The 57,671-nt window shown below is 72.6% G+C and carries 39 protein-coding genes, 3 tRNA genes, 2 rRNA genes, 2 pseudogenes and 2 riboswitches (2 of these 48 only partly in view); of the genes and pseudogenes, 16 read left to right on the top strand and 30 right to left on the bottom strand.

What is annotated here, in order from left to right:
- From ACQP0T_RS06350 to ACQP0T_RS06330, 5 genes and pseudogenes are all read right to left on the bottom strand, one after another.
- Positions 1-2,470 (bottom strand): annotated as a pseudogene (locus ACQP0T_RS06350) (NAD-glutamate dehydrogenase); it reaches 2,482 nt to the left of the window's first position.
- A gap of 201 nt (positions 2,471-2,671) precedes the next feature.
- Positions 2,672-6,685 carry a hypothetical protein gene (locus tag ACQP0T_RS06345; RefSeq protein ID WP_433871730.1) on the bottom strand — a complete coding sequence of 1,338 codons (4,014 nt, stop codon included), beginning with the start codon at positions 6,683-6,685 and terminating at the stop codon, positions 2,672-2,674.
- Positions 6,686-6,705: 20 nt separating this feature from the next.
- Complete coding sequence (gene ettA, locus ACQP0T_RS06340) at positions 6,706-8,382, bottom strand: energy-dependent translational throttle protein EttA (RefSeq protein WP_433871729.1); 1,677 nt, start codon at positions 8,380-8,382, stop codon at positions 6,706-6,708.
- A gap of 144 nt (positions 8,383-8,526) precedes the next feature.
- Positions 8,527-8,940, bottom strand: coding sequence for a single-stranded DNA-binding protein (ssb, locus tag ACQP0T_RS06335; RefSeq protein WP_433871728.1), 414 nt, complete (start codon positions 8,938-8,940; stop codon positions 8,527-8,529).
- 118 nt (positions 8,941-9,058) lie between these two features.
- A pseudogene (locus tag ACQP0T_RS06330) lies at positions 9,059-11,073 on the bottom strand (cytochrome c oxidase assembly protein).
- An 84-nt stretch (positions 11,074-11,157) separates the two neighbouring features.
- Here ACQP0T_RS06330 and ACQP0T_RS06325 point away from each other — a divergent pair.
- The 4 genes from ACQP0T_RS06325 to ACQP0T_RS06310 all read left to right on the top strand — a co-directional run bounded on the left by ACQP0T_RS06325 (position 11,158) and on the right by ACQP0T_RS06310 (position 14,409).
- Positions 11,158-11,712: a DUF3558 family protein gene (locus ACQP0T_RS06325; RefSeq protein WP_433871727.1), complete on the top strand. Its 555-nt coding sequence runs from the start codon at positions 11,158-11,160 to the stop codon at positions 11,710-11,712.
- A 113-nt stretch (positions 11,713-11,825) separates the two neighbouring features.
- Positions 11,826-11,902, top strand: a tRNA-Arg gene (locus tag ACQP0T_RS06320).
- Between the two features lie 1,616 nt (positions 11,903-13,518).
- Entirely contained in the window at positions 13,519-14,055 is a 537-nt protein-coding gene (locus ACQP0T_RS06315) for an N-acetyltransferase family protein (protein ID WP_433871726.1), read from the top strand.
- Between the two features lie 42 nt (positions 14,056-14,097).
- The gene (locus ACQP0T_RS06310; RefSeq protein ID WP_433871725.1) at positions 14,098-14,409 is read left to right on the top strand and encodes a hypothetical protein; all 312 of its coding nucleotides are present in this window, start codon (positions 14,098-14,100) and stop codon (positions 14,407-14,409) included.
- Here ACQP0T_RS06310 and ACQP0T_RS06305 read toward each other — a convergent pair.
- The 4 genes from ACQP0T_RS06305 to ACQP0T_RS06290 all read right to left on the bottom strand — a co-directional run bounded on the left by ACQP0T_RS06305 (position 14,399) and on the right by ACQP0T_RS06290 (position 18,457).
- Positions 14,399-14,992, bottom strand: a complete 594-nt coding sequence (locus tag ACQP0T_RS06305) for a GNAT family N-acetyltransferase (protein WP_433871724.1) — start codon at positions 14,990-14,992, stop codon at positions 14,399-14,401. The genes ACQP0T_RS06310 and ACQP0T_RS06305 overlap by 11 nt on opposite strands.
- A 13-nt stretch (positions 14,993-15,005) precedes the next feature.
- The gene (locus tag ACQP0T_RS06300; RefSeq protein WP_345364459.1) at positions 15,006-15,194 is read right to left on the bottom strand and encodes a hypothetical protein; all 189 of its coding nucleotides are present in this window, start codon (positions 15,192-15,194) and stop codon (positions 15,006-15,008) included.
- 84 nt (positions 15,195-15,278) lie between these two features.
- Positions 15,279-15,887: an Rv1733c family protein gene (locus ACQP0T_RS06295; RefSeq protein ID WP_433871723.1), complete on the bottom strand. Its 609-nt coding sequence runs from the start codon at positions 15,885-15,887 to the stop codon at positions 15,279-15,281.
- A gap of 188 nt (positions 15,888-16,075) precedes the next feature.
- A complete protein-coding gene (locus tag ACQP0T_RS06290) occupies positions 16,076-18,457 on the bottom strand; it encodes a GTPase-associated protein 1-related protein (RefSeq protein WP_433871722.1) in 2,382 nt (793 codons plus the stop codon).
- 147 nt (positions 18,458-18,604) lie between these two features.
- On the opposite strand from ACQP0T_RS06290, the gene ACQP0T_RS06285 reads away from it, so the two are divergent.
- On the top strand, positions 18,605-19,330 hold the full coding sequence (locus tag ACQP0T_RS06285; RefSeq protein ID WP_433871721.1) for a PIG-L deacetylase family protein: 726 nt from the start codon (positions 18,605-18,607) through the stop codon (positions 19,328-19,330).
- Positions 19,331-19,341: 11 nt separating this feature from the next.
- Here ACQP0T_RS06285 and ACQP0T_RS06280 read toward each other — a convergent pair whose 3' ends face one another.
- From ACQP0T_RS06280 to ACQP0T_RS06240, 9 genes are all read right to left on the bottom strand, one after another.
- Entirely contained in the window at positions 19,342-20,277 is a 936-nt protein-coding gene (locus tag ACQP0T_RS06280; protein ID WP_433871720.1) for a heme o synthase, read from the bottom strand.
- Entirely contained in the window at positions 20,274-20,657 is a 384-nt protein-coding gene (locus ACQP0T_RS06275) for a DUF3817 domain-containing protein (protein WP_433871719.1), read from the bottom strand. Before ACQP0T_RS06275 ends, ACQP0T_RS06280 begins: the two co-directional genes overlap by 4 nt.
- A 126-nt stretch (positions 20,658-20,783) precedes the next feature.
- Positions 20,784-22,106 (bottom strand): lysine N(6)-hydroxylase/L-ornithine N(5)-oxygenase family protein, encoded by a 1,323-nt coding sequence (locus tag ACQP0T_RS06270; protein WP_433871718.1) that lies wholly within the window; start codon positions 22,104-22,106, stop codon positions 20,784-20,786.
- 114 nt (positions 22,107-22,220) lie between these two features.
- Positions 22,221-23,048 carry a siderophore-interacting protein gene (locus tag ACQP0T_RS06265; protein ID WP_433871717.1) on the bottom strand — a complete coding sequence of 276 codons (828 nt, stop codon included), beginning with the start codon at positions 23,046-23,048 and terminating at the stop codon, positions 22,221-22,223.
- A gap of 90 nt (positions 23,049-23,138) precedes the next feature.
- Positions 23,139-24,605: an MDR family MFS transporter gene (locus ACQP0T_RS06260; RefSeq protein WP_433871716.1), complete on the bottom strand. Its 1,467-nt coding sequence runs from the start codon at positions 24,603-24,605 to the stop codon at positions 23,139-23,141.
- Positions 24,602-24,805, bottom strand: a complete 204-nt coding sequence (locus ACQP0T_RS06255) for an MbtH family protein (RefSeq protein WP_345364441.1) — start codon at positions 24,803-24,805, stop codon at positions 24,602-24,604. Before ACQP0T_RS06255 ends, ACQP0T_RS06260 begins: the two co-directional genes overlap by 4 nt.
- Before the next feature lie 50 nt (positions 24,806-24,855).
- A complete protein-coding gene (locus ACQP0T_RS06250; RefSeq protein WP_433873608.1) occupies positions 24,856-31,377 on the bottom strand; it encodes an amino acid adenylation domain-containing protein in 6,522 nt (2,173 codons plus the stop codon).
- Entirely contained in the window at positions 31,287-31,913 is a 627-nt protein-coding gene (locus ACQP0T_RS06245; protein ID WP_433871715.1) for a condensation domain-containing protein, read from the bottom strand. The genes ACQP0T_RS06250 and ACQP0T_RS06245 overlap by 91 nt, the downstream gene beginning before the upstream one ends.
- 81 nt (positions 31,914-31,994) lie before the next feature.
- On the bottom strand, positions 31,995-33,320 hold the full coding sequence (locus ACQP0T_RS06240; RefSeq protein ID WP_433871714.1) for a GNAT family N-acetyltransferase: 1,326 nt from the start codon (positions 33,318-33,320) through the stop codon (positions 31,995-31,997).
- 296 nt (positions 33,321-33,616) lie between these two features.
- On the opposite strand from ACQP0T_RS06240, the gene ACQP0T_RS06235 reads away from it, so the two are divergent.
- Complete coding sequence (locus tag ACQP0T_RS06235) at positions 33,617-34,528, top strand: hypothetical protein (protein ID WP_433871713.1); 912 nt, start codon at positions 33,617-33,619, stop codon at positions 34,526-34,528.
- Between the two features lie 19 nt (positions 34,529-34,547).
- On the top strand, positions 34,548-35,039 hold the full coding sequence (locus ACQP0T_RS06230; RefSeq protein WP_433871712.1) for a hypothetical protein: 492 nt from the start codon (positions 34,548-34,550) through the stop codon (positions 35,037-35,039).
- A gap of 242 nt (positions 35,040-35,281) precedes the next feature.
- Here ACQP0T_RS06230 and ACQP0T_RS06225 read toward each other — a convergent pair whose 3' ends face one another.
- Positions 35,282-35,581 (bottom strand): DUF2218 domain-containing protein, encoded by a 300-nt coding sequence (locus ACQP0T_RS06225; RefSeq protein WP_345364430.1) that lies wholly within the window; start codon positions 35,579-35,581, stop codon positions 35,282-35,284.
- 160 nt (positions 35,582-35,741) lie between these two features.
- Between ACQP0T_RS06225 and ACQP0T_RS06220 the strand changes: the two genes are divergently transcribed.
- Positions 35,742-36,872 carry a polysaccharide pyruvyl transferase family protein gene (locus ACQP0T_RS06220; protein ID WP_433871711.1) on the top strand — a complete coding sequence of 377 codons (1,131 nt, stop codon included), beginning with the start codon at positions 35,742-35,744 and terminating at the stop codon, positions 36,870-36,872.
- Between the two features lie 292 nt (positions 36,873-37,164).
- On the opposite strand, the gene ACQP0T_RS06215 is transcribed toward ACQP0T_RS06220, so the two are convergent.
- The 5 genes from ACQP0T_RS06215 to thiD form a co-directional block, all read right to left on the bottom strand.
- A complete protein-coding gene (locus tag ACQP0T_RS06215; protein ID WP_433871710.1) occupies positions 37,165-39,267 on the bottom strand; it encodes an iron ABC transporter permease in 2,103 nt (700 codons plus the stop codon).
- Positions 39,239-40,213 (bottom strand): ABC transporter substrate-binding protein, encoded by a 975-nt coding sequence (locus ACQP0T_RS06210; protein ID WP_433871709.1) that lies wholly within the window; start codon positions 40,211-40,213, stop codon positions 39,239-39,241. Before ACQP0T_RS06210 ends, ACQP0T_RS06215 begins: the two co-directional genes overlap by 29 nt.
- A gap of 11 nt (positions 40,214-40,224) precedes the next feature.
- Positions 40,225-41,073 carry an ABC transporter ATP-binding protein gene (locus ACQP0T_RS06205; RefSeq protein WP_433871708.1) on the bottom strand — a complete coding sequence of 283 codons (849 nt, stop codon included), beginning with the start codon at positions 41,071-41,073 and terminating at the stop codon, positions 40,225-40,227.
- 387 nt (positions 41,074-41,460) lie between these two features.
- A complete protein-coding gene (tenA, locus tag ACQP0T_RS06200) occupies positions 41,461-42,171 on the bottom strand; it encodes a thiaminase II (RefSeq protein ID WP_433871707.1) in 711 nt (236 codons plus the stop codon).
- A 40-nt stretch (positions 42,172-42,211) separates the two neighbouring features.
- Positions 42,212-43,009, bottom strand: a complete 798-nt coding sequence (gene thiD, locus ACQP0T_RS06195) for a bifunctional hydroxymethylpyrimidine kinase/phosphomethylpyrimidine kinase (protein WP_433871706.1) — start codon at positions 43,007-43,009, stop codon at positions 42,212-42,214.
- A riboswitch (TPP riboswitch) is annotated at positions 42,997-43,088 on the bottom strand. It overlaps the preceding gene by 13 nt.
- A 147-nt stretch (positions 43,089-43,235) precedes the next feature.
- On the opposite strand from thiD, the gene ACQP0T_RS06190 reads away from it, so the two are divergent.
- The 5 genes from ACQP0T_RS06190 (at position 43,236) to ACQP0T_RS06170 (ending at position 46,906) form a co-directional block, all read left to right on the top strand.
- The gene (locus tag ACQP0T_RS06190; protein ID WP_345364416.1) at positions 43,236-43,976 is read left to right on the top strand and encodes a hypothetical protein; all 741 of its coding nucleotides are present in this window, start codon (positions 43,236-43,238) and stop codon (positions 43,974-43,976) included.
- 111 nt (positions 43,977-44,087) lie between these two features.
- Positions 44,088-44,294 carry a hypothetical protein gene (locus ACQP0T_RS06185; protein WP_345364414.1) on the top strand — a complete coding sequence of 69 codons (207 nt, stop codon included), beginning with the start codon at positions 44,088-44,090 and terminating at the stop codon, positions 44,292-44,294.
- Positions 44,295-44,370: 76 nt separating this feature from the next.
- Positions 44,371-46,002: an AMP-binding protein gene (locus tag ACQP0T_RS06180; protein WP_433871705.1), complete on the top strand. Its 1,632-nt coding sequence runs from the start codon at positions 44,371-44,373 to the stop codon at positions 46,000-46,002.
- Between the two features lie 46 nt (positions 46,003-46,048).
- The gene (gene orn / locus ACQP0T_RS06175) at positions 46,049-46,702 is read left to right on the top strand and encodes an oligoribonuclease (protein ID WP_345364410.1); all 654 of its coding nucleotides are present in this window, start codon (positions 46,049-46,051) and stop codon (positions 46,700-46,702) included.
- Between the two features lie 128 nt (positions 46,703-46,830).
- Positions 46,831-46,906: transfer RNA gene (locus tag ACQP0T_RS06170), tRNA-His, on the top strand.
- A gap of 96 nt (positions 46,907-47,002) precedes the next feature.
- Here the strand turns inward: ACQP0T_RS06170 and ACQP0T_RS06165 are convergent.
- Both ACQP0T_RS06165 and ACQP0T_RS06160 read right to left on the bottom strand, forming a co-directional pair.
- Positions 47,003-47,464, bottom strand: a complete 462-nt coding sequence (locus ACQP0T_RS06165; protein ID WP_433871704.1) for a L,D-transpeptidase — start codon at positions 47,462-47,464, stop codon at positions 47,003-47,005.
- A complete protein-coding gene (locus ACQP0T_RS06160; RefSeq protein ID WP_433871703.1) occupies positions 47,422-48,156 on the bottom strand; it encodes an Ig-like domain-containing protein in 735 nt (244 codons plus the stop codon). Before ACQP0T_RS06160 ends, ACQP0T_RS06165 begins: the two co-directional genes overlap by 43 nt.
- A gap of 338 nt (positions 48,157-48,494) precedes the next feature.
- Between ACQP0T_RS06160 and ACQP0T_RS06155 the strand changes: the two genes are divergently transcribed.
- Positions 48,495-48,567: transfer RNA gene (locus ACQP0T_RS06155), tRNA-Lys, on the top strand.
- Between the two features lie 143 nt (positions 48,568-48,710).
- Here the strand turns inward: ACQP0T_RS06155 and cynS are convergent.
- Together cynS and ACQP0T_RS06145 are read right to left on the bottom strand one after the other, a co-directional pair.
- Positions 48,711-49,154, bottom strand: coding sequence for a cyanase (gene cynS / locus ACQP0T_RS06150; protein WP_433873607.1), 444 nt, complete (start codon positions 49,152-49,154; stop codon positions 48,711-48,713).
- Positions 49,155-49,183: 29 nt separating this feature from the next.
- Positions 49,184-51,565 carry a glycoside hydrolase family 3 protein gene (locus ACQP0T_RS06145; RefSeq protein WP_433871702.1) on the bottom strand — a complete coding sequence of 794 codons (2,382 nt, stop codon included), beginning with the start codon at positions 51,563-51,565 and terminating at the stop codon, positions 49,184-49,186.
- 121 nt (positions 51,566-51,686) lie between these two features.
- A riboswitch (cobalamin riboswitch) is annotated at positions 51,687-51,877 on the top strand.
- A 105-nt stretch (positions 51,878-51,982) separates the two neighbouring features.
- Between ACQP0T_RS06145 and ACQP0T_RS06140 the strand changes: the two genes are divergently transcribed.
- Together ACQP0T_RS06140 and ACQP0T_RS06135 are read left to right on the top strand one after the other, a co-directional pair.
- Complete coding sequence (locus ACQP0T_RS06140; RefSeq protein WP_433871701.1) at positions 51,983-54,388, top strand: ribonucleoside-diphosphate reductase subunit alpha; 2,406 nt, start codon at positions 51,983-51,985, stop codon at positions 54,386-54,388.
- 26 nt (positions 54,389-54,414) lie between these two features.
- Positions 54,415-55,488 carry a ribonucleotide-diphosphate reductase subunit beta gene (locus ACQP0T_RS06135; protein ID WP_369774841.1) on the top strand — a complete coding sequence of 358 codons (1,074 nt, stop codon included), beginning with the start codon at positions 54,415-54,417 and terminating at the stop codon, positions 55,486-55,488.
- A gap of 301 nt (positions 55,489-55,789) precedes the next feature.
- Here ACQP0T_RS06135 and rrf read toward each other — a convergent pair.
- A 5S ribosomal RNA gene (gene rrf / locus ACQP0T_RS06130) occupies positions 55,790-55,906 on the bottom strand.
- Positions 55,907-56,069: 163 nt separating this feature from the next.
- Positions 56,070-57,671, bottom strand: a 23S ribosomal RNA gene (locus ACQP0T_RS06125) (it continues 1,485 nt past the right edge of the window).

Here is a 57,671-nt window from a genome sequence, read left to right as displayed (position 1 = left end):
AGTACACGAAGATCTCGTACTGCGGGCGCGGTTCCGGCAGCCCCGGGATCTCCTTGGGCTCCAGCTTCAGCGCCAGGTACGGCCGCGACCCGGCGAAGTGGTTGGTGCGCAGCGTCGCCCGGATCAGGCTCAGGTAGGACCGCAGGATGCGGTCGGCGTCCAGGCTGGTGACCTCGTCGATCAGCTTGGTCGCCTCGGCGGTCGCGTCGGCCTCGCGGCCCGCCCGGTCCTCCGCGGCCAGGTTCGGGTCGAACCGCACCTCGAACAGCCTGGTCAGCGCCACCGACGTGGTGCGGTGCGCGATCAGGGTGTCCTCGATGTACTCCTGGCTGTAGGCCACGCCGACCTGGCGCAGGTACTTGGCGTAGGCCCGCAGCACCGACGCCTGCCGCCAGGTCAACCCGGCCCGCAGCACCAGCGCGTTGAACCGGTCCACCTCGGCGTCGCCGAGCCAGGCCGCGCGGAACGCGTCCTCGAAGCGCTGACGCAGCGTGTCCAGCCGCTCCACGCCCTCGCTGTCCAGCAGCCCCGGTTCCAGGCGCAGCCCGAAGTCGTAGAGCCAGCAGCGCTCGCCCTCGGCGGGTTCGATCTCGTAGGGCCGCTCGTCCACGACCTCCACGCCCATGCTCTGCAGCACCGGCAGCACGCGCGAGAGGGTGACCCGGCCACCGGCGACGTAGATCTTGAACCGCCGCTCCCCCGGGTCGGGGTCGCGCGGCGTGTAGAAGGACATCCGCACGTCGCGCGGACCGGTCAGGGACTGCAACCGGCGCAGGTCGATCAGGCCCTCGGCGGCGGTGAAGTCCTCCTTGTAGGCCTCCGGGAAGCTCGCGGCGTAGCGCTGCCCGATCTGGCTGATCGCCTCCGAACCGGTGCGCGCCCGCCGACCGCGGCGGGCGGCCCCCGTGCGCTCCGCCTCGATCCGCTCGACCATCTGGTCGTCCCAGGTGTGGATCGCCTCGGTCAGCCGCTGCTGGATGCGCGCCAGGTCCGGCTCGACCTCGTTCTCCGGGTCGGTGTGCACCACGAAGTGCACCCGGGCCAGCGTCGACTCGCCGACGCGGGTGCTGTACTCCAGCCCGGTGCCGCCGAGCTCCTGGAGCAGCACCTCCTGCATCGCCAGCCGGGAGCTCGTCGTGTAGCGGTCCCGGGGCAGGTACACCAGGCACGAGTAGTAGCGGCCGAACGGATCGCGGCGCAGGAACGGTTTGAGCTTGCGCCGCTCGGCCAGCGCCAGCACCCCGGTGATGGTGCTCTGCAGCGATTCCGAATCGGTGGCGAGCAGCTCGGTGCGCGGGTAGTTCTGGATCTCCTCCAGCATCCGCTGGCCCGAGTAGGATTCCATCGGGAACCCCGCGCGGTGGATGACCTCCCGCACCCGGCGCTCGACCACCGGGATGTCCAGCACGTTCTCGTGCAGCGCCGTGGTGGTGAGCAGGCCGAGGAACCGGTGCTCGCCGGTCACCCGGCCCGCCTCGTCGAAGGTCCGCACGCCGACGTAGAACGGGTGCACAGGCCGGTGCACCGTGGACGGTGCGCTGGCCTGGGTGAGCACCAGCAGGTCGTCCGAGGTGGCGGTGGTGCGGGCGTCCAGCTCGGAGGTCAGGGTCCGCTCGGCGACGACGTCGTTGCGCAGCACGCCGAGCCCCGAGGCCAGCACCGGGCGCAGCGACAGGTCTCCGGACTCGGCCACGAGCTCGTAGTGCCGGTATCCGAGGAAGGTGAAATGTCCCTCGGTCAACCAGCGCAGCAGCTCCGCGCCGTCGCGGACCTCGGTGGCCGGGACCGGCGGGGATCCGGCGTGCAGCTCGTCGGCGAGCGTCCGCGCCGCGGTGAGCATCCGCTCGGTGTCCTCGACGACCTCCCGGACGTCGCTGAGCACGCCCAGCAGGTCGTGCTGGAGGCGGGTGATCCGCTCGGCGTCGACGACCTGGTCCACCTCGACGAACATCCAGGATTCGGTCAGCGCGTCGGCGGGCGGCGCGGCCGGATCGGCCCCCGGCAGCACCTCCAGCAGGTCGCCGGCGAGGTCGCGGCGGACCGAGACGATCGGGTGGATGACCCGCTGCACCTCGGCGACGTCGCGCCCCAGCTCGGCGATCACCGAGTCGACCAGGTACGGCATGTCGTCGGTCACGACCTGCACCACGGTCGCCGGGCTCTGCCAGCCGTCCGTCTCGCGCTCGGGGTTGAAGATCTGCACCACCGGGCGCCCGACGGCGCGGTTCGCCGCGAGCCTGCGGTGCGACCGCAGCGCGCCGACGAGGTCGGCGGGCTCGTCGTCGACGAGTTCCTCGGCAGGGACGTGCCGGTAGTACACCTGCAGCAGCTCGCCCAGCTCCGGCGCGATCTCGGCGGCGCTCGCGAGCAGGCGCTCCTTCACCAGCTCGGGGCTCTCCACGTCACCGGCCGCCGCGGTCACGCCGGGCGACCGGAGTCCGGTCTTCACCTGTCCGGGGTTCGAAGTCATCTTCAGGCAGCTCCACGCTTGACGGCACCTCGTTGTGCCCACACGGCTCCCAGCTTAAGAGGTCCGTCCGGGCCGGATTCGCGGGGCGGGGCGGGTGCGCGGACCGCGCTCGGCGCCTGCGCGCACCCCCGCGCACGGTGACCCCGCGGCGGCGTCCCACGCGGCCGCCCGGGCCGGGGACGGCGGTCGGCGGTCGGCCACCTACGTCGGCGGATTCGGCGCGGTGGAGCCGAAACCGGGCCACCGGTGCCGCGCGTCCGCACCACGGGAATCCGAAGTGGACGAACGCGTCGAGCCGGGTCGGCCGTGCCTGCCGGGCGCTCGGCCATGCTCGGTGCCCTCCCCCCGGCGTCCCGTCTCGTAGGCCATCAGGGCCTCGGTCAGCAGCTCGGCGAGACCGACCTCGGCCCCGGGCTCCCCGGTCGGCAGGTCCACCACGTCCCCCTGCTCGGCAGCCTGCCAGTCGGGGCGCTGTTCGGCCACCAGTTCGGGAGCTTCACCCGTCCGAGCCGGTTCGCCGTCCTCGGGCGGCTCATCCGTTCCCGATCGGGAATGCCGCTGCCCGGACCGCTCCTGCTCGCGCAGCGCCAGGCTAGCGCGGATCTCGGAGAGCGAGCGGCCGCGCGAGCGGCGTCCGCCCTCGGGTTCCTCGGCGCGGAACTGCTGCTCACCCGGCGGATCGGACGGCGCGACGTCCGGCTCCGGCGGCACCGCGATGACCGGCATGATCGTCGTCACGTCGGCGGTATCGCGCCCCGGGCCCCGGTCATCGGCCTCGGCCGACCGGTCCTCGCCGGGCCACGCGCCGGTGGGCTCCGGCTCCGGCGCGGGGCCGGTGACCTCGGGCACCGCGTCCGGCTCGTGCGCGGCCTCGGTCCGCCGAGCACCGCCGACCGCGTCGCGGAAGATCTCCGGACGTCCGGTCAGGGTCTCCATCAGACGGCGCGCGGCGTCCCGGACGCTGAGATCGCTCCGGGAGAGGCCGAAGTCGTCGACCTCGCCGGTCCCGTCGTCCGCCGGGGCGCCGTGCCGACCGGCCGAACCGGGGTCGGCGGCCGTCCCGTGCCGCCCGCGGGCGGGCTCCTCGGCTTCCGGCCACGCGGACTCCGCCGGGTCCTGCCGCACCTCGGACGGCCAAGCGCCGCCCAGGTCCCACCCCGGCTCGGCGGACCCGGCCCCGTCCGCGTCGTGCCTCCCGGACGGGGCGAGATCCTCAGCGGCCGAAGACCGGGCGTGCGCCCACGGCTCGGTGTCAGCCGCACTTCCGCCAGCCGCGCTGGGCGAACCGCCGCCCTCCACGGCACCCGGCGTCCAGGACGCGGCTTCGGCGCGTCTCCGGCGCGCACGGCCCTGCCCGACAGCAGCATCGGCAATGCCGGGCTCCCACGCCGCGGCAGTCCCCGCTCCCCCGGCGTCGTCGCCGTACCGCCCCGGCGAGGGCTCCGCGACGTCCTCGTCCGGTGGCCAGGCGGCGTCCCGGTCCCACCTCCCGGCCGTGCCCGCGTCTCCGGTTCCCCGGCGCGAACCGGGGGAAGGCCTTCCGGTCGCCGAACGGTCGCCCGGCACCGACGCCTCGCCGGGGGCCTGCCCGTACCCGGGAACGCCCTCGGCGCGCGACGCCGCGTCGCCGAACGCCGCCGACCGGGCTGCGGGACCGTGCCGACCGGCTGCCTGCCCGGGGTCCGCGTGTTCCCCGCCGTGCCGACCGCCCGATGCCTCGACGTCCGCCGTGCTCCCGGTGCCGTACCGGTAGGTGCTCTCGCTCGTGGACCTGGCGCGCCGACCACCAGGCTGGTCTTCCGGCGGGGCGACGGCGGGTTCGTACCCGGATCCGCGCCGGCCGGACGTCCACGTGCTCGTCACCGGATCACCCGGCTGCTCGGCAGGGGTTCGGCGGCGCGCCGGTGCCTCCGCCGGGAGCTCCTCCGGCCACGCCTGCTCGTCGACGGGCTCCCGCGATCGGCCTTCGGCCGTCGGCCACGCGTGCTCGGCCAGGTCGTCGACGCGGCCCGGTAAGCGCTCCCCGCCTTCCGCCGCGCCGTCGCGCTCGCCCGCGGGCGCACGGCGCGCCGCCCGCCCGGTGTCCTCCCCCGCACGGCCGGGGCCGCGGGTGTCGGTCCCCGGGTCCGGCACGGCCGCGCGGCGGCGGCCTCGCGCCGCGGACTCGGTCACCTCGGACCGCGCCTGCGGGACCTCCGACCGGTCCGCACGACGACGACCACCCGCCCCCGGGTCCACGGCTCCGAACTCCGGGTGCGCCTCCTCCGGCCGGGCCGCGCGGCTGCGGTCGCTCACCGCGGACTCGACCGCCTCCGGCCACGCCTGCGGAAACTCCGGCGACCGATCCGCGCGACGACGACCGCCCGCAGCGGGTCCCGCGGCTTCGGACTCCGCGCGCGGGTCGTCCGGTTCGGCGCGGCGGCGCCCACCGCCGCGCGCGGGCTCCGGCGTCCACGCCCCGCGGACCTCGTACTCCACGGTGCCGCGACCGCCGGGGGCCGGGAGATCGTGCTTGCTCCCGACCGCGCCGTCCGAGCCACCGCGGGGGCCGGGCACCTCCGGGCGGGGGCGTGCTGGCTCCCGCTCACCGCGGGTGCCCGCGTGCGCGGCGCGCGCCGCCCTGGTGCCGGACTGCACCGCGGCGGCGGCCTCGGCCCGCGCGACCGACGCCGCGTCATGCGCGCCGCCTCGGGAGACCCCGGTGCGCGCGTCGTCCGCGACGGCACCGGCCGGGACGGATGCGGCCGCTTCCGGCGCAGTTCCGGGGCTCTCGTCGGCCGAGGCGTCCACTTCCCGCTGATCGTCGGTCGCGAGCGCGGCGGTCGGCTCAGCCCCGGGTGTGGCGTTCGGCTCGGCTCCGGACACAGCAGTCGGCCCGGCCCCGGACGCGGCGGACGGCTCAGCTCCGGACGCAGCGCTCCGCCCGACCCCGGACGCGGCAGTCGACTCGCCCCCGGACGCAGCGCTCGGCTCGCCCCCGGACGTAGCGGATGGCTTGACCCTGGGCGCAGCGCTCAGCTCGGCCCCGGGCGTAGCGGCTTGTTCGACCCCGGGCGTAGCGGTCGGCTCGGCCCCGGGCTCGGCGGTCGGCACCGCCGCCGGCTGTTCGGCCGCCCGAGCGGTGCCGCCGACCACGGCGGCGAGGGCCGTGACGGCCGCGTCGTCGGCCAACGCCGGGAACGCTTCGAGCAGCCGGACCCGCGCGCTGTGCACGGCGGCCCGCCAGCGCCGGTCGGCGGCGTAGGCGGAGCGCAACGCCGTGAGCGCCGCCGGGAAGTCCTCGCAGCGCTCGTGGGCCTGCGACAAGGCGTTGAACGCCTCGGTCAGCACCGCGTCCTGCTTGTGCCGGTCGGCGATCGCGGCCGTGTCGTTGAGCACCCGCACCGCCGCGTCGTGGTCGTCCTCCGGCAGGTGGACGCGGGTGCTGATGGCGAGCCCCAGCCAACCGACCGGGCCGGCCGCCGCCGCGCGCACCGGTCGGGACAGCACGGCGTCGGCCACCCGCACCGCCTCCGCGCGCCGGCCCAGTTCGAACAGGGCGTGGACGCGCTCCAGCACCAGTCGCGCGCGGTGCTCACCGCTGTCGGCGTCCGGGTCGCCGAGCCGGTCGAGCTGGTCGAGGCCCTGATCGACCACCTCGACGGCCTTGTCGAACTCACCCTGCCTGCGGTGGTGACCGGCGCGGGCCGCGCGCACCCGGGCCCGGACCAGCCGGAGCTCGTCGCGGGTCAGGTCGATCGACTCGTACAGCCGCTCGGCCTCGTCGAGCGCGTCGAGGCGCTCGACGTGCTGCCGCGACGCGGGCAGCGAGGAGGCCATCGCGAGCAGCGCGTGCGCGCGCACGGCGGGCTCGATGCGTTCCCGGCGCAGCACCGGGCGCAGCACCCGCGCCGCGACCTCGTGGCTGTCGGCGGCGCGGGCGCACCACGCGAGCTCGACGCGCAGCCGCCCGCCGATCTCCTCGTCCCCCGCCGCCTCGGCATCCCGGACCGCGGTCAGGGCGCGGTGGGTCACCGCCACGCCCCGACCCAGCCGGTTCGAGCAGAAGATCGCCAGCGCCTCGGCCTGCAGCCGGGCGCCGCGGTCACCTGTCCGCCTCGCGAGCGCGACCGCGCGATCACCGAACACCAGCGCGAGCTCCGGAACCCGCCAGCACATCTGCTCAGCGGGTTCCAGGAGTTCGTGCGCCGAGCCGGTGCGAGGTGAAACCTGCACGCTCGCCAAGGCGCCTCCGTTCAGCCCCGGGTCAACTTCCGATGCGTCACCCGGTGCGGACGGGCCGCGTCCGCACCGAGGCGCTCGATCTTGTTGGCCTCGTAGCCCTCGAAGTTACCTTCGAACCAGAACCACTTGGCGGGGTTCTCGTCATCTCCCTCCCACGCGAGGATGTGGGTGGCGACCCGGTCCAGGAACCAGCGGTCGTGGGAGATCACCACGGCGCAGCCGGGGAACTGCTCCAGGGCGTTCTCCAGCGAGCTGAGGGTCTCCACGTCGAGGTCGTTGGTCGGCTCGTCCAGCAGGATCAGGTTGCCGCCCTTCTTGAGCGTCAACGCCAGGTTCAGGCGGTTGCGCTCACCGCCGGAGAGCACCCCGGCCGGCTTCTGCTGGTCCGGGCCCTTGAACCCGAACGCGCTGACGTAGGCGCGGGACGGCATCTCGACCTGCCCGACGTGGATGTAGTCCAGCTCGTCGGAGACGACCTGCCAGACCGTCTTGTCCGGGTCGATGTTGGCCCGGTTCTGATCCACGTAGGACAGCTTGACGGTGTCGCCGACCTTGACGTCGCCCTCGTCCGGCTCTTCCAGCCCCACGATGGTCTTGAACAGCGTCGTCTTGCCGACGCCGTTCGGTCCGATGACGCCGACGATGCCGTTGCGCGGGAGCGTGAACGACAGGTCGTCGATCAGCAGGTTGTCGTCGAAGCCCTTCTTGAGGTGCTCGACCTCGACCACGACGTTGCCCAGCCGCGGGCCCGGCGGGATCTGGATCTCCTCGAAGTCGAGCTTGCGGGTCTTCTCCGCCTCGGCCGCCATCTCCTCGTACCGGGCCAGTCGGGACCGGGACTTGGTCTGGCGGGCCTTGGTGTTGGAGCGGACCCAGTCGAGCTCGTCCTTGAGGCGCTTCTGCAGCTTGGCGTCGCGCTTGCCCTGCACCGCGAGGCGCTCGGCCTTCTTCTCCAGGTACGCCGAGTAGTTGCCCTCGTAGGCGAAGGTGCGCCCGCGGTCCAGCTCCAGGATCCAGCCGGCGACGTTGTCCAGGAAGTAGCGGTCGTGGGTGACGGCGAGGACGGCGCCCGCGTAGTTCGCGAGGAACTGCTCCAGCCACAGCACGCTCTCCGCGTCCAGGTGGTTGGTGGGCTCGTCGAGCAGGAGCAGATCGGGCTTGCTCAGGAGCAGCTTGCACAGGGCGACCCGGCGGCGCTCGCCTCCGGAGAGGTGCTTGACCTCTGCTTCCGGCGGCGGGCAGCGCAGGGCGTCCATCGCCTGCTCCAGCTGGGAGTCCAGCTCCCACGCGTCGGCGTGGTCGAGGTCCTCCTGCAGCCGACCCATCTCCTCCATGAGCTCGTCGGAGTAGTCGGTGGCCATCAGCTCGGCGATCTCGTTGAAGCGGTTGAGCTTCACCTTGATCTCGCCAACGCCTTCCTCGACGTTGCCGAGGACGGTCTTCTCCTCGTTCAGCGGCGGCTCCTGCTGCATGATGCCGACCGTGTAGCCCGGCGTCAGGAACGCTTCACCGTTGTTCGGCTGGTCGAGTCCCGCCATGATGCTCAGCACGGTTGACTTGCCAGCCCCGTTCGGCCCGACGACACCGATCTTGGCGCCCGGGTAGAACTGGATGGTCGCATTCTCGAGGATGACCTTGTCACCGTGCGTCTTGCGCACATTCTTCATGGTGTAGATGAACTCGGCCATGCCCTGAATCGTAGTTGCGCCGCGGGTGCGTCCGCGCACGCGGTCAGCCCACCGACCGGGCGGCATCTCCTCCGCATCCGGCGGGGTGGGGCATCACCTCCTCGTCGTTCACGTCATCGCTGGTGAGCACGGCGCCACGCCCGGTCAGCCGACCTCGGCGATCCGGCTGGTGGGCTCGGTCCGAGCCGGGAACGGCGGATCGGCTCCCACCGGGGCCGGGCCGCGCAGCCGCGCCAGGTCGAGCCCCAGGGCGGAGGCGTCCAGCTCGACGGCAGTGCGCCACTGCCCGCCGGATTCGTACTCGCGGGTGCGCAGCCGCCCGGAGACCACGACCGGGTCGCCCCGGCCGACCGCCGAGGGCACCTGCTCGGCCAGGTGGCGCCAGCAGCTCACGGTGGTGATGAACCGGTCGCCGTCGGTCCACTCGGACGTGGTCTTGTCGAACCGGCGCGAGGTGGCACCGAGCCGGAAGCTCACCACCCGGTTGCCGTTCGCCGTCTCCCGGGTCACCGGATCGGTGAGCACGATGCCCACCACGGTCGCGGTCGTCTCGAACATGGGACCTCCTCGCGTCGCGGAGCCGACCACCGGCCCCACGACGAGAGTGCCCGAGCGCGATCACCGGGCGCCACCACGTCGTCACAATCTGTGGACAACTCGGCGGCCTGTGGACAACTCACCCGCCGGTGCGGTCCTGTTCAGCCATTCGTTTGAGCATCGCGTTGTAGGCGGCCAAGTCCGCTTCCCCGTCCGCATCGGCCTTCCGGTCGATCCTCCGGGCCATCCGGTCATCGGCGCGCGACCACTGGATCAGCAGCGCCAGCATCACCACGACCAGCGGGACTTCGCCCGACGCCCACGCCAGCCCGCCGCCGAGCCGCTGGTCGGACAGCAGGTCGGTCATCCACGGCAGGTCGAGCCCCCGGTAGAAGGTCTCCGCGATGACCGTCTGCGACATCATCAGCGCGATGCCGAAGAAGGCGTGGAAGGGCATCGAGGCGAAGACGAGCCCGAGCTTGCCCAGGTGCGGCAGCGGGCGCGGCGCCGGGTCGATCCCGATCACCGGCCAGTAGAAGACGTAGCCGACCAGCAGGAAGTGCGCGTTCATCGCCAGATGCGCCCAGTGCTCGCTGAGCGCCACGTCGAACAGCCCGGTGAAGTACAGCGCGTAGAACGAGCCGACGAACAGCACCAGCGCCACGATCGGCTGGGTCAGGACCCGGGTGATCGGCGAGTGGACGAACGCCAGCAGCCACTCCCGCGCCCCCGGCGGCTCGCCCTTGCCCGCGGGCTTGAACACCCGCAGCGCCAGCGAGGTCGGACCGGCCATCACCAGGAAGACCGGCGCCAGCATGGACAGCAGCATGTGCTGGCCCATGTGCACGCTGAACACCGCGGGGGCGTACTTGCCGATGCCCGAGGACGTCGCGACCAGGATCGTCGCGCACCCGCACAGCCAGGCGACCGTGCGGCCGACCGGCCACCGGTCGCCGCGCTGCCGCAGCCGCAGCACCCCCACAGGTAGAGCCCGGCGAGCACCAACGCCGCGGTGCCGTAGACCAGGTCGAACCGCCAGTCGAAGAACAGCCGCAGGGTGGACGGCGCTTCCGGCAGCGGATAGCCGATGAGCAGTTCGGCGGTGCCCGGGATCGGGCCCAGCTCGGCGGGCGGCGGGGTGCGGCCCAGCGCGACCGCCACGCCGATGGTGACGAACATGATCAGCACTTCGACCGCGCCCAGCCGCAGCAGGCCGCCGGTGCCGTTCTCGATCCGCCGGACGCTGGCGCTGCGCTGGTAGTAGCCGACCACGCCGAGCACCACCAGGCAGACCACCTTCACCACCACGAGCAGTCCGTAGGACGTGGTGAGCAGCTGGTCCAGCGGCACCCGGACCAGCGAGTTGACCACGCCGGAGACCGCCATGGCGAGCCAGCAGACCAGCGCGATCCGGGAGAACCGGCGGGCGACCAGGCCGACGTGCGCGCCGCCGCGCGCGGCGTGCGCGAGCAGCGCGATCAGACCGCCGACCCACAGCACCGCGCCGAACAGGTGGAACAGCAGGCTGTTGGTGGCGATGTCGTGAGCGCCACCGCTGGCCGAGTGGCCGGTGGCCACCACCGGCAGCATGCCCGCCAGCGACAGGCCGAAGGCCGCGGTCGTCCAGCCCCAGGACAGCACCACCCGGCAGGTCACCGCGACGAGGAAGGCGATCAGCGCGGTCAGCCCCCAGGACTTCGCCTCCTCCAGCGCGTCGACCAGGCCGAACAGCACCTCGGCGCTGAGCACCTCCGACACCGCGCGGCCGGTGGCGTCGGCGGCGATGAAGGGCACCAGCAGCGCCGCGCCGACGCACCAGACCGCGGCGGCCCACCCCGCGGTGCGCACCGCGGCGTAGCCGTCGGCGGCCAGCGCGCCGGACCGCTTCGCCGGGATCCCGAACGCCGCGAGCAGCAGCGAGCCGATGGTCACCACGGCACCGCTCTCGGCGATCACGCGGACCACCGGCAGGCCGTAGCTGGTGATCGGCCCCGGATCGGGCAACCCGTACTGGGCGTAGGAGTCGGCCGCGAACAGGGCGGTCAGCGCGGCGGCGACCACCGCGGCCAGCAGGCCTCCGGTCACGGCGAGAACGGCCACCGCGTTCGACGGCTGCCGGTCCCGAGCGGGCTCGCGAACGGTCTCGGTTGACACGCACCGAGCGTAACCGCCGCCCAGGTCGGCCGATGATGCGCAACCCCGTGCTTTGCCGCACGCCACACCGATACTGTTCACCCCGTGACTGCTGCCCGCCGATGGCTCCCCGCGCTGTCCGCGTCCCTGCTGGTCGCACTGGCCGGCTGCGGTGCGTCGATCACCGGTGAGCCGGTGCCCGCCGTGGGCTTCCGCGACGACTCCGCCTCGATCGCCGCCATCCCCACACCGCGCGCGGTGACCGGCGTCGACCCGTGCACCCTGCTCGCTCCCGCCGATCTCGACCAGGCCGGCGGGACCACCGGAGGTCCGTACCCGGGCAACCCGACACCGCGCACCTGCACCTACGCGCTGGGCGGCGCGCAGCCCGGCAACACCGCGGCGGTGGGCTTCAACGACGAGTTCGAGGCCGCCAAGGCCAAGCAGCCCCGCGGCGTCGACGTCGACGTCGAAGGGCACTCGGCGTGGCTGTACTGCGACGTGATCGACGGCTTCCAGACCTGCACGGCGACCGCGGCGATCAACGCCGAGCACACGCTCGTGACCATGCTTTCGCTGCGCGGGGCCACCGCCGCCGACACCACCGACGTGCTCCAGGACCTCACGACGGCGGCGCTCCGGAACCTCCCCACGGGGTGAACGACGGCGAGGCTCCCGTTCGATACCGGGTCTGCAACGGTGCAGCGTCGACCCGACAACCGGACATCTCTACCGCTACCCTTGCTTGCTGCGGCTCACGGAGCAGCGCAAGGGCCCCCATAGCTCAGCCGGATAGAGCAAAGGACTTCTAATCCTTAGGTCGCAGGTTCGAGTCCTGCTGGGGGCGCCACCTGGGAGACGTAGGGATTGCCGGACCAGGCCGTGCCACCGGGCCTCGAACTCTCTTCGGGTTCGAAGCCCGGTGGTTTCCACGCGAAACTTCAGACGGTGTACGTCACCGTGGAGGAAGCGCCGTGGGGCCGGTCTTCAGGGGTAGGTGTGCGACCTGCCAGCCACAACGCTGAAAGGAAACCCCGGTTCGTCCAAGTTCCGGCGTACAGGACGAAGCACCCTGGCGTGGGTTTGTTCCGTTCACACCAAGCCATAGCTTCCTGCACGTCGCAGCCGGTTAGCACAGAAGCTTGCATTTCGTGGTGCTGAGGTTCGCCTGTTCGGTCGAGGTTCCACGACCACAGTTCGGCCATGAAAGTCGGCTCGGTCAGGATCTCGCAGACGTCTCGGTCATCGAAGTCATGTACTTCCATGACCCTACGATGGTCCACACGGAATCTCCCCCTCGTCTGTGGTGAACTCGATGGGCAGCGGCTCCTGCCCCTGCACGGGCACCACGGCGCCATTGAATTCGCCGTACCACCAGGTCGGGTTTCTATTGGCACAAGGCGGTGAGGTGGTGCGATCGTTGCCAAGGGTAGGCATGTTGAAGTTCTGCGACTGAGAGATTCGGGCTCCCGGACCGTGGCCACCAATCTCCCCAGTAGTAGAACATTTCACCCGTCAACGAGAGCGACGCGACGGGCGTGTCGCAGTTGATCCGAGCCTTCACACCTGCGCCGTCGGTGGATCTCCTCCTGTGCACATGACCTTCCGGCACGATGCGGCACTCCGCCTGCACCGCTCGCTGCTCCGGACCGGCGCCAGGGATCGTATACGTGACGACGCTGGGAGCAGAGGACGGCGGCGGAGGTGGAGGCTGCGTGGCGGAGCCTTCGACCTCGCCTGGTTGAAAGCTGTACTCAGGCGCTGCGACTGCCGGAAAAGCCAGTCCGACGATCATGACAGCAGCCGCGGCGAATACGGTACTGGTCGTTGATGTTCGCATCAGGCCTACGGGGCTTGATACCGGCCGTACTTCGAAAAGGGGTAAGTCACTCTGGTGGCCCAACACCCGGCTTGTACGCATTCTTCGTCGCCGACCTGGTGCTCCCCTTCGGGGTGGTGGCACCGGCGCTCCACCGCTACCCAGCGGCCGACTACGGCAGCCGCGAAGCGGCCCCGACCGCTGAGCGGGCGGAGGAATCACGTCCCGCTCCGGGACGGCGCGTGATCGGCCGGTCCTGGATGATCTCGCCCGACCAGACGCGGGTGCACCTGAGCGCGGCGGACGGGTGGGTGGTGTGCGGTCACCCGCTGCGCGGCGACTGGGTGCGTTCACCCGGGTTGGAGGCGATCAGGCCGGGTGAGCACGTGCCATGCGATTCGTGCCTCGGGTCAGGTGCGCCGTGGTCGCGGATCGCGCAAGCGGTGCGGGCATCGGGTCCACCCACGTCCGCCGAGGCGGCGCGGCGGGTGCCGCCGCCCTCGACGTGGCCGACCGAGCAGGTCCCGGCCCTGATCACCGCGTACGTCGAAGCCGCGAAGCGAGCGGATCCCGCTCAGCGCGGCCGTCTCCGGCGGGCGGCGGGACCCGGCTCGGTGGGGCCGGGAGCGCGCGGTGATACTGCGCGCATGTTGCGTTCCCTGGTGCTCAACCAGTGCACGACCGGTGCCCACGTCGACGACCTGCTCCGCCGCGCCCTGGTGTCCTGCTGGCTCGACGTGTCCAACGCGGGTGGCGCCGTGGGGTTCCCGGTCCCGCCCGTGCCGGAGGACGAGGTCGTCCGGGCGGTGGACGCGCTGATCTCGGAGCTGCACCCGGATCGCTGCCGCCTGCTCACCGCCTCGGACGGGCGCGGGCTCGCCGGATGGCTCGTGCTGCACCGCGATCCGGCGCCGCTGGTCGCCCACCGGGCCTCGGTGCACCGGGTGCAGAGCCGTCCCGAGCGCCGGGGCGAAGGCGTGGGGACCCGGCTGATGACCTTCGCCCGGGAGGTGGCCCGCGACGAGCTCGGCGTCGAGCAGCTCCAGCTGACCGCGCGCTCCGGGATGGGGCTGGAGGAGTTCTACGCCAAGCTCGGCTGGCGCGAGGTCGGCCGCTGGCCGGGTGCGCTGCGCATCGCCCCCGGCGACGATCGCGACGAGATCCTGCTGCACCTGCCGCTCTAGTCCGAGCGGTCGAAAGCCCCCGGCCGACCTACACTGCTCGACGTGGGCCGTGCACGTGGGGTGTTGTCGCGCCTCGTCGGGGCCGCGGTGGTGGTCGGCCTCGTCGGGGCCGTGCTGCTCGGCGAATGGCAGTACGCCTTGACGGTGGCGTTGGTGATGGCGTTGCTCGCCGCGGTGCTCGGGACGCCGGGACCGCCCGACGTCCTGTCCGCGGTCGGGTTCACCTGCCTCATCGCCGGCTCGCTCGGCTGGGTGTGGCTGGGCGACATGCGGTGGGCGGTGCTCGGCGCGCTGGTCCTGGTGGCGACCTCGGCGGTGGGCGCGGTGCTCGAACGGCGCGGGGTCAGCGGGTGACCGGGGGCCGGGACATGGCCCAGGTGGTCGGGCCGCCGCCCGGCAGCTCGACCTCCGCGACGACCTCGAAGCCCAATCCCCGGTAGAAGGCGACGTTGCCGGGCAGCGAGGTCTCCAGGTACGCCGGGGCGCCCTGCTCGTCGGCGGCGCGCAATCCTGGTTCGACGACGGCCCGGCCCAGTCCGCGACCCTGGCGGTCGGGCAGCACCCCGACGGTCCCGAGGAACCACGCCGGTTCGCGCGGGCGGTGCGGGTTCAGCGCGTCCTCGGCGGCCTCGGACAGCGCGGCGCGATCCCCGGCGAGCTCCCGCATCCGCGGTTCGAGCTCGGCGAACGCCTCGTCCAGCCCGGTCGAGTCCGGGGTGGTCCAGGCCGCCACCGCGGCGACGTCCTCGCTGACCCACACCCGGCCGTGCCGCAGGCCGACGCGGGTCAGGAACAGCCGCTGCGACTCGGCCAACCGGTCCGAGTAGCCCTCGGCCGCCAGCGTGTGCCGGGTGAACGGGTAGTCGGCGAAGGCCGCGCGCAGCGTGACCACGGCGGCGTCGACGTCGGCGGTCTCCGCGGGACGGATGATCGGCACGCCGCCATCGTACTCAGCGCAGCGAGGACGGACTCCGCTGCCGCCAGCGCACCGGCACGCCCCGCCCGTTGGACCGCAGCAGCTCGCCGAGCGCGACGGCGAGCTCCGGCCACCGCTCGGACAGCAGCGCCAGGCGTTCCTCGTCGGCGGCCTCGACGGCCTGGATCACCTTCGCGGTGCTGATCGGGGCGTAGGGCGTCACACCGGCTCCTCGGGAACGGCGGGTCCAGCTTCGCCCCCGAGTGTGCCGCCCGATCGGGCGGCGCAGCCCCTTGATGTTCACCCGTCAGTGCTGCGACCAGCTCCCGCCGCGCTGCACGTGGGCCCACTCCCGCTCCCACCCGCGCAGCGCGATCCGCCGCGCCGCCGCCTGCACCCCGAGCATCGCGCCGAAGCAGAGCACCTCGGCCACCACGAGCACGAGGACCCCGGTGAACGCGGCCGCGGTGGTGATCGACGCCTCGCTCGGCGGGGCGGGCACCCGCGTTCCCGCGCCGTCCACCCAGACCTCGACCCGTTCGCCCGCCCTGCTGCCCGCCGGGACCGGCACGGACTCCACCCGGTCGCCCAGCGGCGTCGGCCAGCTCACCAGCGCCGTGGTGCCCGCGTCGCCGTAGCCGTAGACCTCCGAGACCGGCACCTCCATCCGGGCGTCGGTGGTCAGCACCGCGCTGATCGGCCTGCTACCCGCGGCCTGCCGCTCGGCCTGCCGGGTCAGGTTCTCCCGCACCACCGATCCGGAGGTCAGCGCCACCGGCACCGCCAGCACGGTGCCGCACAGCAGCAGCAGCGACAGCAGCGCGGCCACCCGGTCGATGGGTCTGCGCAGCGGGTTCGGGGATGTGCTCAGCGCGTGGAACAGCCATCCCGTGTGCGCCTTCAGCGCCGCCATCATGCGAGCCTCCGTGGGACCGGTCCGGTGCCGGAGCGCGCTCCGCGGTCCGGTCGCGGCGCGCACCCGCCCAGCATTCGCCGACGCCAATCTCATCGTTATGGCCGCGTGATTGTCCATACACCATCGGTGTAGTAAATGGCGACTCGATCGCTGCACCGGGTGATCTCCGCCGGGCACCCGCGTTCGCCTCAGCCCTTCCGCTGGGACCAGCGCGTGCGCCAACGCTCGGCCAGCCGCGCCGCCGTCGACTTGGGCTTGGCGTCGAAGAGCTCCTTGAGCCAGTCGTGCCAGGCGCGAGCGCTGTCCGCGTCCACCCCGCGCAGCAGCTTGCTGACCTTCCGGTACTCGGCGGAGGTGCGCCGCTTGGCCCACGCCTCCAGCGCCTTGTCGAACGCCACCCGCGCGCCCTCGGTGGCCTTGTCCGACCAGGCGGTGAGGAACGCCAGCGCCACCGCCCCGGTCCGGTCCGCGGCAGGTCGCTGCTCGTCCGCCCACACCGCGGGGAGTTCCCGGACCAGCAGCTCCTGCACCCGCGCGCCCCCGGCCACGGCGGCCGAGGCCGCGGTCGGCGGCGGGATGGACAGCAGCGCCGCCACGATCTCCGGCCCGCGCGCGGTGAGCACCTCGTCGGCGATCTCCTTCAGCTCCCCGACCCCGGCGCCGGGCGCGCGCGCCGCCCGCTGGAAGTTCGCCAGCCACGCCCGCAACGCGCTGTCGTCCTCCCACATCGACCGCAGCCCCTCGTGCTCGGACCCGAGGTGGTGCACCAGCATCCGCAGCACGTCGAGCTGGTCGGCCGAGGCCGGTGCGCTCTCCAACACCGGGAAGATCCGCTCGGCCAGCGCCTCGGAGACCATCGTGGCCGACATCGCGCCGAGCACCGAGCGCACCTCGGCGACCGTCGGCGGGGTGTGCGCGAACAGCGCCTCCCACACCGCGTCGGCGTGACCGCGCCGATCGGCGGCCCGCGTCCGGTCCCGCAGGGCGTCGATGACCTGCTGCCTCGGCTCGCCCCCGGCCGCGACGGCGGACTGGGCGACGAGCCGGTCCAGCGGCAGGAACGGATCGGCGACGGTCGGCGCGAGCAGCCGCCACCAGTGCTCGCGGATGGCGTCGGCGAGCGCGCCGGAGTCCTCCGCCAACCGGCTGCCGAGCTCCTCGCGCAGCAGCGCGATCAGCTCCGCGCGGCACGGCCACGCCCGGGGGTCCACCGGGGCCTGCGGGTGCTGCGCCCACCAGGCGATGAAGTCCTTCGCGGCCTGCGCGAACCGGGTGGGCCGGGGTTCCAGGCCGAACCGGCCCGCGGTCCGCAGCACCCCGTCGAGGTGCTCCGGGGCGGTGTCCGCGGCGGTCTCCTCGGCGAGCCCGGTGGCGTCGGAGAGCTCCTCGGCCGACCACCGGTGCGCCGCGAGGTGGCTGGTCGCGGCCGGCTCCCCGGCGGCGGCCTCGGCGAGTTCTGCGCGCAGCAGCGCCACCCGGACCCGCGCGTCGTGGGCGGTCTCGGCGAGCCGGGCCAGCACCGTCCGCTCCGGCGGCAGCGCGAGCACCGCCTCCCGGACCCGGTCGACCGCCTGCTCCGGAGCCCGGGTGCCGGCCAGCCAGCCCGCCAGCTCCATCGCGGCCTGCTGGTCGGGCACCGGCTCGCCGGAGGCGAGCACGCCCGCGGCGAGGCGGTCCCCCGCGTCGGCCCGCTCGGCCCCGCGCTGCCGGGCGAACCGGTGCGCGAGTTCGAGCTCCTCGACCACCGCGGCGGGATCGCCGTCCAGGAAGCGCCCGACCCAGTGCCGCGCGGCGGCGCTCGGTTCGATCGCACCGCGGCGCCGGTCGCCGAGGTGGAACACCACGAAGTCGTCGTCGTCGAGCTCACCCGCCCAGTCCGGGTGCAGCGCGAGGACGTGCTGCCTGCTCAACCGCGGATCGGTGGCGTAGACCCGGAAACCGATCCGGAGCGCGCGCTCCTGCGGCAGCAGCAGGGTCCCCGCCGCGATCCAGCGCAGCACCTCGTCGGGATGCCGCCCCACGAACACCACCCGCCGGGCATCGGGCTCGCGGACCTGGTCCAGCGCGGTGTGCACCGCGGTGAGCCAGTCGTGGCCGTCGTCGCGGGCCAGCACCCAGTCCCGCAGCTCGGCGGCGGTGTGCGGACCGGGCTCGGGTTCGGCGGGCACCGGTGAGCACTCGGTGCCCTCGACCGGTCGTTCCGCCCACCACGGCGCCTGCCAGAGCTGGGCGGGGCGCAGCCCGCCGTAGGAGGCGGGGTCGTCGGTGACCAGGGCGTGCGTGAAGTGGTTGCCGACCCGGTCCTGCTCGGTGTCGGCGTACACCCCGCGCGCGGTGACGTAGCGGCCGTCGTGCAGGTGCACCAGCGACGGCGGGAACTCCGCGACCGGGCGCCGCTCGCGCAGCCAGTCCGGCGGCACCTCGTAGAGCGCGGCGCGCTGCACCAGGGCCGCGTCCTCCTGGCCGGTGCCCGCCGACATCGCCTGGATCTGGAACCCCTCGGTCCCCCGCGTTCCCTGCCCGGGACCGCAGTCGGTGTAGAACAGCGAATGGAAATCCCGCGCGCTCATCCCGTGCTCCGTTCCACGACTGGCCGGTGATCACCGCGAGGGTAGCGGCGACGAGGCGGACCCAGGGCCGGAGTCGGGCATTTTCGACGTTCCCACCGCGTTCGCCCGGCGTACGGTAGGGCCGGAGACGACCGACGGGAGCCGCCGATGCCCGACGAACTGGCCCCGATGCCGACCGACTGGCAGCGCGCCCTGGCGATCGTGGCGCACCCGGACGACCTGGAGTACGGGGTCTCCGGTGCCATCGCCGCGTGGACCGCCGAAGGCCGCGAGGTGTCGTACCTGCTGGCCACCCGGGGCGAGGCGGGCATCGACGGGCTGCCGCCGGAGGAGGCCGCACCGCTGCGCCAGTCCGAGCAGCTCGCCAGCGCCGCCGAGGTGGGCGTGACGTCGGTGGAGTTCCTCGACTACCGCGACGGCGTCGTCGAGCACGGGCCCGCGCTGCGCCAAGACCTCGCCCGGGCGATCCGGGAACGGCGGCCCGAGCTGGTCATCACCCTCAACCACCGCGAGAGCTGGGGTCCCGGGAGCTGGAACAGCGCCGACCACCGGGCGGTGGGCACCGCGGCGCTGGACGCCGTCGCCGACGCGGGCAACCGGTGGATCTTCCCCGAGCTGATCGCCCAGGGCGCGCAGCCGTGGCAGGCGAGGTGGATCGCGGTGGCGGGCACCCAGCACCCGACGCACGCCGTGGACATCGGCGCGACGCTGGAACGGGCCGTCGCGTCGCTGGCCGCGCACCGCACCTACCTGGAGGCGCTCAGCGACGAGCCGCACGACCGGCACGCCCGCCGGGTCGTGGAGCAGGCCGCGCACCTGGCCGCCGCCCGGTTCGGCGGACGGCCCTGCGTCGGGTTCGAGCTGATCGGCTGACCGGCGGGCGACTACACCACGGCGGGCAGGCCGACGGCCGCGTCCACCGCGATGGCCACGAAGATCAGGGCCAGGTACGAGTTGGACAGGTGGAACAGGGTCATCGGGTTGTAGCCCGCCCCGTTGCGCACCGCGCCGTGCAACCGCTGCGCCACCACCAGGAACGCCGCCCCGGCCAGCACCGCGAAACCGATGTAGATCCAGCTCGTCGCGGGCACCAGCAGCAGGGTGCAGCCCACGGTGGCCCAGCTGTAGGCCAGGATGCGCGCCGAGACCTGCCGCGCGGTGGCCACGACCGGCAGCATCGGCACCCCGGCGCGGGCGTAGTCGTCCCGGTACTTCATGGCCAGCGACCAGAAGTGCGGCGGCGTCCACAGGAACACCACGCCGAACATCACCAGCGCGGGCCACTCGACCGTGCCGGTCACCGCGGCCCAGCCGACGACCACCGGCATGCACCCGGCGGCCCCGCCCCAGACGATGTTCTGCGCGGTCCGGCGCTTGAGCACCAGCGTGTAGATCAGGACGTAGAACAGGATCGCCGAGGTCGCCAGCACCGCCGCGAGCAGGTTCGCGCCGAGCCACAGGACGAGGAACGACAGCGCGCCGAGCACGAGGCCGAAGGTCAGCGCGTGCCGCTTGGGCACCTCGTAGTTGACCAGCGGGCGCTTCTTGGTCCGGTGCATCACCGCATCGATGTCGGAGTCCGCGACGCAGTTCAGGGCGTTGGCGCTGCCCGCCGACATGGCACCGCCGACCAGCGTCACCAGCACCAGCCAGGGCGACGGGATGCCGCGCTCGGCGAGGAACATCGCCGGGATGGTGGTGACCAGCAGCAGCTCGATCACCCGGGGTTTGGTCAGCGCGAAGTAGGCGGCGAGCACACCCCGGCGGCGCACGGGCGCGGCCGCCGCGGCGGGGGTCGCCGATTCGGGGGACGCTGTCATGAGGCCCGCGATTCCTCCGCCACCTGGTCGGTCTGCACGATCGGCTTGCCCTCCTGGCGCAGCTGCGCCCACCGGGTCACCTTGCGCTCGGCGAAGAACGCGCCGAGCGGGACGGTACCGGCGAGCAGCACCAGCAGCATCCGGCCGATCGGCACCCGCAGTTCCTTGGTGAGGATCACCGCGACGAGCAGGTACACCATGTAGAGCCAGCCGTGCCCGAAGCCGATCAGCCCGACCCAGTCGTCCCCGGCGAGCTGCGCGGCCGACCCCTCCGGCCAGCCGTACTTGAACACCATCGCCGCGCACAGCGCGAGCAGCAGGACGGCGGTCACGTACGCCATGATCCGGTACAAGGTCAGCACGCCAGGCTTCACGACCATCCCTCACATCCGCAACGCGCGCAGAACACGGTGTTCATAGGACCGTACGCCACGCGGCGCGGCGGGCCGCGGTGGACCTCACGCAAGAGTGGCGCCGCCCACCCGCGGTGGTCGAGGACCTCCCGATCAGCCCCGGCTCAGCGCGTAGTCGGGCGCCGAGCGGGCGGCCCGGCGGTGCCGGAGCACCGAGTCGCGGATCTCGCCCGCGCGGACCGCGCCGTTGGACAGCAGCGAGGAGGTGAGCCCGTGGGTGTGCTCGGTGCCGCCCTGGAGGTAGATGCCGCCCAGCTCGTCGCGGGTGCGCACCCGGTAGTCGCGCTCCACCGCGATCCGGCCCCGCTCGTCCCGCTCGCAGTGCCGGGCGGTCTCACCGAGCAGCGGGAACGGGTCCCGCGGACGGCAGCCGGTGGCGTAGACGAGCACGTCGGAGTCGAGCACCTCGCGTTCGCCGGTCGGCAGGAACTCCACGGTGACGGCGACCCCGTCGGGGCCCTCGGCCACGTCGGTGACCCGCGAGGCGTTGAGCATCCGCAACCGCTGCTCGCCGCGGACCTTCTCCTGGTAGGCGCGGGCGTAGAGCTCCTCGATGAGGTCGAGGTCCACCACCGAGTAGTTCGTGTTGCGGTGGTAGGACATCAGCTGCTCCTTGACCTCCTCCGGCGCGCCGTAGAAGTGGTCGACGGCCAGCGGGTCGAAGATCCGGTTGGCGAACGGGCTGTCGTCGGCCGGGGTGTGGCCGTAGCGGCTGAACACCGAGCACACCTCGGCCTCCGGGAAGGTCCGGTGCAGGTAGTCGGTGGCCTCGGCGGCGCTCTGCCCGGCGCCGACCACGGTGAGCCGGCGCGGGCGGGTGCCGTCGAGCTCGCCGACCCGGTGCATCAGGTCGAGGTTGTGCCAGACGCGGTCGCCGAGCCGGGCGCCGTCGGGAACGCTGGCCTCCAGCCCGAGGGCGAACACCACGTTGCGGGCGCGGGCCGTGGTCAGGCGGCCGTCACCGTGGCGCACCACGACCTCGAAGCCCTCCGGCACCGGCGTGAGGTGCAGCACCTCGGAGTCGAAGCGCGCCAGGTGGCCGACGCGCGCCGCGGCCCACTCCAGGTAGTCGTGGTACTCGACCCGGGTGGGGAACATGGTCTTGTGGTTGATGAAATCGGCCAGCCGGTCCTGGTCCTTGAGGTAGGACAGGAAGGAGAAGCCGCTGGCCGGGTTGCGCATCGTCACCAGGTCCTTGAGGAAGGACACCTGCATGGTGGTGCCTTCGATCAGCATCCCCCGGTGCCAGCCGAAGCGCGGCTGCTTGTCGAAGAAGGCGCAGCTCAGCCGGTCGGACTCGGCAGCGTCGCGGTTGTGCTCCTCGATCGCGATGGCCAGCGCCAGGTTCGACGGGCCGAAGCCGATCCCCAGGATGTCGTGGACGGGACGTCGCTCTTCCGTCGATGCCGCAGACACGGTGGTCCCCTCATCTCATGCCGGGTCGGGTTTCCCGGGCGTGCGGGTTCGCCGGCGGTGCGGGACGCACCGCCGCGGGGTTTTCGCGGACGCGCGCTGCCGGCGAGTCGGCGGTCAGTCGCGGTCGTGGTTGTACTTGTCGTGGTATTCGGTCTCGGCCAGCCCCTGCTTCCAGTAGCCGATCGCGAGCACCGAGGAGGCGTCCAGCCCCCGGTCGGTGCGCAGGTGCTTGCGGATGCCGCGCACCACGCCGGATTCCCCGGCGACCCAGGCGGACACGTCCGCGCCGTCGGGGAGGTCCACCGACCGCACCGCGTCGAAGAGCTGCTCCGACCGGCCGGCGGGGGCGCCTCCCCGGTGCAGCCAGGTCCAGCGCAGGTCGGGCGGGCACTCGACGTGCTGCTGGTCGGCGGAGTCGCCGAGCTCGACGAAGACCTGCCCGCACGCGGTGGGCGGGAGCTGCTCGACGATCGCCGAGATCGCGGGCAGCGCGGTCTCGTCGCCGAGCAGCAGGTACCACTCGGCCGTCCGGCAGCTCTTGCCGCCGGGCCCCATCACGCCGAGGTGGTCGCCCGGCTGCGCGCGGCGCGCCCAGTTCGAGGCGACGCCGTGCTCGCCGTGCATGACGAAGTCGACGTCGAGCTCGCCGTTGGCCTCGTCGTAGCGGCGGACCGTGTAGGTGCGCATGGTCGGCCGCTGGTCCGCCTCCGGCCAGCGGTACCGGCCGGTCTCGACGTCCAGGGTGGGCAGGACCGGGCGTTGCTGGCCCTGCTGGGGGACGAAGACCTTGATGTTGGGTCCGGTGTGCTCGTCGAGGAAGCCGCTGAGCTCGTCCCCGCCGAGGGTGATCCGCCGCATCGACGGGCTCAGCTCCGCGGTGCGCAGCACCTGCAGGTCGCGTGCCGGTGGGCGGCTGCGCCGGGGTCGATCCGCGATAGTCATGCGCCTGGCGTTCCTTCCTCGCATTCCCGGGACGATCAAGTTAAGGCTAGCCTAACCATACGAAGCTCGCCGTGTCTTCCCCCCGGTGGCTCACATCTCGGAGCGCTCCGAGGCCACGGGCTCCCGCTCGATGGTGGGCTTCGGGGTGGGCGGCAGCACCTCGGAATCCTTGATGCGCAGCGCCAGCAGCACGCCCACCAGTGCGAATCCCGCCGACACGAGCATCGCCGCGTGGTAGGGCGCCAGATCGGCCGTGCCGCCGGTACCGGTGGCCGCACCGGCCCCGACCGCCGCGAGCACGCAGGCCGTGATCGCCACGCCGAGCGCGGAACCCACCTGCCGCTGCACGTTGAACAGCGTCGACGCGCCGCCGGTGGAAGCGCTGCCGATCGTCGCGAACGCGACCACCTGCAACTCGGTGGAGGCCATCCCGACGAAGAAGCCCGAGGCGAACTGCACCAGCGCCGCCACCCACGCCCCGCTGCCCGCCTGCACCAGGTTCATCGCGGCGAACGACAGCGCGGCGCCGAACATCGCACCGGCGATCATCCGCCGCGGCCCGAACCTGCGGTGCGCCCAGCCGACGAGCTGGGAGGCCGCCATCAGGCCGACCGCCTTGGGCAGCGTGACCAGCCCGGTCTCCCAGGCCGAGGCGCCCAGCGCGCCCTGGTACATCAGCGTGAAGCCGTAGAGCGTGCCGAGGAACCCGGCGACGCAGCAGAACAGGATCAGGCTCGCCCGCCGGAATGCCGGATCGGTGAACAACCGCAGGTCCAGCATCGGCGACCGGCTGCGCAGCTGCCCCACCACCAGCACGCCCAGCAGCACCAGGCCCAGCAGCCCGAAGCCCCAGAAGTGCGGTGATCCCGGGCCGCGCTGGGCGACCGCGTCCAGCGCGTACATCACCAGGCCCAGACCCGGTGCGGCCAGCGCGAAGCCCAGCAGGTCGAAGCGCTTGCCCCGGGCCTCCACGTGCTCCGGGAGCAGCAGCAGGCCGAACAGCAGCGCGGCCACCCCGACCGGCAGGTTGACGTAAAAGCCCCACCGCCAGTCCAGGTGCTCGACGAAGAAGCCGCCGAGCACCGGACCCAGCGCGGGCGCCACCGCGGTCGGCAGCACCAGCACCCGGGTCAGCCGGATGCGCTCGGCGGGCGGGTAGGCCCGGAACAGCATGGTCAGCGCCACCGGGCTCATCACCCCGCCGCCCGCGCCTTGCAGCACGCGCGCGGCGGTGAGCTGGCCGAGGTCGGTGGCGGCCCCGCACAGCGCCGAGGCCAGCACGAACACGCCGAACGCGGCGAGGAAGACCCGCTTGGTGCCGAACCGGTCGCCGAGCCAGCCGGAGACCGGGATGCACACCGCCAGCGCCACCAGGTAGCCGATGTTGATCGCCGAGGTGGCGCTGGGCGCGACGGCGAACTCCGCGCCGATCGCGGGCAGCGCCACGTTGACGATGGTGGCGTCCATGCCGTTCATGAACATCGCGGCGACGTAGACGACGCACACCGCGACCCTCGGGTCGAACTTCCCGAGCCGGGTGCGGGGCGCGGCGGTCACGGGGCGCGGTGGTCGCGGGCCGGACGCATGTCCGTCCAGTTCGCCTCGATGTGCTCCACGCACTCCTGCCTGCCCGCGGGGCCGTGCGCCACCGCCCACCCGGCGGGCACCTCGATCGAGGCGGGCCACAGCGAGTACTGGTCCTCGCCGTTGACCAGCGCGCAGTACCGCGCATCGAGGTCCTCGAACGGATTGGTCATTCCTGCACTCCTTTGCGGGATCCCTTCAGGAAGCGGCGGAGCGGCCGGGGTCACGAGGAGACCTCGCCCAGCCGCCGGTCCACGATCGCGCCGATCTCGGCGATCGGTCCCCGCTGCGTCATGTCCTTGTGCTCGCAGGCGATGTCGTGGTTCTCCACCGCCCCGTCGACGTAGGGCTGCCACATCGCGGCGGTCAGCGATTCCTTCGCCGGGTTCACGGTGGCGCTGAAGAACAGCACGTCGCCGCGGAACTTGTCGTGGTCGGCCTCGTTCTCCAGCACCGCGCAGTTGGCGAAGTTGTCGATGACGGCCGTGATGGTGTGCGGCTCCAGGTTCGCCAGCGCGCTGCCCTCGGCCGAGAGGATCTCCAGCACGTCCGCGCGGCGCAGCGGCCCCGCCCCGAGCGACTCCACGTCGTAGCCCGCCATGTAGAGCAGCGCCTTGAGCGCTTCCTCCTCGGTGGGCAGCTCGTCCCAGACGTCGGTCGGGTACGAGTCGAGCATGCACAGGAAGCGCACCTCCTCGCCCGCGGCCTGGAGGTGGGTGGCCATCTCGTGCGCGACCACGCCGCCGAAGGACCAGCCGAGGAAGTGGTACGGCCCGTGCGGCTGCACCTCGCGGATGTGCTCCAGGTACTCGGCGGCCATCTCCGCCAGCGTCGGCGCCACCGGCTTCGGCTCGGCCAGCCCGCGGGACTGCACGCCGTAGACCGGACGCCGCTCGTCGACGTGCTTGAGCAGCGCGGAGAACGGCCACGCCAGGCCCGCGGCGGGGTGCACGCAGAACAGCGGCTCGCGGTCCCCGCCGGTGCGCAGCGGCAGCAGGATGTCCAGCGCGTCGCCGGTTCCGCCGCTGCGCAGCCGCTCGGCCAGCCCGGCCACCGTCGGCGCGGCGAACAGGCTGCCGACGTTGATCCGCACGCCCAGCGCGTCGTGGATCCGTCCGATCAGCTTGGCCGCCAGCAGCGAATGCCCGCCCAGGTCGAAGAACCCGTCCTCGATGCCGACCCGGGGCAGCCCGAGCACCTCGGCGAACAGCTCGCAGAGGATCTCCTCGGTGGGATTGCGGGGCATCGTGGTGCCCACCGAGGCGCCGAGGTCCGGGGCGGGCAGCGCCGTCCGGTCCAGCTTGCCGTTGGGCATCAGCGGCAGCGCGTCGACGAAGGTGACCGCGGCCGGGACCATGTAGTCCGGCAGCGACTCGGCGACGTGCGCCCGCAGCGCGGCGGCGTCCACCTCGGCGCGGGCCACCACGTAGGCGACCAGCCGCTTGTCCCCGGTGTCCTCGCGGACCACCGCGGCGACCTGGGCGACGGCCTCGTGCTCGGCGAGCACCGCCTCGACCTCGCCCAGCTCGATCCGGAAACCGCGGATCTTGACCTGGTCATCGGCGCGGCCGGCGAAGTCGAGCACGCCGTCGGCGCGCCAGCGCACCAGGTCGCCGGTGCGGTACATCCGGGATCCGGGCGGCCCGAAGGGATCGGCGACGAACCGCTCGGCGGTCAGCCCCGGCCGGTTCAGGTAGCCGCGCGCCAGCCCGGCCCCGGCGACGTAGAGCTCGCCGACCACGCCGGGCGGGACGGGTTGCAGGTTCGGGTCGAGCACGTGCAGCCGGGCGCCCGGGTCGGGCACGCCGATCGGCACCGCGGTGCCCACCGCGTCCGGCTCGCAGTCCCACAGCGTCGTGTTGACGGTGGCCTCGGTCGGGCCGTAGCAGTTGAGCATCCGCATCCGACCCGCCCAGCGCAGCACCAGGTCGGAGGGCACCTTCTCGGCCCCGCACAGCAGCGTGGCACCGGCCGGGAACTCGGTGTCCGGCGGGAACATCCCCATCATCGAGGGACCGATCGCCAGGTGCGTCACGCGGTGCTCGCGCAGGTACTCGGCCAGCGGCTCGCCCGGCACCCGGAGCTCGGCGGGCACCACGACGAGCGTGCCGCCGCCGAGCAGTCCCATGCACAGCTCCCAGAACGCGACGTCGAAGCTCGGCGAGGCGAACTGCAGCACCCGGCTCTCGGCGGTGATGCCGACCCGGCGGGACTGGGTGGCCACCAGCTTGGCGATGCCGCGGTGCGGCACCACCACGCCCTTGGGCGTTCCGGTGGACCCGGAGGTGTGGATGACGTAGGCGGCGTCGTCCAGCCCGGGGCGGGTCGGCTCGGCGTGCCCGGCGGGTTCCTCGCGGCAGTCCACGAACTCCACCGGCAGGTCGGAGCGGGTGCCGTCGGCGATCACGAAGGCCGGCCGGGCGTCGGTGACCATGTGCCGCAGCCGGTCGGCCGGGTAGTCCGGGTCCAGCGCGAGATAGGCGGCCCCGGCGTGCATCGCCGCGAGCAGGCCGACGATGAGCTCCGGCGAACGCGGCAGCAGCACGCCCACCACGTCGCCCGGGCCGACCCCGCGCTCGACCAGGACGGTGGCCAGGCGGCGCACCCGCTCGTCGAGTTCGGCGTAGCTGAGCTCGACGTCGGCGAACACCAGCGCGGGGGCGTCCGGGTGCGCCTCGACCTGCGCCGCGAACAGCTCCGGGAACGTCGCCGGGCGCACCGAGTCCGCCTCCGCGGTGGCGTCGCCCCAGGCCAGCACCCGCTGCCGGTCCCGCTCGCCGAGGACGTCGAGCCGGGTGACGGCGCGCCGCGGATCGTCGGCCGCCCCGGCCAGCAGCCGGGTGAAGCGCTCCGCGATCGCCTCGACGGTGCCGCGCTCGAACAGGTCGGTGCTGTACTGGACCAGCCCGTCGGCACCGCCGTCGGCGCGCTCGGTGACGCTGACGGCGAGGTCGAACTTCGCCGCGCCCGCCTCGACCGCGTCCACCTCGGTGCGCAGACCGGGCAGCTCGGCGCCGACCCCGCCGGATTCGGTCCAGTGCGCGAGCATCACCTGGAACAGCGGGTGCCGGGACAGCGAGCGGACCGGGTTGAGCACCTCGGCCAGCCGCTCGAAGGGCAGCTCGGCGTGGTCGTAGGCGGCCAGGTCGGTCTGGCGCACCCGGTCCAGCAGCGCGGCGAACGACGGGTCGCCGCTGGTGTCGGTGCGCAGCACCAGGCTGTTGACGAAGAACCCGACGAGGTCGTCCAGCGCGTCGTCGTCGCGCCCGGCCACCGGGGTGCCGATCGGGATGTCGGTGCCCGCGCCGAGCCTGCTCAGCAAGGCCGCGAGCCCGGCCTGCAGCACCATGAACGTGCTGGCCCCGTGCTCGGCGGCCAGCCGCCGCAGCCGGGCGTGCAGCTCGGGGTCGATCTCGAACCGCACCGCGTCGCCCCGGTGGCTGGGCACCGCCGGGCGCGGGTGGTCGGTGGGCAGCTCCAGCTGGTCGGGCAGACCCGCGAGGGTGCGCTGCCAGAAGTCGAGCCGGCGCGCCGACAGGCTCTCCGGATCGGACTCGTCACCGAGCAGTTCCCGCTGCCACAGCGCGTAGTCCGCGTACTGCACGGGCAACGGCTCCTGGTCCGGTGCCGCCCCCTCGCGGCGCGCGGCGTAGGCGGTGGCCAGGTCGCGCAGCAGCGGGCGCAGCGACCACTCGTCACCGGCGATGTGGTGCAGCAGCACCAGCAACCGGTGCTCGCGGGGCCAGGGCGCCGACGCCGGCCGGTACAGCGTCGCGCGGATCGGCGGTTCGGCGTCGAGCGCGAAGCCGCGGCGGGCCTCCTCGGCGATCGCCGCGTCGGGGTCGTCGGTGGCGACCTCGACCAGCTCGGGACCGGAGTCCAGGACGTGCTGCCGGGGCTCGCCGAGCTCGTCGGGGAACACCGTGCGCAGGCTCTCGTGCCGGTTGACCACGTCGGCCAGCGCGGCGCGCAGCGCGGGCACGTCCAGCTCCCCGGACATCCGCAGCACCAGCGGCAGGTTGTAGGTCGGGCTCGGCCCTTCCAGCCGGTGCAGGAACCACAACCGCCGCTGCGCCGAGGACAGCGGGAGCGGGTCGGGGCGCTCGGCCGGGCGCAGCGCGGGGCGGCGCGGCCCGCGGGCCCCGACGTCGAGCCGGGGCGCCAGCCCGGCGACGGTGGGGTGGTCGAACAGCTCGCGGATGGTCGGTTCGGCGCCGAGCTCGGCGCGCACCCGGGCCAGCAACCGGGTGGCCAGCAGCGAATGCCCGCCGAGGTCGAAGAACCCGTCGTCGATGCCGACCCGCTCCACGCCGAGCACCTCGCCGAACAGCGCGCACAGCACCCGTTCCACCTCGTCGCGCGGACCGCGTCCGCCCGCGTCGGCGGCGGGGTCCGGGGCGGGCAGCGCGGCGGCGTCGAGCTTGCCGTTGGCGGTCAGCGGAATCCGCTCCACCGCGACGAAGGCGGCGGGCACCATGTAGTCCGGCAGCCGCGCGGCCAGGTGCGCCCGGAGCTCGGCCGGGTCGGTCTCGCCGACCGCGTAGCCGACCAGCCGCCGGTCGCCGGGCCGGTCCTCGCGGACCACCACTGCGGCCTGCCGCACCGCCGGGTGGGCGGCGAGCTGGGCCTCGATCTCGCCGAGCTCGATGCGGAAACCGCGCACCTTGACCTGGTGGTCGGCGCGACCGAGGTAGTCCAGGGTGCCGTCCGGGCGCCAGCGGGCCAGGTCGCCGGTCCGGTACATCCGGCTGCCCGCCGGGCCGTGCGGGTCGGCGACGAAGCGCTGCGCGGTCAGGCCCCGGCGGCCGAGGTAGCCGCGGGCCAGCCCGGCACCGCCGACGTAGAGCTCACCGCGCACGCCGGGCGGCACCGGCTGCAACCGTTCGTCGAGCACGTAGACCCGCAGGTCGCCGATGCCGCGCCCGATGGTGCTGCCGTCGCGCCGGGCCACCAGCTCGGGGCTCAGCTCCTGGTAGCTGACGTGCACGGTGGTCTCGGTGATCCCGTACATGTTGACCAGCACCGGCGAGTCCGGGTGCCGCTCGTACCAGTCGGCCAGCCGGGACAGCTCCAGCGCCTCCCCGCCGAAGACCACGGTGCGCAGCGCCAGATCGGTCCCCGGGTGCTCCCGGTCGGCCTGGATGAGCTGGTAGAACGCCGAGGGCGTCTGGTTGAGCACGGTGACCCGCTCGCGGCCGAGCAGGGCGAGGAACTCCTCCGGCGACCGGCTCACCTCGTGCGGCACCACGACCAGCCGGCCGCCGTGCAGCAGCGCGCCCCACAGCTCCCAGACCGAGAAGTCGAAGGCGTAGCTGTGGAACAGCGTCCACACGTCGTCGGGGCCGAAGCCGAACCAGGGCTCGGTGGCGTCGAACAGGCGCACCACGTTGCGGTGCGGGATGGACACGCCCTTGGGCCGGCCGGTGGAGCCGGAGGTGTAGATGACGTAGGCGGCGTGGTCGGCGGTGAGCGGTCCGCGCGCCCCCGGTTTCGGATCGCACGGCGAGTGGCGCTCGACGGCCGCGACCGACTCCGGTTCGTCGAGCAGGATGCGGGTGGCGCCCGCCGGCAGCCCGGCGCTGTGCGCGGTGTCGCTGATCAGCACGGTCGGCTCGGCGTCGGCCACCACGTAGCGCAGGCGCTCGGCGGGGTGTCCGGGGTCCAGCGGCAGGTAGGCCGCGCCCGCCTTGAGCACCGCGAGCAGCGCCACGACGAGCTCGGTCGAGCGGGGCAGCGCGAGGGCGACGAGCTGCTCCGGGCCGACGCCGTGGTCGATGAGGTGGTGCGCGAGCCGGTTGGCGCGGGCGTCGAGCTCGCCGTAGGTCAGCGCGCGGTCGCCCTCGGTGAGCGCGACCGCCTCCGGGGTGCTCGCGGCCTGCTCCTCGAACAGCTGCGGCAGCGTCGCCTCGGGCCGCTCGCGGATTCCCGCGGGCGGGGCGTTCCACTCCTCCAGGACGCGTTCCCGCTCGGCGGCCGACAGCAGCGGCAGGTCGCCGATCCCGGTCTCGGCCGGGCGTTCGGCGAAGGCGCGCAGGAAGCGCAGGAACCGCTCGCGGTGCGCGGCGAGCTCGTCGGCGCCGTAGTGCTCCGGGTTGGCGTCGAACTCGAAGCGCAGTTCGTCGTCCTCCGGGTAGACCAGCAGCGACAGGTCGTCGACCGGCCCGGCGCCGAGGTTGTGCACCACGCCCCGGTGGCCGCCGAAGTCGAGCGCGTAGTCGAAGGACTTGATGTTGACCAGGGGGCCGAACAGCGGCCGGTCGGAGCCGAGCAGCCGCAGGTCGCGGCGCAGGTCCTCGCCCCGGTAGTTCTGGTGCTTGCGCAGCTCCCGCACGGCCTTCTTGACCTGCGCGACCAGCTCGCCCCGGGTGGTGCTGCCGGTGACCGCCAGCCGCAGCGGCAGCACGTTGACGACCATCCCGGGCACCCGCAGCGTCGCCGAGCCGAGCCGGCCCATCACCGGCAGCCCGAGCACCACGTCGGTGGCGCCGGTCATCCGGTGCAGGTAGGCGGCGACGGCGGCGATCAGCGCGTCGGACCAGGCGGTGCGGCTCTGCGCGGCGGCCTCGGACAGCACCTCGGGGGCACCGTCGCCGAGCACGTCGACCTGGCGGCGGAAGGTGCGCGCGCTCATCCCGGTGCGCCCGGACAGCGTGGTCACCTCGGGCCGGTCGGCGAAGCGCTCGCGCCAGAACTCGCCGTCGCGCTGGAACTTCTCGGACTCGCGGTAGGCGGTCTCCTCGGCCAGCAGGGCTTCGGAGCCGAGGAACGGGCTCTCCCGGGATCGTCCCCGGCCAGCAGCGCGGTGTAGACCTCGGCGACCCGGCGGAGGATGATCGAGAACCCGTAGCCGTCGATGGCCACGTGGTGGATGCGCTGGTACCACAGCCAGCGCTCGGCGCCGGTGCGCAGCAGCGCGGCGCTGCGCAGCCGTCCGGGCTCGGCCGGATCGGCCGGGGTGTCCATGTCGGCGCGCATCCAGGCCAGCGCCGCGGCGTGCGGATCGGCTTCGGCGGTGAGGTCGAGCACCGGCAGCTCGTCGTCGGCGGGCGGGTCGATCACCTGCTGCGGCTGCGCTGCCTCGACGACCCGCATCCGCATCGCGTCGACCTCGGCGACGACCCGGCGCAGGGCCGCGGAGAACACCTCCGGGTCGACCGGTCCGTCGATCTCGACGTACTCACCGGTGTTGAACACCGGATTCGCCCGGTCGAGCTGCTGGGCGAACCAGATCCCCGACTGAGCGGCGGACAACGGCCGCGCCTGCGCAGCACTCTCCGTCATCGTTCTCCCCACGATCCACAAGCGAAGTAAGGCTAACCTTACTTCACTGATCCGGTCCGGAACAGATCGCCGTGGGATCCCTCACCCGCGCGCGAAGACCATCAGCGCCGAATTCTTGCCCGGCAGCCCGACCTCGCGGGACCGGACGAACCCGGCCTTCCCGAACGCGGCCACCGACGCTCCGTTGTGGACATCCGGCTCGGCGACCACCCGGGCGCACGCCGGGTCGGCCGCCAGCAGCCCTTCGGCCACCGCGCGCAGCAGGCCGGAACCGACCCCGCGGCCGATCGCGTCCGGCTCCCCGATCGCGATGTGCACGCCCAGGTCGCGGTCCCCGCCGGAGTAGCAGTGCGCCAGCTTGTCCCGCCGCACCCGGTACAGCTCCAGGTAACCGAGGTCGCGCCCGTCCCGGGACACCACGCACGGCAGCGAGTGGTCCCCGCCGAGCTGGTCGGCGAGCTCCTGCCGCCAGCGCTCCAGCGGCCAGGCCTGCTTCCAATTCACCGCGACGTGCTCGGCGTTCATCCAGCGGTGCACCAGCTCGGCGTCGGGGTCCAGCCGGACCGGCCGCAACCGGAAACCGCCGCCCAGCTCCGGCACCGGAACCGGCATCTCCACCTCGGGCTCCTCGACCCGCAGCGGGTTGGCGCGCTCGAAGGGCATCGGACGCACCCGCACCGCACCCTCGGCGGTCCGCTCGTACCGCACGGCACCCCCGTTGAGCGCCGCGGCATCGGTCAGCGTCGGACTGGTCAGCCAGTGGTCCACCAGCCACTTCGTCTCCGGGTAGCCCTCGACGACGGCGTGCAGCCCGCGCACCAGGCCGGCCAGCAGCTCCCGCTCGTCGGCCACCCCGCGGCGGCCGAGCCCGCCGATCACCGGCAGCGCACCGCGGGACAGCAGCGCCTCGGTGGCCGCCTCCGCGTTGGTCGCGGCGCGCAGCCCCGGCAGCAGCCTGCTCTCCACGTGACCGGACAACCAGCGCCGCGCCTCGTCGGCCGAGGACAGCGAGCGCGCCAGCGCCGCGAGCTCGCCGGGCGGCGGCAGCGGATCGGATTCCCGCCGCAGCACCGAATCGACTGCCCAGTCGACCAGCGTCGGCGCGCCCGGGGCGTTCAGCGGGGCGTCCGCGGTCGCGCGGGCGCGGGCGTCCGCCGAGCAGGCGGCGGCCAGCAGCACCGGTTCCGCCTCGACGACCTCGGCGCCGTCCGCGTCGAGCACCCGGATCGGACCGAAGCCGTGCTGGCCCGTCGGGGAGCGGTGGACGACCTCGGTGCGCAGCCGCACCGGGCCGATCGCCAGCCGCAGCGCGCCTTCGGGCACCGGGGTGTGGGTTTCCGCCAGCCACCTGCGCAGCAGCGCCGACGAGCGCTGATGCACCCCGTTCCCCTCGGCTTCGACGATCACGCCGCACTCCTTCCCTGGTCGGCGAGCAGCAGCTCCCGGATGATGAGCGGAGCCTAACCTAACCAGGTGATCAGGAGCCACGGTCCGCCCCACCCGGCATCGTTAGTACACTGTGGACTCCGACGCGAACCCCGCGACCAGGAACGAAGTCCCCGCCGCGGACGCTGATCACCCCATCCGGTGACGATCACCCCGTCTCGCTGGGCGATCATCGCGGACCGCGCTTACTCTCCGAATGCGGATCGGCACTCGCCGCACTGGTCCCCCGCCATTCCCCGCCGGAGAGGAGATCCAGCATGGAAGACGTGGACGCCGTCGTCCCGCTCCGGCCTGGATTCGACATCCAACTGCGCGGTTTCCACCGCACCCAGGTCCTGGAGCACATCGCAGTCCTCGAAGACCAGCTCCGGCTGGTCACCCTCGATCGCAACGAAGCCGTCCGGCTCAACGACGATCTGCGCACCCTCTACGACGACACCCGCCGGTCGCTGGACCAGGCGGAGCAGCGGTTGCAGCGGATCGAGTCCTCCGACACCGGCCTGCCCGCCGCCTCCCAGCGGGTGCAGAACATGCTCGCCATCGCGGAGGAAGAGGTGCAGACCCTCCGCGACACCGCCAAGCGCCAGGCCGACATCATCCGCGGCGCGGCCGAGACCGAGGCCCGCGACCTGCTCGGCTCCGCCGAGGGCCAAGCCGCCGAGATCCGCTCCGAGTGCAGCAGCCTGGTCACCGACATCGAGGCGCGCCGGGACGCGCTGCGCCGCGACCACGAGCAGTCGGTCAGCGAGATGCGCGCGCGGGAGCAGCGGCTGCGGCAGAGCATCCGCGACGAGTACAAGAAGATCGTCTCCGCCGCGCAGGAGGAAGCCGACGAGCTCGTCGCCCGCACCCGCGAGCAGTGCGGGCAGTGGAACGCCGAGAGCGAGCAGCTCCGGCTGGAAGTGCTGGAGGAACTGCGCGTCCAGCAGGCCAGGCTGGAGGAGCTGCGCCGGTCGGTGCTCACCGCGATGGACGGCGCGCGCCAGGTGCTCGACGACTCGACCTCGGAGCTGCGCACCTCGACGGCCGGGCAGGCCGCGCTGCCCGCCGCCGTGCTCCCGGTGCCGGAGCAGCGCGAAGGCGTCCGCACCTTCACGATCACGCTCGACGCGCACCCCGAAGGCACCGGCGTCCCGCCGGCGACGCCCGACCCAGCACGCCAGAACTGATCCCGATCGGAGGAGTCCCTTGGACGTCATCGTCCTGTCGTTCGTGACCGGCTTCGCCTTGGCCACCCTCATCTTCTGGCCGCTGCTGCACGGTGCGAAACGGCGGCTGACCGAGGCCGGGGTCATCGAGTCGCCGCCGAAGGGCAGGCACGCGCTGCGGACCGAGGCGGCCACCGCCCCGCATCCCGCCGCCGCGCCGAAGAAGGCGGCGCAGGAGCCGACGGCGGACGCCGAGGCCGCGAAGGCGGAGCCGGTCGCCGACGTACCGCGTCAGCCGGAGCCGAAGGCCGACGTGTCGGCGGCGCCGGACCGGGAGGCCGAGCCGGTGCCGCCGGAGTCACCCGCCGAGACCACCCAGCCCTCGGAACCGGTGCCGCCGGAGGCGCACCCCGAGGACAAGGGCGACATCCCGGTGCTGCCGACGAACCTGTTCGAGGAGCACTTCGAGGCCCGGTTCAACCGGTCGCGGCAGCGGCTGGAACGGCTCCGCTCGGAGCTCAACGGCAACTGAGGTTCCGCCACCGGCACCGCCCCGCGGCGCGACCGCGGCACTTCAGCGCCTTGGCGAAGCGGCGCAGCCGCTTGCGACCACGCACCCAGCCCGCACCGCCGCGGGTTCTCAGCGGTCTTCTCGCGAGGACAGCCGCGACGCCGTGTACGCGTTCGGTACATCAGGAGCGGATCCCGCAGCGAGAAGGCCGCTGAGGTTCCGCCACCGGCACCGCCCCGCGGCGGGACCGCGGACTGAGTCCGCTACTCGGCCGCCACCCAGGACACGGTGAGCCCATCGCGCTGGCCGAACCGTTCCAGGTGGCGGCCGATCACGTCCTGGACCCGGTCCAGCACCTCGGTGCTCTCCGCGCTGGCGTGCAGGGCGAGCGCTCCGGACTCGGCGAGCAGCAGGCAGCTCCCGGCACCGCGGTCGGGCGGCAGCGCGATGCGGGTACCGCCGTCCTCCTCGGTGACCGCGCACTTGCGGCCCAGGTGCGAGCTGAGCTGCTTGCCGTAGCGGTCGGGCTTGTCGGTGCGCACCGTCGCACGCGAGCGGATCATCGAGAACACTCCCGGAGTTAGGCTTGCCTAACCATAGCTCGCGATCGCGTCGTCGCGCCACCCCCGCAGGTCAGGGCCGAGGCGGCGGACCGCGCCCGGCGAGCCGGTCCGGAGTTGTTAGGTTCGCGGTGCAGCACGCCTACCCGTGGGAGCCCCGCCTGTGACCAGCAACCGCACTTCGCCGACGCTGTACTTGGTCGCCACGACCGGCCATCCGAACTACGGGGACGAGCTGATCGCCGCGACCTGGCTGAAGTACCTGGCGAAGGTGGCGCCGGACAGCGAGGTGTGGCTGGACTGCCCGAACCCCGGGCCCAGCGAGGTGCTCCTCGGCCACCTGCACCCGCGGGTGCGGTTCACCGACACGTTCTGGCGGCTGTGCTGGGAAGCCCCCTCGGACGGCCCGTGGGAGGTCGCGTCGTTCGTGCAGCACGCGATCAACAACCCCGGTCTGGCGCCGCGCTGGGTGGCCGGCATCGAGCTCGCCGCCCGCGTCGACCTGGTGCACGTCATCGGCGGCGGCTACATCAACGGCATCTGGCCGCGCCACATCGGACTGCTCGCCGCCGCGGTGGCCGCGGTGCGCCGCTCCGGCGGCCGCGCGGTGATGACCGGGCAGGGCCTGTGGCCGGTGGCCGAGGAGGCGCGTCCGCTGCTGCGCAACCTGGCCGCGCAGTTCTCCGTCGTCGACGTCCGGGACGAGCCGTCGGCCTCGCTGGTGGCGGGGACCTCGTTCAGCGCGACCGGGGACGACATGTTCTTCGGCATCGAACCGGGTCTGTACCGCACCGACGACCTGCGCGAGGTCATGATCTGCCTGCAGTCGGACCTGCTGGACGTGACGGTGCCCGCGCTGGCCGGCTTCCTGCTCGACACGTTGCGCCAGTGGGGGGTCCGCCCGGAGCAGGTCGGCGTGGTGGAGGGCATCCCGCGGGTCGACCGGGAGGTCTTCGCGCTCGTCGAGCACGACCTGCCGGGCGCCCGGTTCTACCCGTTCTCCGAGATCACCGACACCGGGCTGCCCGCCGCGGCCGGGCAGCGCTGGTTGTCCACCCGGTTCCACACCCACCTGGTCGCCGCGGCGGCCGGGGCGCACGGCGTCGCCGTGTCGATCAACTCGAACTACTACACCAACAAGCACCGCTCGCTGATCGACCGCGGTTCCGGCTGGGCGCTCAGCGAAGGGCTCCAGGTGCCCGCGGTGCCGGAATCCGGCGGTTTCGCGCCGAAGGCGCTGCGCGCGCTGCAGGAGGGCAAGGGCCAGCTCGCGTGGAGCATCTACGGGAGCTGAGCCCGGCTCAGGGCTCCCGGCGGTGCGCGGCGACGTAGAACGGCGCGGCGGTCAGCACCGGCACCACCATGCCCAGCAGCACGATCAACATCGAGAACATCGGCACCGACATCCCGTCTACGGTGGGAGAACCCCACGGCCCCGTCGCCCGAACGGGCGTTCACACGGGACATCGACCGACCACCACCGTTTCGTTAGCAACACGTGACATGTCGCGCCCCACGCGTCCCAACGTCACCGGAACGGTCCAAGATCTCCCAGGCTCACTCACTCCCCGAACGGGTGGGGCGGGTCAGCCGGTCCTGGCGCGGTCGCGGTGCAGCAGCCACACGAAGTACGGCGCACCGATCAGCGCCGTGGTCAGCCCCGCCGGTAGCTGGTCCGGGGCGATGACCGTGCGGCCCAGGGTGTCGGCCGCGCAGACCAGAACGCCGCCGAGCAGCGCGGCCACCGGCAGGGTGCGCGCGTGCCGCCGTCCCACGAGCGCGCGGGCGATGTGCGGGGCCACCAGCCCGACGAAGGCGACCACGCCGACCCCGGCGACGGCGGCACCGGTCAGCACCACCGCACCGGCGAGCAGCACCAGCCGACCCGGGCCGACCCGCACCCCGAGCACCTTCGGGGTTTCCTCGTCCACGGACAGCAGGTCCAGCGCGCCCCGCGCGCGCACCAGCAGCGGCAGCACCAGCAGCAGCGCGGCGGCCACCGGCAGCAGGTGCTCGAAGAGCCGCCCGTAGGTGGACCCGCCCAGCCAGGTCAGCGCCTTGGTCTGGTTCCACGGGTCGGTCGCGCTGATCAGCAGCGTGATGAGCGCCTGCGTCGCGGCCTGCACGCCGAAGCCGATCAGCACCAGCCGCTGGCTGGCGAACCCGCCCTTGGCCGCCAGCGCGAACACCACGAGCGCGGCGACCAGCGCCCCGGCGCCCGCGCACCCGGCCTGGAGCCAGAACGACGCCCCGGGCACCGCGGTGATCATCGCGACCGCGCCCAGCCCGGCGCCCCCGGAGACGCCCAGGATGGCGGGCTCGGCCAGCGGGTTGCGCGCCACCGCCTGCACGACCGCACCGGCCAGCGCCAGGGCGGCGCCCGCGAGCAGCGCGGCGAGCACCCGCGGCACCCGGTTCTCCAGCACGCTGCTGACGATCGGACCGGCTCGGCCGGACGCCCAGTTCGCCAGGTCGCCCAGCAGGAGCTTCGCGTCGCCGAGCAGCAGCGCGCCCACCACCACCGCGCCCGCCGCCGCGATGAGCACCACCAGCACCGCGCGGTGGCGTGCCGGGGTGATCCCGCTGCGCACCCCGGCAGCGGGCGGTCCCGGGGCGGCGGCCGCGACCCGGACGCCCCGCGCCAGCACCACCAGGAACGCGGCGCCGAGCACCGTGGTCAGCACCCCCGTCGGCACCTCCAGCGCGGCCCGCGCCCCGAGCACCGCGCGCAGCAGCACGTCGGCGCCCAGCACCAGCACCGCGCCGGTCGCGGCGGAGACGAGGATCAGCGCGGCGTGCCGGTGCAGTCCCGGCACCGCGCCGGACAGCAGCCGCACCAGCGCGGGCGCGGCGAGCCCGACGAAGCCGATCGGACCGGCCAGCGTCACCGCCGCGGCCGCCGCCAGCACCGCGAGCACCACGGCGGCCGACCGGACCAGGCCCACCGGCACGCCCAGCGTGCGCGCGTGGTCCTCGCCGAGGTGCAGCACGTCCAGCCGCCGGGCCAGCAGCATCAGCAGCACCACCACGACGCCGAGCACCGGACCGAGCGCGCGCACCCCGTCGAGCCCGTTCTGGCCCAGCGAGCCGGCGCCCCACTCGTAGAGCCCCTGGGTCTCCTGCGGGAACAGCAGCAGGAGCATCTGGGTGACCGAGGTCATGGCGAGCGCGATCGCGGTGCCCGCGAGCACCAGCCGGACCACGCCGGTGCCGCCACTGCCCGCCAGGGCCAGCACCAGGGCGGCGGCCGCCAGCCCACCGGCGAACGCGATCCCGGCCGCGCCCAGCAGCGGGATCTGGAAGCCGAAGGCGGTGACCGCGACGACCGCCAGGTGCGCACCCGCGTTCACCGCCAGCGTGTCCGGGGAGGCCATGACGTTGCGCGCCACCGACTGCAGCACGGCGCCCGCGACGCCGAGCGCCGCGCCGACCAGCAGCGCGGCCAGCAACCGGGGCAACCGGGACTCCACGACCACCGCCGCGGTGTCCTCTGCCCCGGCGCCGAGGGCCAGCCGGACGAGCGCGGCGAAGTCCACGCCCGAGGTCCCCTGCGCCAGGTGCGCCGCGGCCAGCGCGACCAGGAGCGCGGCGAGCCCGACCGCCACCAGCAGCAGCCGGCCGCGGCGGCGCCGGACCCGACCGGGAACCGGCGGCGCGGGGCTATCCGCGGAGCGCGTCGACGGCGGCATCGGCGTACTGCACCATGGACTTCGGCCCGCCGAACATCCACAGGCCGTCCGGGAACCGGTGGACCGCACCGCGCTGCACGAACGGCAGTCCGCGCCAGATCGCGTTGTCCGCGAGCACCTCGGCGTAGGGGTCCCCGAGCGAGCCGTTGGCGAGGTACCAGAACCGCACGTCGGGCAACCGGGTGAGCCCCTCGACGTCGGTCTGCGCCAAGCCGTACCGGGGGTCGCCCCGCATCGGCCACGGGTTGCGCAGACCGATGCGCTCGAACACCGCGGAGACCAGCGATCCCCCGGTGAAGGGGCGGATGGTGACCGAGCCGGAGTTCACGTAGGCGTCGGAGAACGCGACCTGGTCACCGGCCGCGCCGAGCCGCTCGACCTCCGCCTTCGCCGCGGCGAGCCCGTCGTCGAACTCGGCCCGCAGCGCGGCGGCGGCCGGTTCGGTCCCGGTCGCCTTCGCGATCATGCCCACGTCGGAGAACAGCGAGCCGATGGGGTCCGCGGCGTTGCCGCCCTCGATGACCAGCACGGGAACCCGGGACTCGATCTGGCGCAGCGCCCCCTCGGGCAGCCCGGCGGTGACCACCACCAGGTCCAGGCCCAACGAGCTGATCGCGTCGATGCTCGGCTCGCCCCGGGTGCCGATGTCGCGCACGGAATCGTCCAGCGGCGCGGCGCTCACCCACTGCTCGTAGCCCTCCGGGTCTGCGACTCCCACCGGCATGACGCCGAGCGAGACCAGCTCCTCCACGCCGTTCCACTCGGTGGCGGCGACCCGCTTCGCGGGACCGTCGAGCTCGACGGCCTTCCCGCGCGAGTCGACGACCGTGATGGGCTGCCCGCCGTCGGCGACGGCATCGCCGCCGACGGGGTCCTCCGTGGTGCCGCAACCGGCCACGAGCAGCACGGCCGCGGCGATACCGGTGATCACGCGGGGAAATCGCATTTCTCTCCTGTTCACTGGCGCGACCGGTCCCCGGCCGACGCGGAGCGCCGTCCGCCGCCGTTGAAGCGGCCGAGGGCGCGGGTCCGGATGCTCCCGTCACCGGGGTCGATCCCGACCTCGATCCGGGTGCCGTAGGCGCGGGTGAGGTTCGCGGTGGTCAGCACCTCGGCCGGAGCGCCCTCCGCGGTGACCCGGCCGCCCTCCAGCAGCAGCATCCGGTCGGCGACGGCGGCGGCCTGGTCGAGGTCGTGCAGCACCACGCCGACGCCGACATCGTGCTGGTCGACGAGGTCGCGGACCACGTCGAGGATCTCGACCTGGTAGCGCAGGTCGAGGAAGGTCGTCGGCTCGTCGAGCAGCAGCAGCGCGGTGTCCTGGGCCAAGCAGCTCGCCAGCCACACCCGCTGCGCCTGGCCGCCGGAAAGCGCCTGCACCGGGCGGTCCGCGAGCGCGGTGAGCCCGGTCAGCTCCATCGCGCGGGCCACGGCGGCGGGCCCCTCCGGGTCGCGTCCGCCCCAGCGGGAGCGGTGCGGGTGGCGGCCGAACTCGACCAGCTCGCGCACCGAGAGCCCGCCGGGGACCGCGCGCTGCTGGGACAGCAGCGTGATCCGGCGCGCGAGTTCCCGGCTGGACAGGGCGCGCAGCTCGGTGCCGTCGGCGAAGGCGACCTCCCCCGCGGCGGGCGGGTGCAGCCGGGCGAGCGCGCGCAGCAGCGTGGACTTGCCGCTGCCGTTCGGCCCGATCAGGGCGGTGACCGATCCGGGGGCGAGCGCGAGCGAGGCGGCATGCACCACGACGTCGCGGCCGTAGGCGACGTCGATCTCGCGGGCGGTGACCCCGACCGGGTGAGGCGCGAACACCCGATCACAATAAGGCGAGCCTAGCCTAATTCCTAACGCCGGTGGTACACCGCACACCGCACCACCGGCACGCGCCCCTCTCACCCGTTCGTGAGCTGAGTGAGGGGCCGCCCGCCCCTTCCCCGAGTAAGGGGTCATTTCAGGATGCGGCGGAGCCGCATGCGGTGAGGCACGCAACCGGCACCGCGGCGGGTTCTCAGCGGTCTTCTCGCGAGGACAGCGCCTACGCCGTGTACGAAGTGGGTACATCAGGAGGCGATCGGCGCAGCGAGAAGACCGCTGAGGTTCCGCCACCCGCACCGCCACGCAAGCCATTGGCGAAAGCGGTCCTCACTTGGACAAGGGTGCCCCTCACCTCACGCCACGATCACTTGGCGAAAGCGGTCCTCAGGCCCGCCAGCGGGCGGTGGGCCACTCCTCCTTCTCCCAGGCGCTGTTCCAGAACAGCCACTCGTACTCGGTGGCCCGCTGGAACGCCGCGAACATCGCGTCCCGGGTCTCCCCGGTCGCCCCGGCGGCGAGCCGGTCGGTGAGGTCGCGGGCGGCGAGCACCGCCTCGGCGAACTCGTCGTCGGCGTAGGTCTCGATCCAGGCCCGGTACGGGTGGCCGGTGAGGTCGCCGGTGGCCTCCAGGATGGTGCTGCCGACGTGCTGGTAGACCCAGAAGCACGGCAGCAGCGCGGCCACCAGCACCGGGTAGGGCTCGGTCAGCGCGCACGCGCGCAGGTAGGAGATGTAGGCCAGCGCCGACGGCGGGGTCTCCACGCCCTCCACCTCGGCGGCGGTGAGGCCGAACTCCTCGACGTACCCGGCGTGCAACCGGCGCTCCTCGACCAGCGCGCCCTGGGCGGCCCCGGACAGGAACGCGGCGTCGGCGGGATCACCGGCGCGGCTGGCCGCCGCGGCCAGCGCCTGCGCGAAACCGACGAGGTAGCGCGCGTCCTGCACGACGTACTGGGCGAACCGGTCGCGGTCCAGCGTGGCGTCGGCCAGCGCGGCGTTGAAGGGGTGCTCGACGATCGCCTGCTGGAGCGCCGCGGTGCGGGACCAGGCGCGGGCGCAGAAGCCGTCGGCGGGCGGGGGCGGCAGGGTGCTCATGGTGGTCCTCTCGGTCGGGGCGGATCGGGGGGGCGGCCGGTCACCACCAGCGGTGGAAGTGGTGCACCGGACCGTGGCCGCGGCCCACGTCGAGCCGATCGGCGGCGCGCAGCGCCGAGGTCAGGTACTCCTTGGCCTCCCGCACCGCGGTGAACCAGTCCGCGCGCTGCGGGCGCAGCGCCGCGATGGCCGCCGACAGCGTGCAGCCGGTGCCGTGGTCGTTGCGGGTGCGCACCCGGTCCCCGCTGAGCTCGCGGGTCCCGCCGTCCCCCAGGAACAGGTCCACACTGGACTCGTCGGCGAGGTGACCGCCCTTGAGCAGCACCTGCTTGGCGCCCAGCCCGGCCAGCCGCGCCGCCTGGTCGGCCATGCCCGCCACCGCGCCGAGCTCGGGCTCGCCGAGCAGGTCGGCGGCCTCCGGCAGGTTCGGGGTGATCAGGTCGACGCGGGGCAGCAGTTCCTCGCGCAGCACCCCCACCGCGTCCGGCGCCAGCAGCCGGTCACCGCTCTTGGCGACCATGACCGGGTCCAGCACCACCACCGGCGGCGCGTACCGGTCCAGCACCTCGACGACCGCGCGGATCACCCCCGCGCCGCCGAGCATCCCGATCTTGACCGCGTCCACCCGCACGTCGTCGAGCAGCGTGTCGAGCTGGGTCCGGACGAACTCCGGCGGCACCTCGTGGACCTCGGCGACACCGGTGGTGGTCTGGGCGACCAGCGCGGTGATCACGGACATGCCGTAGGCGCCGTGCGCGGAGAAGGCCTTGAGGTCGGCCTGGACACCGGCACCGCCGCTGGGGTCGGTGCCTGCGATGGTCAGCACGTTGGGAATCACGACGTCCCTCCGCTAGTGCTAGCTAGGTCAGGTTCAACGGGTGTGTTCTCAGCCCTGCCGGGCACCCCGCGTCACGGATCACACTAACCACCCGGGAGCGCCGTGACCACACCCGCAGGTCGGCGGGGCCGATGGGGCGGGTGAGGCCGGAGGCGACGGATTTCACAGCCCGCTTCGACCACCGCCCGCCGAAGCGCCCCTGGGCACCGGACTAAAATGGGTGACGATGGAGACCACGACCGACGCCCCGAGCTTTGCCCGTTCCCGGCGCCCGCAACGCCAGGCCGACCCCGCGGAGATCTGGGGTCCGCTGCCGAGCCTGACCGACGCCGCGGTGGCCGCGGCCGGTTCCGGGACCGTGGCCATCAACCGCGCGTTCGACCGCAACAGCCGCCAGCGCGGCAAGGCGCTGCGCGACCTGCTGGACGAGCGGGGCGTCACCGCCGTGGAGGTGACCGCGGCATCCGGTGCGGAGCTGCCCGCCACCGAGTCCCCGATCACCGCCGTGGTGAACCTGACCGGTGCCGGGTCCTGGCAGCCCTACCGGTTGGCGGCCAAGGCGCAGGCCCCGGTGCTCACCCCCAAGCCGGTCGACGGTCCGGCCGACGAGGTCTCCCGCAACGTGATCGCGATGGCGGCCGAGGACGGGCGCCGCGACGTCGCGCTGTCCCACGTCGCGCTGCGGTCGGAGTGCCCGGCCGAGAGCACGCTGACCGTGGAGCACGACGGCGAGGCGCTGTCGGTGCCCGGCGGCTGGGTCAGCCTCACCGTGACCGACGAGGGCCTGCGCATCGAGGTCGGCGGCACCGGGGAGGAGCCCCGGACCCTGACCACCCGGCAGGCCCGCGTGGAGGCGTTCGGGGCCCGGCACCTGCTGGTGCGCGACGAGCTCCCGATCGCCGACTTCGAGGACCGCTCGCTGACCCTGACCGCCGAGGCGGGCGGCCTGGTCGTCCGCCCGGTCTGAGCGGGGTCGTCCATCCCCCGGACGGTCGATCCGCGCGCCCGGGAGCCTTCGGCGTCATGTGCCCGCACCCGCCGCGTCCCATGATGGGACGACGTTCGACGGATGCGGGGGATGCTGGTGAAGACCGCGAAGAAGTGGCACGTGACCTGTCGCGACGTGGCCGGCCGCAGGCGGGACATGTCCGTGTTCGTCGAGCGGGGCGAGGTGGTGGTGGTCTCCCCGCCGGGAGATGCCGCGGTGCTCTCCCCGCTGGAGGTCGGCCGGTTGCGGGCCGCGCTGCGGGACGCCGTCGTGCTCGCCGCGGACGAGGACGGCTGAGCGCTCGGGCCTTCCCGCCCGGAACGCGAACGGGCATCATCTACTCCCGGGTAACTCGTACCGAGAGGGTGGATGCGTGAACGTGGTGCTGCGCCGGTCCGCCGGCCTCCTGGAACGGCTGCTCGCCCCGCTGAACACGATCGGCGTGCTGGTCCGGCAGGGCGTCGTGCGCCCCATGCGGCCGGACAAGCTGCTGCGCATCGCGCTGGCCTGGCGGCGCTGGGGCATCACCCCGCCACTGGGCTTCGCGGTCGGCGCCATCCGGCACCCGGACCGCCCGGCGATCATCGACGAGCGCGGGGCGCTCAGCTACGCCGAGGTCTCCCAGCGCACCACCAGGCTGGCCCACTCGCTGCGCGCCCGGCTCGCGCCCGGCACCCGCCTCGGGGTGCTCTGCCGCAACCACCACGGGCCGATCGAGGCGATGGTCGCGGCCGGCAAGCTCGGCGTCGACGTGGTGCTGCTCAACACCGGGCTGCCCACCGAGCAGGTCGCCGAGGTGGTGCGCGCCCAGCAGGTCGGCGTGCTGCTGGTGGACGGCGAGTTCACCCACCACCTCGACGCGCTGCCCGAGGACCTCGACGTGGTGCTGGCCTGGACCGACGGCACCACCCGCCACTCCACGGTCGAGCACCTGGTGGCCACCGGCTCGACCCGGGTGCTGCCCCGGCCCGGCAGGCGCTCCCGGCTGGTCGTGCTCACCTCCGGCACCACCGGCACCCCGAAGGGCGCGCGGCGGCCCGAACCGCCGGGCCTGGCCCCCGTCGCGACGATCCTGTCCCGGGTCCCGCTGCGCGCGGGCGAGCGGATGCTGGTCGGCGCACCGCTGTTCCACACCTGGGGCCTCGCCGCCTTCCAGCTCGCCTCGGTGCTGGGCGCGACGATGGTGCTGCGCCGCAAGTTCGACCCGGAGCAGGCGCTGGGCGCGGTGCACCGGCACCGCTGCACGTCGATGTTCGCCGTGCCGGTGATGCTCCAGCGCATCCTCGACCTGCCCGAGCGCGACTACGACCACGGCGCGCTGCGGATCGTGGCCAGCAGCGGTTCGGCGCTGCCCGCCGACCTCGCCGAGCGGTTCCGGGAGCGGTTCGGACCGGTGCTACACAACCTCTACGGCTCCACCGAGGCCTCCTGGGTGAGCATCGCCACACCGGAGGACCTGCGCGCCGCCCCCGGCACCGCGGGACGTCCGCCGCGCGGGACCACCGTGCGCCTCCTCGACGAGGACGGCCGACCGGTGCGCCGCGGCCGGACCGGCCGGATCTTCGCGGGCAACGACATGCTCTTCGAGGGCTACACCCACGGCGGGAGCAAGGAGTTCCGGGACGGCCTGATGGCCACCGGGGACCTCGGGCGGTTCGACGCGGCCGGACGGCTCCAGGTGGTCGGCCGGGAGGACGACATGATCGTCTCCGGCGGGGAGAACGTCTACCCCAAGGAGACCGAGGACGCGGTGGCCGCGCTGCCCGAGGTGGCCGAGGCCGCCGCGATCGGGGTGGATGACGCCGAGTTCGGGCAGCGGCTGGCGGCGTTCGTGGTGCTGCGCGAGGGCGCCGAGCTGGACGCCGAGGGGCTGCGCGACCGGTTGCGCGACCGGCTGTCGGCGTTCGCGCTGCCGCGCGAGGTGGTGTTCCTCGACTCCTTGCCGCGCAACGCCACCGGCAAGGTGGTGCCCGGCGACCTGCTCGCCCGCCGCGACGCCGGCTGAGGAGCGGTCGCGCGGCACCGCCCGCCGCCGCGTTAGGCTCGGACAGGTGAACGACCGTCTGGTGTGGATCGACTGCGAGATGACGGGGCTCGACCTGGGCAAGGACGCCTTGATCGAGATCGCGGCCCTGGTCACCGACTCCGAACTGAACGTGCTCGGCGACGGCGTGGACATCGTGATCCACGCCGACGACGACGCCTTGGCCGGGATGCCCGAGGTGGTGCGCGAGATGCACGCCAAATCCGGGCTCACCGAGGAGGTGCGCCGCTCCACCACCACCCTCGCCGAAGCCGAGCGGCAGGTGCTGGACCACATCCGCAAGTACGTCCCGGAAGGCCGGTCGGCGCCGCTGGCGGGCAACTCCATCGCCACCGACCGGGGTTTCATCGCCCGGGACATGCCCGCCCTCGACGCACACCTGCACTACCGGATGGTCGACGTCTCGTCGATCAAGGAGCTGTGCCGCCGCTGGTACCCGCGGATCTACTTCGCGCAGCCGGAGAAGGGGCTGGCGCACCGGGCGCTCGCCGACATCCGGGAGTCGATCCGGGAGCTGGCCTACTACCGGCGGACCGCGTTCGTCGAGCCGCCCGGACCGTCCAGCGAGCGGGCCCAGGAGATCGCCGCGGAACTGCTCGACGGCGAAGGGGTCGGCGGCATCGAGAAGGCCCGCCAGGAACAGGCCGGGGACGAGCGCTGAGCTCGCACGATCGCCGAATCCGGGGCCGGTGCGGGAGCCCGCGGCGCGACGCGCTAGGATGGTTCCACCGGCACGGCTGAGGCGGTCAGCACGAACGAGGTGGCTGTCCCGCTGATCCGGCGGACGTGGTGGGTGTAGCTCAGTCGGTAGAGCACTGGGTTGTGGTCCCAGGAGTCGCGGGTTCGAATCCCGTCACTCACCCCACGCGGAAGGCCCCGCTCCAGCAGGAGCGGGGCCTTCGTCGTTCCGCGAACGACCGTCACCGGGAGGGCCGGACCCCGGAGGGTCCGGCCGACCGCATCACTTGTTGCCCGTGACCCATTCCTGCCACGGGACCTGCCAGTCGCCGAAGCCGTCCCAGGACTTCAGATCGGGCCCGCCGGAGTTGGTGATCTCCACGACATCGCCCTTCTTGAGCAGGTCGAACACCCACTTGGCGTCCTCGGTCGTCATGTTGATGCACCCGTGGCTGACGTTGCGCCGCCCCAGATCGGCCGCCGCCCACGGGGCCGCGTGCAGGAACTCGCCGCCGTTGGAGATCCGCACCGCCCACTCGACCTCGGTCTGGTACCCGCCCTGGTCCAGCGGGAGCCCGTAGGTCGTGGAGTCCATCAGGTACTTCGGGTGCTTCTCGGTCACCACGTGGGCGCCGTTGTTGGACGGGAACTCCGGGGAGCCCAGCGCGACCGGGATGGTCCGCAGCAGCTCGCCGTTGCGGGTCACCCGCATCTGCTTGCTGGCGCCGTCGGCGTGCAGCACCACCTCGTCGCCGATGGTGATGGTGGCCTCGCGGTCCTCCTGCCCCAGACGCCGTTGCCGAGGTCCTTGCCGTAGACGTTGATGTCGAGCTCGATCTTGGTGCCGGGCTCCCAGTACTCCTTCGGCCGCCAGTGCACCTCGCGGTCGTCGTACCAGTAGAAGGCGCCCTCGACGGCCGGCTCGGTCTTGATCTCGATGGCCTGCTCGGCGCGTTCCTTGTCCGGCGCGGGCGCGTCGGCGCTGAAGTAGAAGGCGAGCGGCTGGCCCACGCCGACGGTCTGGCCGTCGAGCGGGTTCATCGACACGTAGGTCTGGTTCTTGGGGCTCACCGTGGTGAACGTGGACTGGTGGGTGACCGGCTCACCGCCCTGGCCCTGCGCCGTCACCGACAACGTGTAGGTCTTGCCGTAGCCCAGCGGCTCCCCCACCGCCCAGCTGGTGCGGTCCGGCGCGACGGCGCCCTTGACCTGCTCGCCGGACTCGTTGGTCATGGTCGCCTCGGTGATCGTGCCGTCGGTGACCGACGCGGTGATCTCGCCGGTCGGCGAGACGTCCTGGGCGCCGTTGTCCGGCGTGGTCCGCACGGTGGGCACCGCGGGCTCCCCGGCGGGCTCCGCCGCGGGGCTGGAACCGCCGCACCCCGCGAGTAAGACCGCCACCACTCCGAGGACCAGCAGCGACAACAACCGCGACACCCCTGCGGACCTCCCGACAGGATTACGCAACACCTTCATGGGCGACAGTCCGTTCGATTCGATACACCAAAAACCGCTCGGGAACAGTGTGCAGCAATCCCCCGACCGAGCGTGCAGGCACACCGGTGGTTGCGCAGAGTGATCCCCGCAGCGGATCTCCACTCCTCGTAGACGCAACGCCCCCGGGTGAGGTTGCGTTCCCGGCGCCCTCGATCGATCGAGGACCCCCCTGCGAGAGGCCCTCCGGAACCGTGCTATTGTTTTTCACGTCGCCAGGGAGACCGGGAAGCACCCGCCGGAAGCGGAAATGCGGAATGGAATCCCAGATCGACGTGCCAGCGCCAATAGCTCAACTGGCAGAGCAGCTGACTCTTAATCAGCGGGTTCGGGGTTCGAGTCCCTGTTGGCGCACAGCAGCCCCAGGCCACGCGGCCTGGGGCTTTTTCGTTCCCGAGTGCGCCGACCGCGGCGTTGCTCCGGCCCGCGATGGCGCAGCGACTCGCTCCCCGGTTGGTCCCGGGGCGGCCCCGGCAACGGCCGCAGGCGGGTGGTCGTCACCACTGGTACGGGAGGAACTTCCCGTTCAGGGTGAGCACCACCCGGTCGCCCTGCGGATCGGACTCCCGGCGCACGTCGAGGCGGAAGTTGATGGCGCTCATGATGCCGTCGCCGAACTCCTCGTGGATGAGCTCCTTGATCGTCGGCCCGTAGACCTCCAGCACCTCGTGCAACCGGTAGACGGTGGGGTCGGTGGGTACCTGGTGCCCCAGCGCGCCCCGGTACGGCTGCTCCCGCAGCGACGCCTCCACCTCCGGCTCCAGGTCCAGCAGGGACGCCGCCGCGCGCGCCTCCTGCTCGCCCATCGGGTGCTGGCCGAGCAGCGCCGCCGTGGTCCAGGCCACCGGCCTGCCCACGGTGTCGGCGAGCTGCCGCCAGGTGACGCCCAGTTCCGCCTTGGCGTCGCGGACCGCTGCCGCGGCCTGCTGCTTGGTCAGCATCGTCACGTCCTCCTCCCACCTTCGCGGGGTCAGCCCCCGTCGACGACGAGCCGCAGGTCGCCGAGCCCGCGGCCGATCTCCAGGCGGTGCTCCGCGCCGGGGCGCCCCGACACCGCGACCCGCACCTGCGTCCGATCACCGGGTGCGGCTTCGGCCACCGCGAAGCCGACGAGCGAGGCGGGCAGGTCGTCCGGCCGGGCGTAGACCTGGACCACCTCGCGCCCGGCGCGGTCCCCGGTGTTGCGCAGCACCACCCGGACCGCGTCGCCGTCGTCGTCGGCGGTCTCGTACTCCCACGTCGTGTAGCCGAGGCCGTGCCCGAAGTGGAAGGCGGGCTCGGCCCCGTACGCCGCGTAGGCGCGGTGGCCGATCAGCGATCCCTCGGTGTAGTGCAGCTCGCCGTGCACCGGCAGCACCCCGGGCAGCGGAACCGGCACGTCGGCCAGCTCCGCCGGGAACGTCGTCGGCAGCCGCCCGCCGGGCTCGGCCGCGCCGCGCAGCACGTCGCCCAACGCGTGCCCGTACTCCTGCCCGCCGAACCACGTCCACAGCAGCGCGGGCACCTCGTCGGCCCACGGCATCAGCACCGGCGCCCCCGCGTTGACCACCACGGCGGTGCGCGGGTTGGCCTCGACCACCCGGCGGACCAGCTCGTCCTGGGTGCCGGGCAGGCTCAGCGAGACCCGGTCCCGCCCCTCGGTCTCCACCTCGTCGTGGGTGCCGACCACGACCACCGCCAGGTCGGCCTCCCGCGCCACCGCGCGCACGGCGGCGAGCTCGCTGGCCTCGTCCCGCTCCTGGTCCCGGTGCCCGAGCCCGAGCACGACCAGCCCGCGGGGCTCGGCCGGGGTGAACTCGACCTCCAGCTCCACCGCCCGACCGGTGACGTCGGCGTCGACGAGCACCACGTCGACGCGCTGCTCGGGCGGCTCCAGCAGCTCGCCCACCGGATCGTCGACGGGCCCGGCGACGTTGTCGGCGTCGAGCACCTCGCGTCCCGCCACCGACAGCCGCACCCGGCCGGCACCGTGCACGCCGAACCGGTGCTCGCCCTCCGCGGCGGCCAGCTCGCCGCGCACCCGCAGCCGTTCGGTGCCCGCGGGCAGGTCGCCCGCCCAGAGCAGCCGGTCGGTGCCGCGCAGCTCGCTGCGCAGCACCTCGCCGTCGGCGTCGAGGTGCTCCACCCGCAGCCCGGTCCCCTCGCCCCGGGGATCGCGCACCGCCGCGCGCGGGATCGGGTCGAGCAGCCGCCGGTGGTGCACCCCGCGCTGGTAGAACACCTCGGCGGCGGGGAACGCGGCGCGCACCCCGTCCAGCGGGGTGACCACGTGCGGCGGGCTGACGCGCGAGAAACCACCGCCCTGCACCACGGGCAGCAGCGCGTTCTCCCCGATCACCGCGATCCGGGACACCTCGCCCGGCACCGGCAGCAGCGGCGCGCCGTCCACCGGTTCGTTGCGCAGCAGCACGAAACCGCGGGTGGCCAGGTCGCGGAGGGCGGGCCGGGCGGATTCCGGCGGTGGACCGGGTTCCGCGCGTTCCGGGCCGAGCGCCCCGGTGCGGGCGGCCAGCCGCAGCAGCCGCAGCACCTTGTCGTCGAGCACGGATTCCGGCACCCGGTTGCCCTCCACCGCGGCGCCCAGCTCCCGCCACGGCCCGCCGGGCCCGGGCATGGCCAGGTCCAGCCCGCCCAGCGCCGCGGCCTCCACCGAGCGGGTGGCGAACCAGTCCGACACCACCGCGCCGTCCCAGTCCCACTCGCCCTTGAGCACGTCGTTGAGCAGCCAGGAGTTCTCGGTCATGGACCGGCCGAGGACCGAGTTGCAGGCGGCCATCAGCGCCCACGGCCCGGCTTCGGCGATGATCCGCTCGAACGGGGCGAGGTAGACGTCCCGCAGCGTCCGCTCGTCCACCCGCACGTCGTAGGACAGCCGTTCGGTCTCGCTGTCGTTGGCCGCGAAGTGCTTCGGCGTGGCGGCCACGTCGCGGGACTGGACGCCCGCGACGACCTCGGCGCCCATCGCGGCGACCAGCAGCGGGTCCTCGGAGAAGTTCTCGAAGTGCCGGCCCGAGAACGGGGTGCGGTGCAGGTTGACGGTCGGCGCGAGCACCACGTGCACGCCGCGCCTGCGGGCCTCGTCGCCGAGCAGCTCGCCCGCGGTGCGCGCGGCCGCCCGGTCCCAGGTGGCGGCCAGCGCCGAGGCCACCGGCAGCAGGAGCGAGGCGTCGCGCTCGTCGAAGGTGGGGCCGCGCACGCCGTGCGGACCGTCGGAGAGCACCAGCGGGCGCAGCCCGATCTCCGGGAGCGGGTGCAGCGTCCACAGGTCCGCCCCGGTCAGCAACCGGACCTTGTCCGCGACGCTGAGCTGGGCGAGCAGCCTGCGCAAGTCGGCCTCGTCGACGGCCCCCATGCCGGGATCCCCCTCTCCCCGTGGTCCGCCCCGCCAGTCTCGGCGACCGGTCGGGGTGTGTCGACCGGAAGCCCGACACACCGGTATGTGGCCATCCGAAAGAGGAGTCGACCCAAGATGTAGTGTGTGGCCCGCTGGTGGTCCACCGGAGCGATCCGGTGGCGAAGAGGGAACCCGGTGCGAGTCCGGGACTGCCCCGCAGCGGTGAACGGGAACGACCGTCGTATCCGGCACTGGGCTCGTCGAGCCTGGGAAGCCACGACCAGTAGGCCGCCCGTGAGTCCGAAGACCTGCCACCGGTGGCACGCCGCGCGCGTGCCTGTCCGGGACCTCGAGGGCGGGTCCACGCGGACGACCGCCCCGCGGTCTCCCCGTGCGCCGTCGTGGTCCACCGAGCTCGCGAGGGAGAGAGCCCAAGTGACCGCAACACTCGCCACCCCGACCTGGACCCGGGTGTCCACCGTGGTCCAGCAGGCGTGCGACGGCCTGACCGGGGTATCGGCCGACGCCGTGCTGGCCGAGGTCCAGCGCACCATCTACGACGGCATCAGCGGTGACGAACTCGCGCTGGCGCAGATCATGGCCGCGCGCACCCTGGTCGAAGTCGAACCGAACTACTCCGCGGTCACCGCCCGGCTGCTGCTGGACAAGCTGCGCCGCGAAGTGCTGAGCCTGCTGGCCGGACAGCCGCGGGAAGCCGACCAGGTCGAGATGCGCGACCGGTACCCGGGCTACTTCGCCGACTACGTGCGCTTCGGCGTCGACGCCGGTCAGCTCGCCCCGGAACTGGCCTCGTTCGACCTGGACCGGCTCGGCCGCGCCCTGCTGCCCGACCGCGACCTCGCCTTCGGGTTCCTCGGCCTGCAGACCCTCTACGACCGCTACTTCCTGCACGTCGGCGGCACCCGCTACGAACTGCCGCAGGCGTTCTTCATGCGGGTCGCGATGGGCCTGGCGCTGCGCGAGGACGACCGCGAGGCGCGGGCGATCGAGTTCTACGAGCTGCTGTCCTCGATGGACTTCATGTGCTCGACGCCGACCCTGTTCAACGCCGGGACCACCCGCCCGCAGCTCTCGTCGTGCTTCCTGACCACGGTGGACGACGACCTCGCCGCGATCTTCCACTCGATCAGCAACAACGCCCTGCTGTCGAAGTACGCGGGCGGGCTCGGCAACGACTGGACGCCGGTGCGCGGCATCGGCGCGCACATCCGCGGCACCAACGGCAACTCGCAGGGCGTGGTGCCGTTCCTCAAGATCGCCAACGACACCGCGGTCGCGGTCAACCAGGGCGGCAAGCGCAAGGGCGCGGTCTGCGCCTACCTGGAGACCTGGCACATCGACGTCGAGGAATTCCTCGACCTGCGCAAGAACACCGGCGACGACCGCAGGCGCACCCACGACATGAACACCGCGAACTGGGTGCCCGACGAGTTCCTGCGCCGCGTCGAGGCCGACGAGCAGTGGACGCTGTTCTCCCCCGACGAGACGCCCGATCTGCACGACCTCTACGGCACCGCGTTCGCCGAGCGCTACCGGGCCTACGAACAGGCGGCCGACCGGGGCGAGATCGCCGTGTTCCGCCGGGTCCGCGCGGTGGACCTGTGGCGCCGGATGCTCACCATGCTGTTCGAGACCGGGCACCCGTGGATCACCTTCAAGGACCCGTGCAACCTGCGGTCGCCGCAGCAGCACGCCGGCGTGGTCCACTCCTCCAACCTGTGCACCGAGATCACCCTCAACACCAGCGCCGACGAGGTCGCGGTGTGCAACCTGGGGTCGGTGAACCTGGCCCAGCACGTCGGTCCCGACGGCATCGACGCGGCGCGGCTGCGGCGCACCGTGCGCACCGCGGTGCGGATGCTCGACAACGTGATCGACATCAACTTCTACACGATCCCGGAGGCCCGCCGGTCGAACCTGCGGCACCGGCCGGTCGGCCTCGGCCTGATGGGGCACGCCGACGCGCTGTTCGCCCAGCGCATCCCGATGGCCTCGGCCGAGGCGGTGGAGTTCGCCGACCGCAGCATGGAGCTGATCAGCTACCACGCCATCGCCGCTTCCAGCGAGCTCGCCGCCGAACGCGGGCGCTACGAGTCCTACGACGGGTCGCTGTGGAGCCGGGGCGTGCTGCCGATCGACTCGCTGGAGCTGCTGGCCGAGGCGCGCGGCGGCGACGTCGACCTGGACCGGTCGTCCACCCTGGACTGGCACGCGCTGCGCGAGCAGGTCCTGCGGGACGGGATGCGCAACTCCAACGTGATGGCGATCGCGCCCACCGCGACGATCTCCAACATCTGCGGCGTCGGGCAGTCCGTCGAACCGCTGTACCGCAACCTCTACGTCAAGTCGAACATGTCCGGCGACTTCACCGTCATCAACCCGCAACTCGTGTCCGACCTCAAGGCGGCGGGGCTCTGGGACGAGGCGATGGTCGCCGACCTGAAGTACCACGACGGCAGCCTCGCCCCGATCCAGCGGATCCCGGACCGGCTCAAGCAGCTCTACGCCACCGCGTTCGAGGTGGCCCCGCAGTGGCTGGTCGACGCCGCCGCGCGCAGGCAGAAGTGGATCGACCAAGCCCAGTCGCTGAACCTCTACGTGGCCGCGCCCAGCGGTCGCACCCTCGACGAGCTGTACCGGCGGGCGTGGCGCAGCGGCCTGAAGACCACCTACTACCTGCGCTCCACCAGCGCCACGCACGTGGAGAAGAGCACCCTGCGTGGCACCGACGGCAAGCTCAACGCGGTCCCGGCCGCCGTGCCCGCCGACGTCGCGGCGGCGTGCTCGGTCACCGATCCCGACTGCGAAGCCTGCCAGTGAGCACCCGAACCCAGGAGCACCGCACCATGACCTCAGTGCAGCACCACGACGCCACCGGCCTCGGCGAGATCGCCCGCGGCGCGGACCGCATCGACGTCGGCGACAAGGCGATGATCAACGCCCGCGCCGACGTCAACCAGCTGCTGCCGCTCAAGTACCGCTGGGCGTGGGAGAAGTACCTCGCCGCGTGCAACAACCACTGGATGCCGACCGAGATCTCGATGCAGGCCGACATCTCGCTGTGGAAGTCCGCCGACGGGCTCTCCGCGGACGAGCGCCGACTGCTCAAGCGCAACCTCGGCTTCTTCGCCACCGCCGAATCCCTGGTGGCCAACAACATCGTGCTCGCGGTGTACCGGCACATCACCAACCCCGAGTGCCGCCAGTACCTGCTGCGCCAGGCCTTCGAGGAGGCCGTGCACACCCACACCTTCCAGTACATCTGCGAGAGCCTCGGCCTCGACGAGGGCGAGCTGTTCAACATGTACCGGGAGATCCCGTCCATCGCGGACAAGGACGCCTGGGCGCTGCACTACACGCAGAGCCTGGAGGACCCGGATTTCGCCACCGGCACCGCCGAATCCGACCAGGCGTTCCTGCGGGACCTCATCGCGTTCTACGTCATCTTCGAAGGCATGTGGTTCTACACCGGCTTCGCCCAGATCCTCGCGCTGGGCAGGCGGAACAAGATGGTCGGCATCGCCGAGCAGTACCAGTACATCCTGCGCGACGAGTCGATCCACCTGAACTTCGGCATCGACTGCATCAACCAGATCAAGCTGGAGAACCCGCACCTGTGGAGCGAGGAGTTCCAGGCCGAGGTGCGGCGGATGCTCACCGAGGCCTGCGAACTGGAGATCGCCTACGGGCGGGACACCATGCCGCGCGGCATCCTCGGCATCAACGCCGACCAGTGCGCCGAGTACATGCACTTCATCACCAACCGGCGCTGCGCCCAGCTCGGCCTGGACCCGGTGTTCCCGGAGACAGCGAACCCGTTCCCGTGGATGTCCGAGGCGATGGACCTGAAGAAGGAGAAGAACTTCTTCGAGACCCGGGTCATCGAGTACCAGTCCGGGGCCTCGCTCTCCTGGGACTGAGTTCCTCCGCCGCGACGCGGCGCCCGGCCCGCGGTGCCCTTCCGCTCAGTCGCTGAGCGGGAGGGCCCCACCGCCGCGCGGAGACCGGTGCGGTGACAGGACGGTTCCCCAGCCGTGCGGAGGTCCCCTTCTGCCATCCACCGATGAACGGAACTCCCCCACCCACGACCCGGTCCGGGGGCGCAGACAAAAAAGCGGGACCCCCGGCCCATCAGGCCCCGGAACCCCACACGCAAAAAAAAAGAAGGGGCGGGGCACGAAGAACCCTCGTTCTTCGTGCCCCGCCCCTTCCATCGTAATGTGTCGGCGGTGTCTTACTCTCCCACACCCTCACGAGTGCAGTACCATCAGCGCTAAGGAGCTTAGCTACCGGGTTCGGAATGGGACCGGGCGTACCCTCCCCGCCATCGCCACCGACAACCCACACCCCCCAACCCACACACAGTGGTGGGGGAAACCCATGAGCAGCCGCCAACCAGCGGACACACAAAACAATCCAGTTATCAACAACCCACCACACACAGTGAGCCAACACGTCCTGGGTTGTTGTCCCAGAACCATACAGTGGGTGCAAACATCTCGTGAACAAGCCCTCGGCCTATTAGTACCCGTCCACTCCATCCGTTACCGAACTTCCATGCCGAGCCTATCAACCCAGTCATCTCCTGGGAGCCTTAACCCCACAAAGGGGGCAGGAGACCTCATCTAGGAACAGGCTTCCCGCTTAGATGCTTTCAGCGGTTATCCCTCCCGAACATAGCCAACCAGCCATGCACCTGGCGGTACAACTGGCACACCAGAGGTTCGTCCATCCCGGTCCTCTCGTACTAGGGACAGCCTTCCGCAAGTCTCCAACGCGCGCGGCGGATAGGGACCGAACTGTCTCACGACGTTCTAAACCCAGCTCGCGTGCCGCTTTAATGGGCGAACAGCCCAACCCTTGGGACCAACTCCAGCCCCAGGATGCGACGAGCCGACATCGAGGTGCCAAACCATGCCGTCGATATGGACTCTTGGGCAAGATCAGCCTGTTATCCCCGGGGTACCTTTTATCCGTTGAGCGACACCGCTTCCACCAGCCAGTGCCGGATCACTAGTCCCTGCTTTCGCACCTGCTCGACCCGTCAGTCTCACAGTCAAGCTCCCTTATACACTTACACTCAACACCTGATTGCCAACCAGGCTGAGGGAACCTTTGGGCGCCTCCGTTACCCTTTAGGAGGCAACCGCCCCAGTTAAACTACCCACCAGGCACTGTCCCTGAACCCGATCAGGGCCCGAAGTTAGATGCCCAGAACGACCAGAGTGGTATTTCACCAACGACTCCACACCCACTAGCGTGAATGCTTCCCAGTCTCCCACCTATCCTACACAAGCCGAACCAAACACCAATACCAAGCTATAGTAAAGGTCCCGGGGTCTTTCCGTCCTGCCGCGCGAAACGAGCATCTTTACTCGTACTGCAATTTCACCGGGCCTGTGGTCGAGACAGCGGAGAAGTCGTTACGCCATTCGTGCAGGTCGGAACTTACCCGACAAGGAATTTCGCTACCTTAGGATGGTTATAGTTACCACCGCCGTTTACTGGCGCTTAAATTCTCCGCTACACCCCAAAGGGGTTCACGGGTCCTCTTAACGTTCCAGCACCGGGCAGGCGTCAGTCCGTATACCTCGCCTTACAGCTTCGCACGGACCTGTGTTTTTAGTAAACAGTCGCTTCTCCCTGGCCTCTGCGACCACCACCAGCTCCCCCAGCACGTGGGTTCACCAGCAATGGCCCCCCTTCTCCCAAAGTTACGGGGGCAATTTGCCGAATTCCTTAACCACAGTTCACCCGACCGCCTCGGTATTCTCTACCTGACCACCTGTGTCGGTTTCGGGTACGGGCCATGCACACACTCGCTAGAGGCTTTTCTCGGCAGCACGGGATCACTCACTTCACCACCACGGCTACGCATCACCCCTCACCCCCATGGTGTGCGGATTTCCCTACACACCGGGCTACAGGCTTACACCAGTACAACCACTCACTGGCAGAGCTACCCCCCTGCGTCACCCCATCGCTTGACTACTCCGGCATCAGGCCCCATGCCAACCACGACACAAACCCGAAGGTCCACGCCGCGTCGGGATGGTTAGTCTCAACCGTTCCATCACGGACGCGTGCACACGGGTACGGGAAT

Origin of the sequence: Saccharopolyspora sp. CA-218241 (assembly GCF_050954615.1) — a bacterium.
Lineage (GTDB): Bacteria > Actinomycetota > Actinomycetes > Mycobacteriales > Pseudonocardiaceae > Saccharopolyspora > Saccharopolyspora cebuensis.
This window is presented reverse-complemented; position numbering and strand designations above follow the sequence as displayed.

Excerpts from the sequence above, each read along its gene's own strand:
- ettA (WP_433871729.1), bottom strand. The coding sequence starts at position 8,382 with ATGGCCGAGTTCATCTACACCATGAAGAATGTGCGCAAGACGCACGGT.
- ssb (WP_433871728.1), bottom strand. The coding sequence starts at position 8,940 with ATGTTCGAGACGACCGCGACCGTGGTGGGCATCGTGCTCACCGATCCG.
- ACQP0T_RS06315 (WP_433871726.1), top strand. The coding sequence starts at position 13,519 with ATGTTGCGTTCCCTGGTGCTCAACCAGTGCACGACCGGTGCCCACGTC.
- ACQP0T_RS06295 (WP_433871723.1), bottom strand. The coding sequence starts at position 15,887 with ATGATGGCGGCGCTGAAGGCGCACACGGGATGGCTGTTCCACGCGCTG.
- ACQP0T_RS06290 (WP_433871722.1), bottom strand. The coding sequence starts at position 18,457 with ATGAGCGCGCGGGATTTCCATTCGCTGTTCTACACCGACTGCGGTCCC.
- ACQP0T_RS06285 (WP_433871721.1), top strand. The coding sequence starts at position 18,605 with ATGCCCGACGAACTGGCCCCGATGCCGACCGACTGGCAGCGCGCCCTG.
- ACQP0T_RS06280 (WP_433871720.1), bottom strand. The coding sequence starts at position 20,277 with ATGACAGCGTCCCCCGAATCGGCGACCCCCGCCGCGGCGGCCGCGCCC.
- ACQP0T_RS06275 (WP_433871719.1), bottom strand. The coding sequence starts at position 20,657 with ATGGTCGTGAAGCCTGGCGTGCTGACCTTGTACCGGATCATGGCGTAC.
- ACQP0T_RS06265 (WP_433871717.1), bottom strand. The coding sequence starts at position 23,048 with ATGACTATCGCGGATCGACCCCGGCGCAGCCGCCCACCGGCACGCGAC.
- ACQP0T_RS06255 (WP_345364441.1), bottom strand. The coding sequence starts at position 24,805 with ATGACCAATCCGTTCGAGGACCTCGATGCGCGGTACTGCGCGCTGGTC.
- ACQP0T_RS06245 (WP_433871715.1), bottom strand. The coding sequence starts at position 31,913 with ATGACGGAGAGTGCTGCGCAGGCGCGGCCGTTGTCCGCCGCTCAGTCG.
- ACQP0T_RS06235 (WP_433871713.1), top strand. The coding sequence starts at position 33,617 with ATGGAAGACGTGGACGCCGTCGTCCCGCTCCGGCCTGGATTCGACATC.
- ACQP0T_RS06225 (WP_345364430.1), bottom strand. The coding sequence starts at position 35,581 with ATGATCCGCTCGCGTGCGACGGTGCGCACCGACAAGCCCGACCGCTAC.
- ACQP0T_RS06215 (WP_433871710.1), bottom strand. The coding sequence starts at position 39,267 with ATGCCGCCGTCGACGCGCTCCGCGGATAGCCCCGCGCCGCCGGTTCCC.
- ACQP0T_RS06210 (WP_433871709.1), bottom strand. The coding sequence starts at position 40,213 with ATGCGATTTCCCCGCGTGATCACCGGTATCGCCGCGGCCGTGCTGCTC.
- tenA (WP_433871707.1), bottom strand. The coding sequence starts at position 42,171 with ATGAGCACCCTGCCGCCCCCGCCCGCCGACGGCTTCTGCGCCCGCGCC.
- ACQP0T_RS06190 (WP_345364416.1), top strand. The coding sequence starts at position 43,236 with ATGGAGACCACGACCGACGCCCCGAGCTTTGCCCGTTCCCGGCGCCCG.
- ACQP0T_RS06185 (WP_345364414.1), top strand. The coding sequence starts at position 44,088 with ATGCTGGTGAAGACCGCGAAGAAGTGGCACGTGACCTGTCGCGACGTG.
- cynS (WP_433873607.1), bottom strand. The coding sequence starts at position 49,154 with ATGCTGACCAAGCAGCAGGCCGCGGCAGCGGTCCGCGACGCCAAGGCG.
- ACQP0T_RS06145 (WP_433871702.1), bottom strand. The coding sequence starts at position 51,565 with ATGGGGGCCGTCGACGAGGCCGACTTGCGCAGGCTGCTCGCCCAGCTC.
- ACQP0T_RS06135 (WP_369774841.1), top strand. The coding sequence starts at position 54,415 with ATGACCTCAGTGCAGCACCACGACGCCACCGGCCTCGGCGAGATCGCC.